General features: G+C 39.6%; 46 protein-coding genes, 2 tRNA genes and 2 pseudogenes (1 of these 50 running past the window's edge). 21 read left to right on the top strand and 29 right to left on the bottom strand.

The annotated features are described in order from the left end of the window. From BACCOP_RS07640 to BACCOP_RS07630, 3 genes are all read right to left on the bottom strand, one after another. A protein-coding gene (locus BACCOP_RS07640) for an Eco57I restriction-modification methylase domain-containing protein (protein ID WP_007567916.1) crosses the window boundary here: on the bottom strand, window positions 1-1510 show its 5' portion. Its footprint begins 314 nt before the window's first position; the window shows 1510 of its 1824 coding nt (coding positions 1-1510); it begins with the start codon at window positions 1508-1510; its stop codon lies off the left edge, out of view. Then, a complete protein-coding gene (locus BACCOP_RS07635) occupies window positions 1494-4502 on the bottom strand; it encodes an Eco57I restriction-modification methylase domain-containing protein (RefSeq protein WP_007567914.1) in 3009 nt (1002 codons plus the stop codon). Before BACCOP_RS07635 ends, BACCOP_RS07640 begins: the two co-directional genes overlap by 17 nt. A gap of 67 nt (window positions 4503-4569) precedes the next feature. Next, window positions 4570-4773, bottom strand: coding sequence for a helix-turn-helix transcriptional regulator (locus BACCOP_RS07630; RefSeq protein WP_007567912.1), 204 nt, complete (start codon window positions 4771-4773; stop codon window positions 4570-4572). Window positions 4774-5138: 365 nt separating this feature from the next. Here BACCOP_RS07630 and BACCOP_RS07625 point away from each other — a divergent pair, with 365 nt between their 5' ends. Next, window positions 5139-6269: an ISAs1 family transposase gene (locus BACCOP_RS07625; RefSeq protein ID WP_007565353.1), complete on the top strand. Its 1131-nt coding sequence runs from the start codon at window positions 5139-5141 to the stop codon at window positions 6267-6269. 87 nt (window positions 6270-6356) lie between these two features. On the opposite strand, the gene BACCOP_RS07620 is transcribed toward BACCOP_RS07625, so the two are convergent. The 7 genes from BACCOP_RS07620 to BACCOP_RS07590 form a co-directional block, all read right to left on the bottom strand. Continuing rightward, complete coding sequence (locus tag BACCOP_RS07620) at window positions 6357-6704, bottom strand: hypothetical protein (RefSeq protein WP_007567909.1); 348 nt, start codon at window positions 6702-6704, stop codon at window positions 6357-6359. A gap of 19 nt (window positions 6705-6723) precedes the next feature. After that, complete coding sequence (locus tag BACCOP_RS07615; RefSeq protein WP_007567908.1) at window positions 6724-7254, bottom strand: hypothetical protein; 531 nt, start codon at window positions 7252-7254, stop codon at window positions 6724-6726. A 135-nt stretch (window positions 7255-7389) separates the two neighbouring features. Further along, window positions 7390-8289, bottom strand: a complete 900-nt coding sequence (locus tag BACCOP_RS07610) for a hypothetical protein (protein WP_007567903.1) — start codon at window positions 8287-8289, stop codon at window positions 7390-7392. 184 nt (window positions 8290-8473) lie between these two features. Beyond that, window positions 8474-9508 (bottom strand): ankyrin repeat domain-containing protein, encoded by a 1035-nt coding sequence (locus tag BACCOP_RS19235; protein ID WP_007567900.1) that lies wholly within the window; start codon window positions 9506-9508, stop codon window positions 8474-8476. Window positions 9509-9554: 46 nt separating this feature from the next. Further along, window positions 9555-9989, bottom strand: coding sequence for a hypothetical protein (locus BACCOP_RS07600; protein WP_007567899.1), 435 nt, complete (start codon window positions 9987-9989; stop codon window positions 9555-9557). Then, window positions 9990-10433 carry a hypothetical protein gene (locus BACCOP_RS07595; RefSeq protein WP_007567897.1) on the bottom strand — a complete coding sequence of 148 codons (444 nt, stop codon included), beginning with the start codon at window positions 10431-10433 and terminating at the stop codon, window positions 9990-9992. It abuts the gene before it with no gap. A 170-nt stretch (window positions 10434-10603) separates the two neighbouring features. Next, a complete protein-coding gene (locus tag BACCOP_RS07590) occupies window positions 10604-11689 on the bottom strand; it encodes a hypothetical protein (RefSeq protein ID WP_007567895.1) in 1086 nt (361 codons plus the stop codon). 253 nt (window positions 11690-11942) lie between these two features. Here BACCOP_RS07590 and BACCOP_RS07585 point away from each other — a divergent pair, with 253 nt between their 5' ends. Together BACCOP_RS07585 and BACCOP_RS07580 are read left to right on the top strand one after the other, a co-directional pair. Continuing rightward, window positions 11943-13376 carry an IS4 family transposase gene (locus tag BACCOP_RS07585; RefSeq protein ID WP_007567894.1) on the top strand — a complete coding sequence of 478 codons (1434 nt, stop codon included), beginning with the start codon at window positions 11943-11945 and terminating at the stop codon, window positions 13374-13376. Window positions 13377-13590: 214 nt separating this feature from the next. After that, window positions 13591-14943, top strand: coding sequence for an MATE family efflux transporter (locus tag BACCOP_RS07580; protein ID WP_007567892.1), 1353 nt, complete (start codon window positions 13591-13593; stop codon window positions 14941-14943). An 11-nt stretch (window positions 14944-14954) separates the two neighbouring features. On the opposite strand, the gene BACCOP_RS07575 is transcribed toward BACCOP_RS07580, so the two are convergent. After that, complete coding sequence (locus BACCOP_RS07575) at window positions 14955-17924, bottom strand: AsmA family protein (RefSeq protein ID WP_040311922.1); 2970 nt, start codon at window positions 17922-17924, stop codon at window positions 14955-14957. Window positions 17925-18334: 410 nt separating this feature from the next. Between BACCOP_RS07575 and BACCOP_RS07570 the strand changes: the two are divergent. The 7 genes and pseudogenes from BACCOP_RS07570 (at window position 18335) to BACCOP_RS07540 (ending at window position 27291) form a co-directional block, all read left to right on the top strand. Then, window positions 18335-19293, top strand: a pseudogene (locus BACCOP_RS07570) (FimB/Mfa2 family fimbrial subunit). Between the two features lie 124 nt (window positions 19294-19417). Next, window positions 19418-20647 (top strand): hypothetical protein, encoded by a 1230-nt coding sequence (locus BACCOP_RS07565; RefSeq protein ID WP_007567884.1) that lies wholly within the window; start codon window positions 19418-19420, stop codon window positions 20645-20647. A gap of 95 nt (window positions 20648-20742) precedes the next feature. After that, window positions 20743-21327, top strand: coding sequence for a condensin complex protein MksE (locus BACCOP_RS07560; RefSeq protein WP_007567882.1), 585 nt, complete (start codon window positions 20743-20745; stop codon window positions 21325-21327). Further along, window positions 21311-24970 carry an ATP-binding protein gene (locus BACCOP_RS07555; RefSeq protein WP_007567880.1) on the top strand — a complete coding sequence of 1220 codons (3660 nt, stop codon included), beginning with the start codon at window positions 21311-21313 and terminating at the stop codon, window positions 24968-24970. The genes BACCOP_RS07560 and BACCOP_RS07555 overlap by 17 nt, the downstream gene beginning before the upstream one ends. A gap of 52 nt (window positions 24971-25022) precedes the next feature. Continuing rightward, window positions 25023-25421, top strand: coding sequence for a hypothetical protein (locus BACCOP_RS07550; protein WP_040311917.1), 399 nt, complete (start codon window positions 25023-25025; stop codon window positions 25419-25421). After that, window positions 25421-26722: a DUF3440 domain-containing protein gene (locus tag BACCOP_RS07545; RefSeq protein WP_007567876.1), complete on the top strand. Its 1302-nt coding sequence runs from the start codon at window positions 25421-25423 to the stop codon at window positions 26720-26722. Before BACCOP_RS07550 ends, BACCOP_RS07545 begins: the two co-directional genes overlap by 1 nt. Further along, on the top strand, window positions 26719-27291 hold the full coding sequence (locus BACCOP_RS07540; RefSeq protein WP_007567874.1) for an IbrB-like domain-containing protein: 573 nt from the start codon (window positions 26719-26721) through the stop codon (window positions 27289-27291). Before BACCOP_RS07545 ends, BACCOP_RS07540 begins: the two co-directional genes overlap by 4 nt. A gap of 205 nt (window positions 27292-27496) precedes the next feature. Here BACCOP_RS07540 and BACCOP_RS07535 read toward each other — a convergent pair whose 3' ends face one another. Next, window positions 27497-27724 (bottom strand): DUF6965 family protein, encoded by a 228-nt coding sequence (locus tag BACCOP_RS07535; RefSeq protein ID WP_007567872.1) that lies wholly within the window; start codon window positions 27722-27724, stop codon window positions 27497-27499. A gap of 10 nt (window positions 27725-27734) precedes the next feature. Further along, window positions 27735-30053, bottom strand: a complete 2319-nt coding sequence (tamL, locus tag BACCOP_RS07530; RefSeq protein WP_007567871.1) for a translocation and assembly module lipoprotein TamL — start codon at window positions 30051-30053, stop codon at window positions 27735-27737. 107 nt (window positions 30054-30160) lie between these two features. Between tamL and BACCOP_RS07525 the strand changes: the two genes are divergently transcribed. Further along, window positions 30161-30934 carry a TrmH family RNA methyltransferase gene (locus BACCOP_RS07525; protein ID WP_007567870.1) on the top strand — a complete coding sequence of 258 codons (774 nt, stop codon included), beginning with the start codon at window positions 30161-30163 and terminating at the stop codon, window positions 30932-30934. Here BACCOP_RS07525 and BACCOP_RS07520 read toward each other — a convergent pair. From BACCOP_RS07520 to ileS, 5 genes are all read right to left on the bottom strand, one after another. Further along, entirely contained in the window at window positions 30926-31252 is a 327-nt protein-coding gene (locus BACCOP_RS07520; protein WP_007567869.1) for a hypothetical protein, read from the bottom strand. The two genes, BACCOP_RS07525 and BACCOP_RS07520, sit on opposite strands and share 9 nt — an antisense overlap. Further along, complete coding sequence (locus BACCOP_RS07515; protein WP_007567868.1) at window positions 31249-32139, bottom strand: DUF4296 domain-containing protein; 891 nt, start codon at window positions 32137-32139, stop codon at window positions 31249-31251. The genes BACCOP_RS07520 and BACCOP_RS07515 overlap by 4 nt, the downstream gene beginning before the upstream one ends. After that, window positions 32136-32783, bottom strand: a complete 648-nt coding sequence (locus tag BACCOP_RS07510; protein WP_007567867.1) for a lipoprotein signal peptidase — start codon at window positions 32781-32783, stop codon at window positions 32136-32138. Before BACCOP_RS07510 ends, BACCOP_RS07515 begins: the two co-directional genes overlap by 4 nt. Before the next feature lie 98 nt (window positions 32784-32881). After that, the gene (locus tag BACCOP_RS07505) at window positions 32882-33262 is read right to left on the bottom strand and encodes a TraR/DksA family transcriptional regulator (protein WP_007561736.1); all 381 of its coding nucleotides are present in this window, start codon (window positions 33260-33262) and stop codon (window positions 32882-32884) included. A 121-nt stretch (window positions 33263-33383) separates the two neighbouring features. Further along, entirely contained in the window at window positions 33384-36872 is a 3489-nt protein-coding gene (gene ileS / locus BACCOP_RS07500) for an isoleucine--tRNA ligase (protein ID WP_007567866.1), read from the bottom strand. A gap of 261 nt (window positions 36873-37133) precedes the next feature. On the opposite strand from ileS, the gene BACCOP_RS07495 reads away from it, so the two are divergent. After that, window positions 37134-38042, top strand: a complete 909-nt coding sequence (locus BACCOP_RS07495) for an AEC family transporter (protein WP_007567864.1) — start codon at window positions 37134-37136, stop codon at window positions 38040-38042. Between the two features lie 149 nt (window positions 38043-38191). On the opposite strand, the gene BACCOP_RS07490 is transcribed toward BACCOP_RS07495, so the two are convergent. Together BACCOP_RS07490 and BACCOP_RS07485 are read right to left on the bottom strand one after the other, a co-directional pair. Beyond that, on the bottom strand, window positions 38192-38860 hold the full coding sequence (locus tag BACCOP_RS07490; protein WP_007567863.1) for a bifunctional 4-hydroxy-2-oxoglutarate aldolase/2-dehydro-3-deoxy-phosphogluconate aldolase: 669 nt from the start codon (window positions 38858-38860) through the stop codon (window positions 38192-38194). 36 nt (window positions 38861-38896) lie between these two features. After that, on the bottom strand, window positions 38897-39919 hold the full coding sequence (locus BACCOP_RS07485) for a sugar kinase (RefSeq protein ID WP_007567861.1): 1023 nt from the start codon (window positions 39917-39919) through the stop codon (window positions 38897-38899). Window positions 39920-40143: 224 nt separating this feature from the next. Here BACCOP_RS07485 and BACCOP_RS07480 point away from each other — a divergent pair, with 224 nt between their 5' ends. The 6 genes from BACCOP_RS07480 to BACCOP_RS07455 all read left to right on the top strand — a co-directional run bounded on the left by BACCOP_RS07480 (window position 40144) and on the right by BACCOP_RS07455 (window position 45179). After that, the gene (locus BACCOP_RS07480) at window positions 40144-41223 is read left to right on the top strand and encodes a LacI family DNA-binding transcriptional regulator (protein ID WP_007567859.1); all 1080 of its coding nucleotides are present in this window, start codon (window positions 40144-40146) and stop codon (window positions 41221-41223) included. Between the two features lie 10 nt (window positions 41224-41233). Continuing rightward, window positions 41234-42724: a UxaA family hydrolase gene (locus tag BACCOP_RS07475; protein ID WP_007567858.1), complete on the top strand. Its 1491-nt coding sequence runs from the start codon at window positions 41234-41236 to the stop codon at window positions 42722-42724. Between the two features lie 144 nt (window positions 42725-42868). Beyond that, entirely contained in the window at window positions 42869-44173 is a 1305-nt protein-coding gene (locus tag BACCOP_RS07470) for a Na+/H+ antiporter NhaC family protein (RefSeq protein WP_007567856.1), read from the top strand. Window positions 44174-44294: 121 nt separating this feature from the next. Further along, window positions 44295-44368, top strand: a tRNA-Asp gene (locus BACCOP_RS07465). Window positions 44369-44381: 13 nt separating this feature from the next. Then, window positions 44382-44455, top strand: a tRNA-Arg gene (locus BACCOP_RS07460). Between the two features lie 133 nt (window positions 44456-44588). Continuing rightward, window positions 44589-45179: a YqgE/AlgH family protein gene (locus BACCOP_RS07455; protein WP_007567853.1), complete on the top strand. Its 591-nt coding sequence runs from the start codon at window positions 44589-44591 to the stop codon at window positions 45177-45179. Here the strand turns inward: BACCOP_RS07455 and BACCOP_RS07450 are convergent. Genes BACCOP_RS07450 through recR form a run of 3 tightly spaced genes read right to left on the bottom strand, consistent with a single transcriptional unit; the run spans window position 45168 to window position 46793 of the window. Then, on the bottom strand, window positions 45168-45704 hold the full coding sequence (locus tag BACCOP_RS07450; protein WP_007567851.1) for a GNAT family N-acetyltransferase: 537 nt from the start codon (window positions 45702-45704) through the stop codon (window positions 45168-45170). The genes BACCOP_RS07455 and BACCOP_RS07450 overlap by 12 nt on opposite strands. Next, on the bottom strand, window positions 45701-46165 hold the full coding sequence (locus BACCOP_RS07445) for a hypothetical protein (RefSeq protein WP_007567849.1): 465 nt from the start codon (window positions 46163-46165) through the stop codon (window positions 45701-45703). Before BACCOP_RS07445 ends, BACCOP_RS07450 begins: the two co-directional genes overlap by 4 nt. 10 nt (window positions 46166-46175) lie before the next feature. Continuing rightward, the gene (recR, locus tag BACCOP_RS07440; protein WP_040311921.1) at window positions 46176-46793 is read right to left on the bottom strand and encodes a recombination mediator RecR; all 618 of its coding nucleotides are present in this window, start codon (window positions 46791-46793) and stop codon (window positions 46176-46178) included. 303 nt (window positions 46794-47096) lie between these two features. Here recR and BACCOP_RS07435 point away from each other — a divergent pair, with 303 nt between their 5' ends. Beyond that, window positions 47097-47708 carry a tetratricopeptide repeat protein gene (locus BACCOP_RS07435; protein WP_007567845.1) on the top strand — a complete coding sequence of 204 codons (612 nt, stop codon included), beginning with the start codon at window positions 47097-47099 and terminating at the stop codon, window positions 47706-47708. Window positions 47709-48006: 298 nt separating this feature from the next. After that, the gene (locus tag BACCOP_RS07430) at window positions 48007-49554 is read left to right on the top strand and encodes a peptide MFS transporter (RefSeq protein ID WP_007567843.1); all 1548 of its coding nucleotides are present in this window, start codon (window positions 48007-48009) and stop codon (window positions 49552-49554) included. Window positions 49555-49978: 424 nt separating this feature from the next. On the opposite strand, the gene BACCOP_RS19715 is transcribed toward BACCOP_RS07430, so the two are convergent. The 6 genes from BACCOP_RS19715 to BACCOP_RS07405 all read right to left on the bottom strand — a co-directional run bounded on the left by BACCOP_RS19715 (window position 49979) and on the right by BACCOP_RS07405 (window position 57078). Further along, a complete protein-coding gene (locus tag BACCOP_RS19715; protein WP_157034744.1) occupies window positions 49979-50128 on the bottom strand; it encodes a hypothetical protein in 150 nt (49 codons plus the stop codon). Between the two features lie 226 nt (window positions 50129-50354). Then, window positions 50355-51149 carry a hypothetical protein gene (locus BACCOP_RS07425; protein WP_007567839.1) on the bottom strand — a complete coding sequence of 265 codons (795 nt, stop codon included), beginning with the start codon at window positions 51147-51149 and terminating at the stop codon, window positions 50355-50357. Between the two features lie 33 nt (window positions 51150-51182). Next, window positions 51183-52682: a hypothetical protein gene (locus tag BACCOP_RS07420; protein WP_007567837.1), complete on the bottom strand. Its 1500-nt coding sequence runs from the start codon at window positions 52680-52682 to the stop codon at window positions 51183-51185. A gap of 181 nt (window positions 52683-52863) precedes the next feature. Next, window positions 52864-53391 (bottom strand): HU family DNA-binding protein, encoded by a 528-nt coding sequence (locus BACCOP_RS07415; protein WP_007567835.1) that lies wholly within the window; start codon window positions 53389-53391, stop codon window positions 52864-52866. Between the two features lie 473 nt (window positions 53392-53864). Next, complete coding sequence (locus tag BACCOP_RS19230; RefSeq protein ID WP_007567833.1) at window positions 53865-55355, bottom strand: RNA-guided endonuclease TnpB family protein; 1491 nt, start codon at window positions 55353-55355, stop codon at window positions 53865-53867. 166 nt (window positions 55356-55521) lie between these two features. Further along, a complete protein-coding gene (locus tag BACCOP_RS07405) occupies window positions 55522-57078 on the bottom strand; it encodes a peptide MFS transporter (RefSeq protein WP_007567831.1) in 1557 nt (518 codons plus the stop codon). A 263-nt stretch (window positions 57079-57341) separates the two neighbouring features. Here BACCOP_RS07405 and BACCOP_RS07400 point away from each other — a divergent pair. After that, window positions 57342-57671: pseudogene (locus BACCOP_RS07400) on the top strand (hypothetical protein); the annotation flags it as partial.

Here is a 57671-nt window from a genome sequence, read left to right as displayed (position 1 = left end):
AAGGGAAAAGCAACTTCTTGCCAGAGTCGGCAATTGCCTGGGTACGTCCAAAAGCATACCATGCTTCATATTCACCCTCACCCTTATCTCGCTTATCAAGAACATAACGGCAATCTAGAAGATACTTATACGCATTAGGATAATATGCCAAAAAGAAATCCTCTGCTATCACGTTGCATTCTGCATCGTAAGGAGAAATGATCTTTTCCTCCTTCTCGCTTATTTCTGCCTCACTCTTCAAAATGTTCGGCTTTATGATGTCTCGGCAAATACCTTTCTCAATAGCATATTCCTTTCCCTCGCGAACAAGGTAATGATAGTTATCATCTGTACGCACAGGACGGAAGATAAACACGTCATTAGCGAGCGTAGCAATACCGTTCTTGATAACGTATTTATCGCCAAGTGCCTCTCCTGCATTCTCAATGAGACGGATGTTTTCAAGTACCTCGTTTCTATTTAAATGCCATCCACGATGATTGTCTAATGAAGAGTAATTGATTCTACTGTAAACAAAGTTCTTCTGTGCTTCAACGTCAGCTACATCAGCCTTAACGTAAAGCAATGATTCGCTTTGCTTTTTTGACATGAAAGTCAAACAAGTGTATGCCAGTTTCTTTTTGAAGACAAGTTGCTGCCCGAAATCAACTATACTCAATGATAGGTGATTATCTGCAAAATAGTTTCGTAAAGTACGTGCGTTTACACTTTTGAAGAATGTATTTACAGTAATGTAGCCAAGTAATCCATTCTCGTTCAATGCTGTCAAACCTATCTCAAAGAAAGGAATGTAGAGATCTGCATTTCCAACTTTTGAGGTACTCCAGAGAGGAAGGTTCTTCTTCGTTTCTTTGTCAATGTGCTTTGAACGGACGTATGGAGGATTGCCGACAATAATGTCTAAACCATTGTTGTTCGCAACATTCGGCATTGTTCGGAAGTCGAAAGTAAGCGAATCTCCAGTAAACAGGTTGAACACATCCTCCTGAATGATTTCACCATTCTGTAAAGCAACAAGAGCAAGCATTATCTTTGCACGATTTACGTTAGTTGCGCTAATGTCAACTCCATAAAGGTGGGCAAAAATGTTACTATACTGTTCTCCGGTATGCTCATGAATGTACTCTGCTAACGTATATAGGAATGCGCCACATCCACAAGAGATGTCGGCACAAAGGCATTCTGCCAAAGGCTTTTCGACAGAATGCATAACCTGACGAACAATGTAATCACGAATGTACTTAGGTGTATAAACAGCTCCGTTGGCAGTCTTTTCTGCATCAGGAATGGCTAACTCAAATAAACTGATAACATTTTCTATCGTACATTGAGCTGCAAGGAGTTCAATGTCTGCTTCGAGTTCATCATTTTCAGCATCAACAAATGCAGAAAGATAACCATTGCCAAGTTCTAGGTGATTGAATCTAGCAAATGCAGTTACAACGAGTTGGATCAGTAATGCTTCGTTGTCCGAGTATTTCTCTATGAGTGCTTTAATCTTCTTGTCCATAAGGATTTCTGTCAAACCTGTGAGTTGAATAAATGATGCCTTTGTCTTCTATGTTCAAACCATAGAGCTTATCGCAAATCTGATCAAGTTCTGCCCAAAGCGACTTCAACGAATTTTCAAGGCCAGTTGTCTGTCCACCGATGCTTGTGCGGATTTGTTCGTTGGTTTCTTCGATTCTCTTAGCCACCTTTGCAAGTTTCTTTATCTGAGGTTTACATTCTACGAATGCATCTTTAGGAACTGGCACTGGATTAAGAAACTGCTTGTTAAACTTGTAATATCCACCTTGCTGTGGATTCGCAATCGAACGAGCAAAGGCACAGAAGATAGTAGAATTGACAATAGCGGACAATGCGTAAAGTTTCTCTTCTGTCATGTCAGAAACCTGAACGAAAAACATATTAGCATTGTCACAATACACATGTGTATCTGTGATTACGGCTGCCTGTGGGTACTGAGCCGTCATTGGTACTGCAAGTTTCTTGTAAACTGCACCATGATTGTTGGCACGAGTGAATAAATGCCAATGTTCAGCCGCAGTATAAGATTTGTTCTTTTCTGGCAATGTCTGGACACTTGACGTAATAAGTGCCTTATGCTTTGTTAGGTAATTGTAAGCACGAGGGTATCTATCTTCAATATCATTGATACTCAGTTCGGTTACTTCTCCATCGTCTGTGACATCGTATGGGAATAATGCGTATGTCGTATAGTCTCGCTTTGTCAGTGGTGCAAAATGCTCATTACACAAAAGTGGTTTACAAGCATCTTTTTCAATAACAATATGCTCGTCTATGACGCTGTGGCCATAGATAAGGTCATTCTCTATCTTATCAACATGAATTTGGAAGGCATCATTCCATAGAACTTGCACGCCAACTTTTACGTTGCACACGTCCTCTAATGTGCCTAAGCTCTTCGTCAAACGTATACGTAAGGCATTCATCTGAGCGTTTTCAAAATTCCAAGGAGTGTCAGACAAAGTATCTGCACTTAACAACATGTTTTTATTCGAGCAAGAATTGTAATACCATACATGGTTGTTGTTTTCACGATTATTATCACACACAACAATTGCTACGTAGGTAAGTCTGCCAGCGAAGAGATCTGTTTCTTCGTAGTCATGCACACCGTTCAGCAGCCTACGAGTTGTAAGAAGCTCACGAATGCCTTTGCCGTACTCTGTCTTGAAGAATCGTTTCTGTACGATAAAGCCTAAACGACCATTAGCATTAAGTAGGTTGATACCTTTTTCAATAAAAGGAATTGCAAGGTCAATCTTTCCATTCTTGCTTGAAGAATAGAATCTCTTTATGTAAGCAGCCATGTGAGGTAAGCCAACATTATAGTTCTTTACTTCCACATATGGAGGGTTACCTACTACAAAGTCAAAGCCACCATTCTCAAACACAGTGGGGAATGACGATTCCCAATCGAAAGCGTTTGTTTCCTGGAGTTCCCTCATGTTGTCTGCAATCGCAGGAAAATGCTGCTCAATGTCTGTACCAACCAAGGTGTTACCGCAACGGATATTTGCACCAATACCTTTGAGTATCTGGGAACCGAGCAAACCGACAGCATCAAAATCCTCTGGAGAATAGTTATCAATAAGACGTAAGCAAAGTGACATCTTAGACACTTCCACTGCTTCAGGATTTATATCAACACCATAGATGCAATTGTTAATGAGTTTACGTCTGCCGTTGATATTTAACACGGGATATTCCAAATCTGCATAGAGTTCTGCATCACAGTCCTGATTACGCTCAAGTTTCTTTTCTATCTGTTTAATCAGATAGTCGTATGCGCCAACAAGGAACACACCACTACCACAAGCTATATCTATGATTTTGAGATTAAAAATCTGCTCAATAGTAAGGTTGGCTATAGTGTTGAAAGGTATAGTACATTCAATGACCTGATTGACAAGAGCCTCTGGTGTTGTTACGGCTCCGTTGCTTTTCTTAAACTCTGCCTTGAGTTCATCCGTTACAGACGAGCCATCAACCACAAGTTGGTAGCCAAGGAAAAGATCATATATATCGCTTAGCGTTTTCAATGGGATAACATCAAAACGGTAAGGAGATGGGTAGTAGAGATTTGCAAGGAAAGATTCAAATACACCATTATCTATCTGCAAAGATTGCAATGAAGGAATCTTCTTGAACATAGGTCCATCATAATGGTCATAGAAATCACCATACGAGCTATTCTTAAATTCTTCCCAGAAATTACCCTGAGCAAACTTGTTCAATAACCCATCAACTTCCAATCCTCGTGACTCGCATACTCGTATAAACAGAATTCGGTTTATGATTGTTTGTACATAATAACTGAGTACATTAACACTCTCAATTTCGTTCTGGTCTATAATGGCTTTGGCAAATGCTATACGAGCCTCACCAAGCATCTTTGAGAAGTTTTCGTCAAGAGCGTTTCCTTTCTGCTGGATAAATTTTACATTACCAGCCAGAACATTGGTACGAGAGAGGAATGTGTCTAAAGTATCAAACTTTTCAACATATTCATCTGCTGTCGCATAAAAATGTCTTGCATAATTTGCTTCATCGTTAATACGCGGCATATAAGAGCAGTCATAAATAGCTAACTGTTCAAAGTTGGTAACGATTGAAAAAGGAGCTCCTATAGACCAACCATAGGAACGAATCTGAAAAGCAACATCCTTGCCTGTTTCAATGTTCACATCAAGATTTTTTGCATCTACGAATACCAAAGGTACTTTGCCATTTACAAGAGTGTAGTCTGGACGTACATTTGTAGAACCAATTGCTTTTAGTTTCTGACGCTCCTCTTTGTCTAATGTACGCTCTGTAAGAACCTGATGAGTATCTTGCACATTCCACCCGAACACAGATAGAAGTTCGTCAATCCATGTTCGCATGGTTGCTTCCGACGCACCTTCGAGGCTACCGTCTGTTTTTGCTTCCAAGAAGCGATTAACCAAATTCTGAAGATTATTTATGGTGCTCATAATTGAAATTCTGTAACGATTATGTGAAGACACATCAAAAACGCTTACTCGTCAAACTTGGGAATTATTACCCTTCGTTGCCAACAAGCAAGTCTCTTATGTCAACTTCCAAAACCTCGGCAATCTTTGATAAAGTAGGGATATCTGGCTGTGCTGCATTTGAACACCACTTGCTCACAGTACAGTTGCTTTTACCAATCTGCTCTGCAAGCCATTTTCCAGTTCTCTTCTTCTTAACCAATACTACCTTAATCTGATTAAACTCAGCCATCGTGTAAAATGTTTTAATTTTGGCGCAAATATAATAAAACAAATTGAGAAAACATCAAAACATTCTAACAAAGCTTCATTTTAATCACGGCTCTTTCATTTAAAACAACCTCTATAATCCTTGTTATTCTCCGAAAAACCATTATTTTTGCGCACAGCGATGCAGGAAGCACCGCTTCCGGTGTTTCTTTTTATCGTTCATATAAAATTATTTTTGTAGGCGGAAATCAAATGCGACAGAGGTCGTTTTTTGATTTCCGCCTTAATTTTCGCTATGCGAAAATAAGATTTATTTTGCTGATATGCAACATTTTGCATGTCTAATATATAAAAAAGAAACATGCATTCTGCCGTCGTGGCAGCATAATGAAACATCTGAAAGAATTTGTGAAATCAGTGCCGGATTACCGCAGGACAGACAAGGGAAACTACAAATACAAGCTGGAAGATATTCTTCTCCTTGTAATACTCGGACGGCTGGGCAAGTGTATGACAAGACCGGATATAATCAGATTCGGCGAGCGTAATCTGAAACGCTTCCGCTCTTTAGGAATTTTGTTGGACGGTGTGCCTTCTGAACCTACGCTCTGCCGTATATTCAAACATATTGATGATGAAGCCATGTCTGAGCGGATGTCTGAATTTACCTCCACCTTCCATGATGAGCTTGTCGGTTGTGCCGGAGACATCCTCTGTATTGACGGCAAGGCAATGAGAGGGACGGTACTTGAAAACGGACGCACCCCCGACATCGTATCCGCCTATTCCCTTGAAGGAGGTTTCACCCTTGCCACGGACATGTGTGAAGAAAAAAGCAACGAGATAACTTCCGTACCCAAACTGTTGGACAAGGTGGATGTGTCAGGATGCATAGTTACGGCAGACGCCATGTCCTTCCAGAAAGCCATCATAGATAAAATCCGGGAAAAAGGCGGTGATTTCCTTATCGAGCTGAAGGCAAACCAGAGAACTCTGCGATATGGGGTTGAGGACAATGTCGAACTTGCAGAGCCTGTGGATGTATATTCGGAAGGCCCTTTTCTTGAACATGGCAGAATAGAGACCAGAGTATGCCGTATCTTTCGTGGAAATGACCTGATTACGGACAGGAAAAAGTGGAATGGAAATCTGACGGTTGTCGAAATACGGACTGCAACGGAGAGAAAATCTGATGGTCAGAAATCTTCCGAGAGGAGGTTCTATGTCTCCAGTTTTCACGGAAGTGCCAGGCGGCTGAGTACAATAGCCAGAATGCATTGGGCAATAGAAAGCATGCACTGGGACCTTGACCGCAACCTGAGGCAGGACTTCATCAGGCGGAATAGTGCAAGGTCCGCCAGAAACCTTGACACGATACAGAGGATAGTACTGGCAATACTTTCTATATGGAAAGGTAAAAGGAAAAAGCTCTCCGACAAGGCTAAGGGAACGGCCGAACTTATTAGAGAACTTTCTTTGGACTTTACCGCAATGATACATATGCTGGATCAAAAATGAGATAATTTGTAATTTCAGAGGATTCGTAACGTTTTGGGTATCAATCATAACAAAATCCCTACTTCCCATAAGAAGTGGGTGGGGGAATTATGTGCCTTTATCTAAGCTTAAATGAAAGAGCCGTGCTTTTGCAATACCTGAATTACGACAAAAGACCCTATCAAACAACTCATCATAAAAGAATGTAGTGTTATTTAAACCGATTTGCAAACTATCAACGCTATTTATATAAGTGATGTACTCTTTATTTTGGTAAATAAGAGTTGCCGTTGGATGTTGCCTTGAACTGTATTCCAGGTCTAATTTAATTATATCACAGGTAATATTATCCCGGGTTTCAGAGATGTGTGTTTCTCTGGCACTAATTAAAAACATAGATACTGTAAAAAGACCAAGACCTAAGTTTATCAGCATTATGACAATTTTTCTTCTCATTTATCTCATGTTTAATAGTTTATTCCCCTTTTTTATACGCTATGAATAACTCCATCACGTTCTCTTTATATTTAACACCACCTGCAACACTGATAAGATGTTCTATATCCCATTTGTTCTTTTTTGAAATAATGCCAGATAAACTATTTTCTTCCAAAGCAAAAAGAAGGTCAAGAAATGTTTGTTGATCTTTGGCGATATAACTCATAATACGTTCATCATCTGCCCAGTCCATTTCTACAACCTCGCCAGTTTCTTTAAGAATGGCAAGCGGGAAAGCCTCCCGCCATCCAAAAAAAATAAACCGTTCTGTTTCTTTCAACTCATCAGATTTATTGAAACGGAATATCATTATTGTTAACTTGGACACATCATAGTTGCAAACCAAATCTATAACAGCATCATTCTGCTTTATAATGGTATGCGCTTTATTATTCCCGATAAATAACTCCTCCAAATAGATTTGAGCAAAACCTTCAGGCATCATCGAGAACGCACATTCGTTTGGAGTGATAGCCTTAATTGCGGTTACAAATTCTGATGCTGTCATAGTTTATAATTCTTTGTTAGTAGTTATCAAGCCCACTGGATATATCTTCAACAAAAGTATTTATGCTTACATTTTTTCGCTGACATCTTCTGAAAGAGGAAAGACCAATTGTTTTGATTTCCTTATTTGTCAATTTCATCGACAACCCTCCTTCTGAGAATCTTCCCACCAATGTTTTTTTTCTTCAGGGTTAACTATTTCAGATTGCCATTCTTCCCATTCAGGACTATTGTATTTGGGATTAACATGCATATCTTCGTCACCAATATCAAAATCAAAAGTATATGGCAGGCGATAATCCCCCCAAATGCATCTTTTTACAGCTTTGGTTTTATAGCTTTGCCATATACCGACATAATTGCGATTATTTAACTCGCCACCTCCTGCATCTATATCCAAACATACCTTTTTATTGGCTTCGTCTATATAGCAATATGCACCATATGTGCCTTTGAAAAATCCAGTTCCGAATTGCTCTTTATCTTCCGTAAACAAATAGTTGCACACCATGACATAATAATTAGGACTATCCGGGTCATTAGCCCTTTCCCATACCTTGTATATATGTTCAATAAATATTTCTCCTATAAAATCACATATATTCTTTCCCACTTTTGTTTTACCATTTACCGTGAATGTTAGGGAATCTATACGTTCAACTTCCGGATGGATAAATATTTCAATCCGGGTATATTTGTCACCAAGTATTCCGTTAAATGAAGTTTCCTTGTAGTATGACTCACCATCTATATTTTCATACGTGAATTGTTCTGAGTTGAACAATGCCCTTTCGAATACATACCCGTTTCCCAAAAGTTCATGAGTAATATCGACAAATTTTTCGGAGTTGTCCGGTATAAGCCATTTCTTATATTCAGAACTGAAATCAATTTGATTGCAGTCAACGTATTCTCTCAATTTAGGGTAGTAATATGGATTGTATTTTTTGCTTTGGGCGAATATCACAGAACTATTGGATAGCATTATGATTTCCATCAATACAATCTTATTTATCATCTTCTGCCACTTCTTCATAAACAAAATAGATTAACCATAATTGTACAAAGTTACTTTATTTCTTCGATAATACTTTTATTGGGAAAAGGAATAATCTGTGTATCAGATTGTTTTTAACACATTAATTACCTCACGAACACATTGCTCATGATAGAATACTCAAACAAATTACGATGATGACGATACGTACTTTCATTTAATCTTAATCTTCAATCATTTTCAATAGTCTTCTTTTTGCTTTTAAATCTCGGTTGGAATCTGAAAAATCAGGATCTTTTATTTCATCAATCAGTTCTTTGCGGACGGATGTTCTTCTTTCATACATAGGCAAATCGGGGTCTGCTCCGTGCTTGAGTAACTCCTCGGCTACAGTATAGTGTCTGAATAATATTGCTATTTCCAAAGGAGTGGAATTAAGCTCTTTGAATCTGAAATTGGGGTCAGCGCCATTTGCAAGACAATAGCGGACGAGCTCCAAATCACCCTGTTGAGATGCTGCTTCAAGCGGAGTTAAAGGGCAGATTCCGCAATGTCTGCTGACAAACTCATTGGCAAAAGCTATGTTTATATCAGCTCCGTAGTCAAGAAGCAATCGGACATATTTTATTTTCTTGTCTTCATCCCAATATCGGCCACATACATCTGAAATAGGGATATAAATGCTCTTATTGCTGTCTATTACTACTTGATTTGGGTTGGCTCCATGCTTCAATAGGGCTTCGACGGCACGTATTTTATCATCCGAAATGGCATAAAACAGAATCGTCTGGTTGAACTTACTTTCTTTGTAGGATAACAATTCAGGTGATTGGGATAGAATCCGGTCGATTTCTTTTACATTCTGGCGGTTGATGGCTTTGGCAAGTTCCTCACAAGGGGTATCTCTGTATAATCTGTAATCATCCGCAGTTACATGTTTTTTGTCTATCGGACCGTCCGTAAAATACCAATATCCGACATATATCGCTCCAAGATAAAATAGAAACGGCAAGATGGCAGGAAGGTATCTCCTGTATTTAGAATACATCCATACGCTAACCCAACAAATACCCAAAAGAATGAATGAATAGGAATTGACAGCAACAAACCATGCGAATGCTTCACTTACATTGGAAGGATTATCAAAAAAGAAGATGGTGGAATATAACACAAGAGGAGCTGCGAGTATCGGAAGCAAAACGATGATACACACTATTTTTAATGCCGCCGGGTAATTCTTAAAGTCTAATTTCATCATGTTGTAATAAGAATGAATGAAGCTTTCTACACACAATTAATAACAACTATTTCTCTTCATTTTTAGAATTTAACTGCAACTCAACTCCGTCTATTGTTATCGAAGAGCTACGCAGCAATGCGACATCGATTATATGCTCTGTAGTTTGTAACATATAATGGGCTATATTAAGCGTGCTGCCATATAGTTGTTTCTCGCCAGCATCTTCCAACCACTTTATAAAATTAGAGTTTTCAACTTTAATCAAGGTTGCTGATGTTTTAGGAGCATTCACAAAATCAGCCCACCGGAAATGTTCCAAGGTGACTCTGTATGAAAATACATCCGAGAATGTTATTTTGATAGTTCGTTCTTCACGGAATGAGTCCAATTCAACCACTAAATCGGTAGCATTATATTCAATACTTGATAAGGAACATTCTCCTGCAATAATTTGCAAAGGAATCCATTTTTCTGTCTTAGAAGAATTTGTCATCATCATCTATTTTAGAATATGTCGGTAAAAGACCGCATTGTTATCTACCCTGCCACCGGAGTTGATATTATATTCAGATGGAACATAAAGCGTATCTCCAATGGTGACCATTGGCTTGGGGATATTGTATATCCCTTTAAATTTCCATATTTTCCCATCGCTGTTACGCTTTAGGAAATGAGCAAAAGTCCATGGTCCAACATCAAAATGAAACATCGTATAATCCGAATCAAAACAAATCACAGACTTATATCTTACGATTACAGTATCCTCTATCGAAACACATCCATCATGTCTTCCCCGCCATACAAGGCTATCTTGAACCTCCTTGGGAAGTTCCATGTACTTCACAGGTGTACCATCTGTATAATCAATGATTCGGCTATCAATAAACAAATAGCTTATCACAGACAAGACTATCAAGCCGGTTATTATTATCCACTTTTTCATTATTTTGTGTAATAAATGATAGTTTCGTTGCTACTCACACAAAGTTACTTTTTTCTTTGATAAAGCCGTCAGTTGGAGAACAAATTATCTGTGTATCAGATTGTTTTTAACACATTATTCTGCAAACACAACTGGTGATTAGAAGAATGTTTTTATTTTATCTCCGCAGATTAAACTTGTCTATTGTACAATGCAATAGCAGACTCAACTGATGCCTCTATGTAGTTTAAATAGCATCGACTAGTTTGGGACAATAGCCAAATGTAATAGCATACATACTCCTTTAAAAGCTGAGATTCACTTTGACGAAACTTTACGGTGATTATTTTCCCGTCATTCTCGATTGTTGCAATTTCATTGATGGTTGCTACATAATCACAAAGGATTTTTTTACCATCTACAATTTCATTATATGGCTTACGGTGATATTTTGATTCCAAGTAACCCAGATAAGCTGTTGGTGTTATTGCCGGATAGTAAAAGAAAGGATTTCCCAATACTCCTAACGAAAGAACTGAATCTGAGGTATGATTCATATAACCGTCGTCATCAGTTTTTATAAGGGAAATTTTAAAATGTGGAAATTCAAAGAATCTACTGCGCTTAGATTTACCCACTATGTTTTTATCATATTCAATGCATAGTTTCCAATTCCTTACAATCTGTTTAGAGAAACGAGCTATCTTAGAACCAGAACATTGCTTGTCATATGCATAATCATTGAAATACTTAATCAACAATCTATCAAACAGCTTGTTCCAAGCAGATGCATTCACATTCAGCTTCATTGATTTTGATTTCCGTTCATAATCCTCCACATTGAGTTCAAAATCTTTAAATGCTTCAAAGTCCAAATAGTTTTCTATGGTTATATATTCGCTACTTCTAAGAAATTGGCTGAAGGAATTTAAGTTCTCTTCTAATTTGAATTGTATAAACATAGAATCCTCATCAGGAGTTGCAATTATATGCTGGGTATTTATTTTTACTTTTATCTCATTGCTCATAAAACTATAGTCATAAAAGATTTTCCTTTCTTGATAAACAAAATTGTTCGGTTCGTCTATGGTCCTTTTTATAATATCCGGAAGTTGCCTATAATCAATTTTGAGATTAGGAGCATATATCTGTTGTATTAAAGCAATGTTTAAGCACGAATCTTCGACAAGCTTCTGAATCAGAGCGATGCATTGGGAGCCAAAATTGTATTTATGCTCCTGTAATGAATTATTTAAACAATCTATTACTTCTTTCATACTCGATTTAAATTTTAATATACCAGAGAAAACTAATCCGATTATGCGTATGACTTTATCTTTGCGCAAAAAATATAAGACGATGAAAACAATAATTGGTTCTATGCTAGCTTGTCTGTCGGTTTCTGTATCCGCCCAGACTGTAAATAATGTAGTAAGTGACTAAAGTTTCCCACCCCAATAAAGAGGGTGGGAAGTAACAGTAATTCAAATTTTCTTCGTAAATTAGAGGTACTTAATCAACTGATTTACAATGAAAAATAAGAATACTATTATAGAAGCAAAAATAGGTAATTTGAACGAACTTACCAAGGTTTTATCCGTTAAAGAACAAGCTCAAGAGCAACTTTTAGTCGTCATGAAGGCATTGGGCATCGGTAAAATCGTTCGGAATCTAAAGTTTGAGAAGGCTCAGGGCTATACCTTGACCTCCCTCTTCATCTCGCTCCTCATCATGCGCCTGTGGGGAAAGACAATTGCCTGTGCCACTTCCAATCATTTTCATGGACTTTGCGCCGTGTCAAAGAACACGCTGTATCGCGCACTTTTGAACGCCCGCATCGACTGGCGAATGCTTCTTACCAAAATCACCCTTCGCTTCCATGTCATTCTTCGGGAGCATCAGGTGAATACCGACGAGCATGACACTTGTGCCATCCTTGATGATACAACCTTTCAGAAAAGCGGCATTCGAATCGAAGGAGTCAGCAAGGTGTTCGGCCATGTCACCCACAATTTCATTAATGGAATGAAATGCCTGACACCAGCTCTCTCTGACGGGAAAAGCTGCTATCCCATAGACTTCTCCCTTCATCGTGAAAAAGGAAAGAAGAAGGATTACGGCTTGACCTTAAAACAGCGGAAGGAGCAGTTCAAGGAAAAGCGGAACGCAAAAAATCCGGACTATACACGCAAGGCGGAATGTGATGAGAGCAAGCTCGAAATGGCCAGACGCATGCTCTGTCATGCCGTGGGGCATGGTATCAACTTCAAGTATGTGCTTGCTGACAGTTGGTTTACATGCGAATCGCTCATACAGGCAGTCCGCGAGCTATGCGGTGGTTCAGTGCACTATATTGGTTTGGTCAAGATGAACCCCAAGTTGCGTTATCAGACAAGCAAGTCCAAACGTCCCCAAAACATCCATGAACAGATTGTAAGGTATGAACGTACAACTTCATGCTATTGCCGAAAGTACAAGTGCAAATACATTCAGCTTCATGCAAAACCGGGCGAACAGCCCATACGCATCTTCATCATCAAATACGGGCGAAGCACCCTTTGGAAAGTGTTGCTTACTACAGATACTTCCATGAACTTCGTCAGAGCCTTTGAACTTTACGAAAGACGCTGGGGCATAGAGGTCATATTCAAGGAATGCCGCGGTTATCTTGGACTGGGAAAATGTCAGAGTCGGAGCTACAACGCTCAGATTGCAGACACCACCTTGTGTTTCATGATGTATCAGATGCTCTCCTTGGCCAAACGCTTTTCAGAATACGAAACCCTGGGAGCACTATTCCGCTCGGAGCGTGACCGGCTGCAAGTGCTCACCCTGTGGAGCAGGACTTTGGAAGAAGTCAGGCATCTGCTGGAAGTTTTGTCGCGTGAAGCAGGAGTGGATCTGTTGACATGCCTATCAACTGTAGCCGCACGGCAAATGGCAGACTTCTTATTACTCAAATAGCTGATATGAGGGGGGAAAACTTTAGGTCATAATTAGACAATAACGGGAATTATTACTCTAATATACTGATTTTTCAAGGAGATTATAAAATAAAACAATGAAGTAATTAACTGAATTATAAACTTTTAAAACCTGAATCAGAAGCTATTTTCAACTCCTGATTCGCATTAATAAAAAATAACTACCTTTGCGCAATTTTTAAAAGAAGGCAAAGATGGGAAATGCATATGAAGAAAGATTAGGAACCGACCGCATGTTACCTCTTATATTTAAGATGTCACTTCCGGCGGTTGCAGCTCAGCTGGTAAACCTGCTATACAATATTGTCGATCGTATTTATATCGGCCACATACCCGGCATCGGAACCGATGCTTTAGCTGGAATCGGAGTAACAAGTGCTGTCATAATACTGATATCTTCTTTCTCTGCTATTGTCGGAGCAGGAGGAAGTCCACTTGCTGCCATTGCCCTGGGACAAGGAAACCGGGAGCGTGCCGGACAGATTTTAGGCAACGGATTCATCCTGCTGCTCATATTTACCATACTGACTTCCGCTACCACTTACTTGTTTATGGAGCCGATATTGCTCTTTACCGGAGCATCGGAAAATACAATAGGATATGCTACTGATTATCTTTCGATATATTTGCTGGGTACTCTGTTCGTGGAACTGTCAGTAGGACTCAATACATTCATCAATACACAAGGACGTCCCACCATAGCCATGTATTCTGTCCTTATCGGAGCAATATTGAATATCGGATTAGATCCTCTGTTCATTTTTACATTCGGTATGGGAGTAAAGGGAGCAGCCTTAGCTACTATCCTGTCACAAGCCTGTAGTGCCATATGGATAATTTCCTTTCTCACGTCGAAAAAAGCCTCATTAAGACTTGAATACCGCTACATGAAACTGCACAAAGGCATCATACTCTCCATTCTGGCGTTAGGAGTTTCACCATTTATCATGGCAAGTACAGAAAGCCTGGTGGGCTTTGTATTGAACAGCAGTCTGGAAAAATTTGGAGATATCTATGTCAGTGCACTAGCCATCATGCAAAGCGCCATGCTCATTGTAAGCGTTCCACTGACAGGTTTTGCGCAAGGATTTGTTCCCATTGTCAGCTACAATTACGGCCATCATAACCGGGAACGAGTAAAAGAATGCTTCAAAATAGTAGTCATCATCATGTTTTCATTCAATTTTCTATTGATTTCATTCATGATTCTATTCCCCTCACTAGTAGCTTCCGCCTTTACGAACGATGAAACATTAATAGAAACAGTACGCCAGGTAATGCCGATTTTCCTCGGAGGAATGACAATATTCGGATTACAACGTGCGTGTCAGAACATGTTCGTTGCTTTAGGTCAAGCTAAAGTTTCGGTATTCATCGCTCTATTGCGCAAAGTTATATTACTCATACCGCTGGCACTTATCCTGCCCCGTTTCATGGGGATGCCCGGAGTATATGCCGCTGAAGGAATTTCTGATGCAACGGCAGCCATCTGCTGTACACTTATCTTTGCCATACAGTTTCCACGCATTCTCCGCAAGATGGTATAAGAAGAGAAACCTTATTCAGGTTTTCTCTTCATAACCTGGCGGAAATCATTTACGATTTGCCGTCCCATATTGATACGTGTACTGTCTACTTTTCGTATTTCTACCGAAGTTACCGCATCCTTGTATTTAGCCTTGCCCAGTTTAAACTTCATCTTATCCAGATTTCCCGTAATATTCACTCCCATCTTAAAAGGCAGAGGCGACTTTAAAATAGAAATATGGTAATCGAAGTTCATGTCAAGTCCCTGAGTTCCTCCCACAGCCGCCTTATATCGGTCTATCTGCACAATAAAAGGATATACTGTCACATTGCCGTCCTTTATTGTCATATTCACCGAAATACTGTCGAACATGTTCCGCTCTTTGTTCTTAAACATCAGCATCTTCGATATTTCAGCAAAAGTTTCTCCATCCATCAGTACCAGACTGTCGCCCTTGATATGTACAGCCGAACGCAAAGACGGAATCTTGATATTCAGATTCGAATCAAGTACCGCCTCGGCAGCAGCTTCAAAATCAACAACTCCCTGGAACGAACGAAGCATCGGGACAATTGTATCCAGTGAAGGAGCAAATTCAACCAGCTTGGCTATATTGATTTTATGCAGCCTGAAGTCGAATCCGGCATATCCCTGCTTCTTCTCCTGAGCACGATAAACCAAAGTTGCATTCATCTGAGCATCCATCCCCTTCATGCTTAATCCTTTCAGATGAACAGCCTGATTCCGGATATCCACAGCTCCACGCACATCTTCGAATATCATCTTGTCATACTTCACCCTTTTCAAGTTAGTCTGGAGTTCAAAATCCAGACTCTTTGGAATTACAAATAACTCCAACGATGAAGCAGTAGTATCAACTTCAGCCTGAAGTGTATCTTCTGGGAAACTCAATGAATTGATAAGTTGATTACAGTCGAGGTTACGGGAAGAAACCTCCAGCTTCCCCCTCAACGGACGATGATGCTTCATCGTTCCATACAAATCGTATATGGCTCCAGTTGCCGTCAAATCGGAATGTCCCACCCGACAAGTTGCATTTTTCAGCGTTATCATCCGGTTACCTATCGTCACCGATGTTTTTTTCATACGTATAGGTAATGCAAATTCAGGAGTCGACATTCTCATACGACGGAAACCAATGATGCCTTTCGGAATCCAGAGTGAATCATGCAATTTTTCTGCGGTCACAGCAAAGCCTGCCCGATCCACCCCCATCTTTGTTTTCCAGGCACGGCAGAACATGGTATCAGCACTCAGCGAAAGAGAAACCTGAGGCATCGAAGGGTTCTTTTTCCCAGGCTGCAAGCGCACTGTAGCATCAGCTTTCTGACAGAATAACGCCAACGAATCGCCCATATTCCCTTTCAGACGATTCAAAGTAAATTTACATTCAACGTCTGTAATACGGGTAGTATCCTGGGGGTTAGTAGATTTAACCGACATAGTCAGTTTTTCTACATTCGAATTAGCCAGCTTTGACTGCAAGACCAGTTTATTGATTTCCGCACGTGCAGCCAGATTATCATTCCCGATGAAATTGAGCGAAGCATCACTCGCAAATTCAAATCCTTTATTAACATCCCGCAACTGCAAATTCGTCATCTTCAATTTTCCACCTAAACGAATACGTCCCAAATCCTGCTTCTTAATGGAAGACAGCCGACATTTCAACCGCAAATCAGCCTCCAGATCGCCACCAATAGTTACCCCCTCCTGCAAAGGAAAAGCCTGTGCCAAGGCAGTCAGATCTACTTTCGATTTTGTATTAAACGTTATATCTGGATCTTCCAACAGATTCATAATCTTTGCATCGGCCAGTATATCTGTATGAGCCCCCTGAAAATGAAAAATCTTCAAGTCTGCATACGAAGGCTGTTTACGCATTAAATCTACAAACGCATAAAAATCGGCCGTAAAATTGTCAATTCCATAAGGAAGTTTCTCATATTTAGCCGATGCTTTATCTATCTGTACCTTCAACGTAACGGCAGGCATCTGCTGCTTTCCATACCATCCTTTTACATCACCCTCCATTTTCACACTGCCTCTTGCCTCCATACTTTCACGCTTCAAAACACTCTCAGGAATCATATTGAATACCGTTTCCAAGGAAGGAGCATGCAGAGCATATGCAATATCCACGTTAAGTGCACGGCGAACTGTATCTCGCTTCAAGGTTCCCTTCACATCAAAGGTTATACCGTTTAATGAAATGTTGGCATCATTTAGTGTAAGTGTACGCGTAGAACGGTCCAGATCAAGAGAAGTCTTCAGGTCTGTCGCAACCTTATTGACCAGCAATTGTCCGTCCTGCCAGAAAAGTACATTATCATTGCTGAAACGCATAGCTAACTTTGAGTGTTCTTTCTGCAAAGAAGCTGTCAGATTAAGTGCAGCATTGGTCAGGCGGGCATAAACTCTTGTATCCCGGTCATCAAAAATAACATTTGCCCGCTTCAGCGATACCCGACGAATATCAATACCTCCCGACAAATCTGTCTTGCCAGAAGAAGCAGTATCAGCTACAGCAGTTGTATCAGAAGCTACAATATCCCAGTTGGCAATGCCCTCCCTACTCTTATAAGCGTAAACCGAAGCATCTTCCAATCCCAGATAGTTAAGAGTTATTTTTTTATTTATCAAATAATCTATCGGATTTACCACAACCACGCATTTGCCAAATGACAGCAACGAATCTGTTTTCTGCCATGCTGTATCACAGAACACTTTCGAGACAAGACTTCCATCGACCAACTTCAATCCGAAACGTGGAAACGTAGAGAAAAAAGTCAGTTCCACACTCTTCATCTCCAACTTGGCATTCAGTGCCTGATTAGCAGTTTTCAAGACTACCGGAGTTAACCTGGAAGGAGTAAACACAAAATTTATAGCAACTGTTATTGCTATCAGAATTAAAACAATCAATGAGCCGAAAGATATACCGGCTATTTTCAATATCCCTTTTGTACGCTTCTTCATAATCTTTTTCATACCTAATTTCCGACAAAGATACAAACTTAACTTTTTCACTGTACCTTGTTTTTCTTTAATTAAGAACCCTGTTTTGGTTACTAAAAAGCCACTAAAACAACAAAAGCCGGAATTATGTCTAAAACTTGGGCAAATCTTTCCAAAAACATCGAGATATTTTTTTAAAATTTGTACAACTTCCCCGATTTTTTTGAGCAATATTTCAAAAGTATTTGTACAAAAATTGAGAGTTTTTGCTGAATTATCTGAAAAGACTTCAACCAAGTAAAATATGCTCTTCAACAAGTTTTTGGAAATATATTGCCTTTTTTCTTCCCTATACACATTTTTTTCTTACGAAATTTCACTTTTATGAAAACATTTGCTACATTTAGTTGTTTATTATTTAAGAACAAAGTATGAAAAAAATCACTTTAGGAGCACTTACACTCTTACTCATCACGACAGCTTGTAGAGATGACAGTTATACTCTCTCTACTGAATCAACCCCCAATCTTGTTACTCCCGCTCTACATACCCGTGTGAGCGATTCTCAAAGTCCTCTCACGGGTATAGTAGAAGCTTATCCTTGCCTTCAGGGAAGCTCTATTTATTTCGGGAACTATGTAAACAATACGCTAAGCGTGTTCTATGGTTTTTACAATGTTCAGGATGGAAACATTGTAGGAGATAACAACCGAGAAGTATCGCTGCCTGTCGGCAAATATAACATTGTATATTGGAGAACTCCCAAATATGAAGAACCTATTCATACAACCCCAGCCATTGATGAACCCGGGCTATCTATTGGTTCAGACTTATCTAAATTGTATTTCGGATTGAGACAATATAATAAAGATACTACATATATTCCTGTATACGATCTGGTACCCACCAACAAGGAAGTAAATATCGGACAAGAGGATCTGGAAGCCAATATGGAACGGGTTGTAGCAGGACTCAAGGTGATTGTCAAAACAAAAAACAATGCCGTCATCAACTCTAACATTACAGATATGCAGGTTCTTATCGGTGGAATAGCTGAAAAAATCAATCTGTATACAGCCGAACCCGAAAATAAGACAAAGACTGTCAAGTTTGATCTGGTACGTTCTGTCGATAATACCGAAATGAGTAATGCAATGGTAATGGTATTTCCTTCTGCCCCAACCCCTTGCTTACACTCCTGATTACGCTGAAAGATGGTAGCGTACACACGCTATCGAAAAATCTGGAATCGACATTGGTTGCCAATACACGTCTGACAGTAAACATTGTTATCGGAGATATTTTTGCAGGGGGGGGGAGTTCCGGAAACTTCACTATCGACAACTGGAATGAATCCAGCGAAACGATTGAATTTCCAGTGGTGGATTGAAGAAAAACAAGCTCCTTTCGGGGCTCCCCTGCTCTAGAAGAAAGATAAAGGAATAAGACAAAACATAAAAAATTAGGAAAAATCCTCGCCAAGCTATAACTTTGCGAGGATTTTTTATAATATTATGTACATATTCCGTTCTATACACGAAATCATAAACACCGTCGCCGCAGCAAGAGGGCTGCTGACGGAAATGTTCGAGAAAAGAAAAATACTAAGCTTCAGATACTCCGATGCACTGGCTTTGCTGAAAGATGATGAAAACCGTCTGAAACTACTTATAGAAAAAGAAGTAATTCATCAGAACGGCAACTTTGTTGAGCTGGATGCACGGTTTATGGATTTTTTCGAACTGTTACTTGAGGCTAATGAAGAAATCAATACAGCCGTGATAGATGAAAATATCGAGTATCTTCACGAACTGATGGATTATTATCTCAAAGAACGTATCGCAACGCGTAAGGCTAGTTACGTAAGAAATATCAAAATTACTTTTCAGAAAATAGCTCGTACTACGATACGTAATATCATGAATTTGCAGACCAGCATCGACAATGCTTTCAAACATGAGCCTACCTATCAGATAAAGATTGCCAAGCTGGAAAACCTCGATAAAAAACGAATCAATATCCAGCAGCTGATTGATACGACGGAAAATCTGATATTGCACGAAGAACGACAATTCTTCCAACAAGCAACTGATGATGAGCTGAACCGGATTTTGCTGGAACTTCGCCGGGAATTACAGCTTTCAGCGCATAGTCTTATCCGGGCACAGCAGGATATCATCAATTACCTGAATCAGATTAAGAGTCAAGTGATACTGGTAGAAAAAATACGCCGGGTAAAATATTTGCAAGATCAATTTGAACTGCGTGCCAAAAGTAATCTCGCCGAAGTACTGGAACGTGAGCACTCCATTCTTTTGGAAGGAACAGCACCGTCATCATTCAAGCTTTCCATAAATTACTTGAATACCGATGAGGCACGTCCGATCATTCTGAAAGTAATGAAAAACCTCCAGCATCGCGAAACCATACGAAGCAACGAAGCTGGTGCGTTCAGCGATGAAGATCTGGCATCTCAGTCAATGTATCAGGAAACAATAAGTCTGGAAGAAACGGTCGGCAACTATATTCAGGCACAAACTGAAGCAATGTGGAAAGATGCCACTGCACAGCCAGAAGATCTGTTCTCTTTCCTGATGCGCTATCCATTCCGTCAAGAAGTCAGTGAGGAAGAACGGACTACCCTCTTTTGCCAGATTGTATCACTATACGAATCGCAGTTCCGTATCAGTGAAGAATTTGGTATTTACAAAAACTATGAATATGCTCGCATCTATCCGATATAAAGGAGGATCGCATAACAAAAAATATTTACTTTAGTTCATTCCGGTAAACATTCGGAATACATGCTAAAGTCAATCAGAAAAAATCAATAGATTATATGGAACTAACAATAAGAATACCCGATCATACAGCGGCTATTTTCGACTATTTGCAAAAAGGTCTGTTTATCAGTTCAAACAGTACAAATGAAGACGTACGCGATTTATATGATATTATAGACGATGACTTCGAAGCTCTGTCGATTTATTTTGCACAGATAGGCTATACACTGGAGCGGGGAAACGAATATTTTTATTTTTCTCGTACAGAACCTCGTGTTACACTGGAACAAAAGATTCTGCGTGCCTATTACTGGATTGATGTCCTCGACTTATTTAAAACATACGATGAAACTTTCGGACCGGGCTATCGTTTTCAGCCGGAACAGATATTGGTGGAAGCCAACATCAACGTCATGTTGCAGAACAAGCTGGACGGGATACGTAAACATTTCTCCGATAAAGATGTACGCAAAGAGGTGCTCGATAATATGATACGGCAGCTTACCCGTGACTCTTTTCTGGAACTGGAAAACGAGAAGAACAATACATATAAAGTAATGAGTTCCTGGAATTATCTGGAACGCCTGATTGAAAGTATTAACATTTACGATGACAGCCAAGACGATGAGAAACCTGAATAGAATTATATTTATAAATAGTGCAAATATTCCTTATGCCGATGATATCTATTTGGATGGGAATGTACACTTTATCGGTACACAGGGAGTAGGAAAAAGTACCGTACTTCGCTCTATCCTCTTTTTTTACAATGCAGATACACAAAAGTTGGGAATCCCAGTTGAAAAACAGAGCTATACGGAGTATTATTTCCCCTACGCCAATTCGTATATCATCTATGAAGTAGCTACTGAGAACGGAGCTTTCTGTATCCTCAGTTTCAAGTCGATGAACCGAGTAAGCTACCGTTTTATTGACTCTCCTTACCGGAAAGAGTTTTTTATCGATCCGGAAACCCGTATTGCCTATACCGGAGCCGACCGGGTACGTATGCAGCTCGATTTGCAGAACGTAGACTACTCACGTATTATTTACACTTTCGATGAATACCGGAATATTCTTTATGGCAATGGCGTTTCATCTGATATGAAGAAATATTCGCTTATGGAAAGTAAGCAGTATCAGAATATTCCTCGTACAATCCAGAATGTCTTGCTTAACTCTAAGCTGGATGCTGAATTCATCAAAAAGACAATTATTTCATCCATCAACGAAGATGAAACTGCAGTCGATCTGAATAACTACAAGGAGCATCTGAAAAATTTTGAAGTCCGTCTACGTGACATCGAAGAATTCCAAAAACGCGAAACACAAAAGCAGGCTAAAGAAATAACATTATTGTCGGCACAGGTTTCGAAACAGCAGACAGCACTGGCCCAAGGTTGCCGCGAACTGGTTTCTGCCTTTATCAAGGCTAAGGAAGCACTTCCACAATGGCAAGAAAAAAAACAACATGCGGAAAGTGAGCGCAACAAGTTGATTACTCGCCGACAAGAACTGCAAGAGCAGTCACGCCATCGCTGTGACAAATTGCAGGAAACACTTGCTGTACTAAACAATGAGCTGCAAAAGGCACAAAAGAAGGAAAAAGATTATGCTCGCCAACAAATTGAGCAGGTAATGGAGCGTTCTTCACGAAAAGAAGAATGGAAAAACCGCCGCGACGGATTACTGGAAGAACAGCGTATTCTCACTTCCCAATATACAGAGATCTCAACAAAATATAAGTCGCTTATACAGAGCCTTGATGAACAATGGAATAAAATTCATGAAGCAAAACTCAGGCAACTGGATGAGTTGAACAGCACATATAATGCACGCATTGAGGAAGGACGTCTTCGCCACGAAGCTTCTACCGAAGCATTATATCAGGAATACGAACAACTCTCACAGCAACTTCACCCTGAGAAGAGTGAAAAACAGAGTGTGCTGACAGCTATTGATTATCAGATGCAGCTTTGCCGGAAAGAGATGTTCTTCGAAACAGAACAAGAAGAACTGAAGCATCGCATACAGTCGTATACCGGCATGCATATGAGTAAAAAGAACCGCATCAACAACGCACAACTCATCATCAAGGAGATTACGCTGAAGTGGGAAGAAGAATTGCAGCACGGAACAAAAGAAAAAGATGATGCACTAACCAGACTGCAACTGGAACAGCAGCAGCTGAAGCCACGTGTTGACGAACTGGAAACGTTTTTACAAAACAGCCGCAATACATTACAGGGATGGCTCAAGGATAACAAACCAGGATGGGAGGAAAACATCGGTAAGCTTTGCGATGAGTCTATCCTCTGGCAGACAGGTTTGTCACCCCAATTGCAAGATGCAGGCGAGTCTTTCTACGGAATTTCAATTGATCTGGCTGGAATAAACCGACATATTAAATCCATCAACGATTATCAGAAAGAGAAAGAAGCCGGCACTTGTCGTCTGGAAGAAATAGCAGCAGAAACAATCCGATTGCAGAGTGAAAAAGAAGAGCTGGAAGAAACGCTGAAAAGTAAATATCAGCCGAAAATAAAAGAGCAAAAAGATATCATCGCTCTACAAGAATATGAACTGGAAAAACTGGAACGACAATATCAACAGGATATGCTCGATCTGGAAAACTGGAAGAAAAAGGCCGAAGCAGAAAGAAACCGCAAACTTCACGAACTGGAAGAGCAAAAAATGCAGGCTCATAATGAATTGCAACAGACAGAAAGCAAGCTGAATAATCTAAACAAAGAGAAATCGGACAAGCTGAACAATTTAAAGCAAGAATGGAACAAACTGTTGCAAAATCTGAACAACGAAAAAAGTGCACAGGCAGACAACATACGCAAGGAAGATAAAGAGGAACAGCAACGGATAGCTTCTGTAAAGGCTGAATACGAAAACGACATGCAAAAGGAGCTCCACACACAGGGAGCCGATACAGAACGTCTGCAAAACATTGCAGAACAATTGCAGAATATCGAACAGGAACTTCTGTTTATAAAAGACCATGCTGCACTCATCATCGAGTATCAGAAGGATAAACGCGATTTGATTGACCAAATTCCGACATGGCAACGTGAATATGACGAGCAAAAACGTTTATTAAACAACGAGAAAGAATCTTTACATAAAGAAACAGGAGCCCTGCAAAGTGAAATAGACAAGCTGAATAAATCACTGCATGAAGCAGAGGAAAATGTACGCAGCTTATCCGGCAACCTGGATGCGTACGAAAAAATTCCTGCATACGACTGGTACAAGCCTCATCAGGATATTTTCCGTTCTGAAAATGGTACGGAAACTGAAATAGCCGTTCAAAAAGGATGTATCGAACTGATTGATGAACTGGGACGCATGGAAAACCAGTACATGCAGCTTCAGAGTCGCCTGCGCAAAGAAGTAAATCTCTTTACCGGACATTTTGACGAGGACAATACGTTTAAGTTCAAAACGAAATTCAATGAAGATTGGGAATATATACGTTTTGCCGATGAATTACACGACTTTGTAGAAGAAAATAAAATCAACGAATTCGTGCGTCGCATCAACAACGAGCATTCGGACATCTTCAAACGTATCAGCATGGATACTTCCATGCTTACGGCCTCGGAAAGTGATATACAGGATCTGATAAGCAAGGTAAACAAAGGATTCCAGACATGCAATTTCGTAGGAGTAATCCAACGTATTGAAATGAAGGTAGAAGAAAGCAGCAACCGAGTGGTAAATGCTTTGAGAGCCATACAGAAATATTACAATGAACATGCTTACGACCTTACTCCGGGCACAAACTTGTTTTCCAGCGAAAACGAACAATTGGTGAAACAGGAAGCTATCGCTTTATTGCGTGATTTCATCAAAGAAATGCACGCTTACCGGTATGACAAGATCCGTCTATACGATTCGTTTGAATTACGTTTCCGCATCATAGAAAACAACAACGACACCGGTTTTGTCGAAAAGTTGTCGAATGTGGGTTCGGAAGGAACAGATATCCTGGTAAAAGCAATGATTAATATCATGCTGCTGAATGTATTCAAAGAAAGTGCTTCGCAGAAGTTTAAGGACTTCAAATTACATTGCATGATGGATGAGATCGGAAAGCTACATCCTAATAATGTAAACGGAATCCTAAAATTTGCAAACGACCGAAACATTATTCTGATTAACGGTTCACCTACGGAACTGAACCGTGACGCATATAAACACGTATATCTGCTCACTAAAGGGGCTCAAAGCAAAACCCGCATAGCCCGGCTGATCTCAGATCAGAAATTGTAAATGTTCTCTTTTTTTAATACCTTTGCTAGGTACGAAAAAGAAAAAGCAATTTATGATGCAGATACTGAAACTACAAGGAACCGACAGACAACTATACCGGCTGGTAGGCCCTTTGGTTATGAATCCGAAAGTCCTGCAATACAACAACGGATATCCGTTTAAAACCGAAGAACACTATGTATGGTATATTGCAATAGAGAAGCAAAAAGTAATGGGATTTATTCCATTAGAAATGCGTAAAAACGAACATATCATCAACAACTACTACGCTGAAGCAGAAACCCACGACTATATTCTGGATACACTGCTAAATACAGTCCTTACAGACGAGGAAGAGAGCACACAGCCTTTATCGGCTGTGGTGCAAACTCCTCATCAGGACTTGTTCGTACAGAAAGGATTTGAAATAACAAAGAGTTGGAAACTATACATAAAAATGCAGAAGGCATAATGGAAGCGACAGTTCAGGAACAAAAAAATGTCTACGAATTAACCCAGGAGCGTCTACGAGTAATATTCAACGAATTTGATAATATCTATGTGTCTTTTTCTGGAGGCAAAGACAGTGGAGTATTGCTGAACTTATGTATTGACTATATCCGCCGCAATAACCTTAAGCGGAAAATAGGTGTATTCCATATGGATTATGAGGTTCAATACAAAATGACTATCGATTTTGTAGACAGCATTCTAGAAAAGAATAAGGATTTACTTGACGTATATCGCATCTGTCTTCCGTTTCGTGTCGCAACCTCAACATCAATGTATCAGTCTTTCTGGCGTCCGTGGGATGAAGAAAAGAAAGATCTCTGGGTTCGCCAGATGCCTGAAGGTGCTATAACAATAAAAGATTTCCCCGAGTTGAAACCAGACACATGGGACTACGATTTTCAGCTTTACTTCGCACAATGGCTGCATAAAAAGAAAAAAGCTACACGTACTTGCTGTCTGGTGGGTATACGGACACAGGAAAGCTTCAGTCGCTGGCGATGTATATTCCAAGTTCCTAAGAACATTCTGTATCATAAGTATATCTGGACCTCAAAAATAGGAAATGATATTTACAATGCCTATCCTATATACGATTGGAAAACGACAGATGTATGGACAGCAAACGGTAAATTCAAATGGGACTATAACCCTTTGTACGACCTCTATTACAAGGCAGGAGTCAGTTTAGAACGGCAACGGGTAGCCAGCCCGTTTATCAGTGAGGCTATCGAAAGTCTTGCTCTTTACAGAGCCATTGATCCCGATACATGGGGAAAAATGATAGGACGCGTAAATGGGGTAAACTTTTCGGCTATTTATGGAAGCACACATGCCACGGCAAGGCAAAAAATAAAACTGCCAGAGGGATATACATGGAAATCATTTATGTACTTTTTACTATCCACACTTCCTGAAAAGACACGCAACGGCTATCTCCGGCGTTTAAACGTCAGCATTAAATTCTGGCGAACAAAGGGAGGATGCCTGAGTGACGATGTCATACAAAAACTGATAGATGCTAAAGTTCCTATAGAAATAGTAGACAAAAGCAACTACCGTACACATAAACATCCTGTAAAAATGGAATACCAGGAAGATATAGACATTCCTGAATTCAGAGAAATTCCCACATACAAACGCATGTGTATCTGCATTCTCCGAAATGACCATGCCTGCAAATACATGGGCTTCTCTCCTACAAAGGAAGAGATCAGCAAAAAAAATAAGATTATGGAAAACTACAAAAATATTTGGCGATGAGTGATAACGAAAATGAATATAAAAGTCCTGTTTATAATGTAAAAGCTGTACCAGTAGAAAAAGTAGTAGCAAATGATTATAATCCCAATGTGGTAGCTCCTCCAGAAATGAAACTGCTGGAAATATCCATTTGGGAAGATGGATTTACCATGCCGTGCGTTTGTTATTATGACAAAGAAGCAGACAAATATATTTTAGTTGATGGATTCCACCGATTTACGGTACTAAAAACCTCCAAACGTATTTATGAACGAGAAAAAGGCCTGCTTCCTGTCGTTGTGATCGATAAAGATTTGTCAAACCGCATGGGATCTACTATTCGCCATAATCGTGCACGTGGAACTCATAACATCGAACTCATGTCACACATTGTTGCCGAACTGGACAAAGCAGGAATGTCGGATCAATGGATTATGAAAAACATCGGAATGGATCGAGATGAATTGCTCCGACTGAAACAAATATCCGGTCTGGCCGAACTTTTTGCTGATGCCGACTTCAGTATTCCCCAGCCCAAGCCTGCATATATTCCAATACCGGAAAATGACGATGAAGTAAAATCTGAATAAATTAACCCGCTCTTAAATACAATAAATCATACGTGTAATAAAATAGCCCTGTCATCTTTCATTGGAGTACATCCTGAATGTTTTATACCTAAGATGTAAACTTCCTAGTAATGACAGGGCCATTTTATTGTAGACAGAACAGTCAGGTTCAAATTGAGAGTTCCTCTTTATTGAACTAAACTTAGATAGACTTGTACTCTCCTTTTCAGCTTTCAAGTTTTGCCTTAATATTTTCCAGTAGAATCAGGCATCCCTGCATTTTAGGATTTTCAAAACAAGCTTCAGCCTGATCGAATAAACGTGCTACTGTTTCTTTCAGATTAGGTATATTAGTTGCTTTATCTACTTGTAAACCTTGAGGTAAATCTTGATTAGCAAACCAATCTTTCAAGGCTTTCAGTTCTTCTTTCTTATAAATTTTTCTTTCTTCCATATGATAATGATTAAAACGGATATCCCACAGCAAAATGAAATGCAAAATCGCGTTTGAAGTCAGGAGATATAATGGGGTAACGGTCACGACCAGTATACATCGGATTGACAGCCTTCATACCTCCATCGAAACGTAAAATCAAGAAGTCCAGATCGAAACGTATTCCCAATCCATAAGATACGGCAAGTTGCTTATAAAAACGATTAAACTTGAATACTCCTTCCGACTGTATTCCCTGATTCCGTATATTCCAAACGTTTCCGGCATCAATAAACGCTGCTCCATTCAACTTCCAGAATAAAAATGTCCGGTACTCCAAATTCAGGTCCAACTTAATATCTCCCGTATGGTTGACATAATCTATCGTGTTTCCATCCCCACGATAAGAACCTGGTCCTAAAGAACGTACCCGCCAGCCACGTACACTATTAGCACCTCCGGAAAAATATAACTTTTCGAAAGGTAAACTCTTAGAATTCCCATAAGGAACCGCAACTCCTAATCCGGCATGAAATACCAGCGAATTGCGCTCATCGATAACGAAGTTTTTTGCATAATCTATGTCAGCCTTCACGTACTGTGCAAAATCTATATTAGCCAACTGATATGCTTCGCCGTATCGTGGTTTTTTATTTATCAAACGCGAAAAGGCATACAACAAATTACCAGCTTCTTCTATATTAAAGCGCACAGAATACGAATTACGGTTTGCCGTAGTCATCGTATTTCCTCCAGCACTATTATAAGTATAAGTATATCCCAAGCGCACAATGAACAAATCTTCGTAACTATGTCTCAGCAATGGATTAACCTCATCCATACGATCCAGATAATCGTCGAATGTAGGTGAGGTATAGGGCATATAAATATAATTTATATCCAGCAAGTCAAAACGATGATTAGCCTTTCCTCTCCGTGTCCAACGATAGCTCCAGGCAGCAGAAGCTAAAGTACGCTCAAATTCCGGACGAATCTGCCAATTATATTTTATACTGACCTCTGAAGTCGCTTTAATACGTTTTTTAAAGTCGGAAGACAGAAACGGGAACATAAATTCAGGGAAATTCAAACTGCTCTCCACACCGTATTCCATATAGTTACTGCTAGTATATCCTTCCAGTCCACTCACAGCTTCATATGCTCCCCTCAATTTAATTGTAAAAGTCTCAGAACCTTTAAACAGGTTACGATGCGTATATGAAGCCGACGCTGCTGCTCCCAAATCACCAGCAGAGTTTGTTCCTTCTATTTCGAAAGACAATGATTTATTTTTATTTCTTGACAATGTGATATAAGCATCCAGGTATGCTGAATCATTTTCTATCACTTCGTTGAAACGAATATTCGAATACTTCAAGATAGACAAACGGGACAGCGCAGAGTAAGTATTTTGTACACTCCTGCTTCTATACAAGTTTCCGGGTATCAGAAAGTTATAATCAGAAATTACTTTCGGACGCAGAAACAGCTTGTCTTTATAAAACAAACTGACATCTCCCGAACGCACAGAATCAAAACTTTGGAGTGCTTGTGCAGAAGGTACAGTAAAATCCGCATCCAATATATAATTGACATTCCGTATCCGATACTGGCGGTGTTCTTCCGGCATATCTTCCTTACGAATTTGAAATGAGGCCAGCTCCATTGTAAGGTCAACTTTATGGGTATTCAGCATCGTATCTGCCTGAAATGTGATAAAATCCTTATTAAAACGATAATATCCCCTGTTCTGCAAATATTGGGTTATACGTTGTCTTTCCTCATCCAGTACATTTACATCGAACCGCATTCCTTCGTGCAGTAATGTCTGTGCTGAATCTGCTTCCAAATAACTACGTATCTTACTATCTGCAATATCATAAGCTATATTATTTATGATATACGGTGATCCCGAGTGAATATCATAGGAAACCTTCATACGTTTGCCCTTCGCTTCTTCCTTCAAGTCGACAACCGCTCCCATATATCCCATATTACGCACAGCTTTTTCTATTTCCTGCTGTGTTTCTTGAGCCGCATCTTTACTGTATATTACAGGCGCATCTCCCAGTTTACGCCAAAAACGGTTTATCCATTTTGTAGAGTCCATGCCCGAAGCACTATAAATATATAAAGGGAATCTGAATAAACTGAACCATTTAGCATTAGGCGACTGACGTACGTACTGATTCATCTGAGATGATTTTATCTCTTTATTATCCGACTCTATTTTTACGTCATCCAATAAATATCCTCCTTCTGGAATAAATTTATTGACAGAACAGCCTGGCAGTAGCAGGACAATAAGCGTAAAACAAATATAGATATGTAAAAGAGTCGTTTTCTTCATCTCAAAACAAGGCGATATATGCAGAATTATATGCAAAGATAGGCAATAATTAAAAATATCTTCTTAGCTTTGTCAGTGAATATTTGTTATTTTATACACAAATACCCATGCTAAGTAAAAATAAAATTAAATATATCCGTTCGCTGGAATTAAAAAAGAACCGGAAAGAAGAACATGCCTTTCTGGCAGAAGGGAACAAGTTAGTAAACGATTTAATCAACCACTTTTCATGCCAGTTGCTGGTTGCTACCAAAGAATGGCTGCAAAGTCATCCCCATCTGCAAGCAGCCGAAATAATAGAAGTTACTCATGAAGAACTTTCACGAGCCAGTCTGCTAAAAACCCCGCAGGAAGTTCTTGCCGTTTTCGAGCAACCTCATTACGAATTCGATGCAAACGTAACAGAACAATCTTTATGTTTGGCCTTAGATGATGTACAAGATCCCGGAAATTTAGGAACAATCATCCGCATTGCCGACTGGTTTGGAATAGAGCATATCTTCTGTTCTTCCGGAACTGCTGATGTATACAATCCTAAAACCATACAAGCTACAATGGGAGCAATAGCACGTGTCAAATTGCATTATTGCAATTTACCTGATTTTTTAAAAAGTGCTTCTCAAAAGAATACCCCTATTTTTGGAACATTTCTTGATGGAGAAAATATATATACCCAAGAATTACCTGCCAATGGAATTATCATCATGGGGAATGAAGGCAATGGCATAAGCAAACAAATAGCAGAAATGGTTACTCACCGCATACTCATTCCCAATTACCCGCAAGGATGTGAAACAAGTGAATCATTGAATGTTGCAGTAGCTACTGCCATTGTCTGCGCTGAATTCAGGAGAAGAACTGCGTGGTCATCCTCACTTTAATAACGTAATACGACTATTTCCGGCAAATTCCATTAAAGAAACATTAAACGGATATATCCAGTATGCACGGAGAGCAGCTTCACAAACAGGAATTTTGCTTATACGCATTTTGAATTCAGAAAAATTCTCTTCCGGATTTTTCCATATCGGACAAGGAGAAAGTACGACCAATCCGGGAAGCCATTCGGTAGCAGAGATTTCTTCCGTAAACGGATAAAGCTTGCTTACTCTTCCATCTTCTTCAAGCTCTAAAACTTGGGAAGATTTTATTTCGGCTGTAAGCAAGCTATATACTCTGTGCGTAGCAAAACGTTTCATTTCCGATTTTCAATTTTTCTCATGGGCTGCATGATTGCTTTCTCCTGAAGTCTTACCTTCTTGCTCTCTGTATCCGGAAGGTCAACTTTTTGAATAGTATCGGCAACCAGCTCTTGTTCTTTCTCCATATTATGATAACGGGTCAGATGAATATCGTCAATCAGCACACTACTCTTAGGATTTTTCTCATCTGTGTAATATACAAACCCACTGATACTACGAATGGTGAAAGCAGAATCGGCGCGGACATACAAACGCTGTTTACCTGAACTAGATACTATACGAGTCAGCCCTTGCACACTATCATTGTCAAAGTAAAAGTTCAATGCCATTACAGCTTTTCCAGAAGGACGTCCATTTTCCGGCATAAAATGAAAATCAGCAGTCAGCTCCATTGCATCGTGCGGCTTGAAGGTTGTGTCAGCTTTCAAATCAAACATCAGTTTATTTGTCAGAACTGAAGCAGAAAGCCAATATAATGTCCGGTCTTGCCATACATCTACTGTATCTCCCGACATAGAAACATCAATCTGGTTATCACGTTTAGCTACCTGCACCTTCATATGTTTCTCTTCATTTTCAAAACGCTTTTGCAGGTTTTGATAAATCGTTGCCAGCTGGTCACTATTACGAGTATACCACACCATAGACGAGTCAAACTCCTCTTCCGTCACATGATGCTTCTGAAAAACATACTTAAAATAAGCGTCTTTTTTGTAGTTTTCCGTATACGAAACAGAGCTACTCATCGTAGAAGCTAAATGATAATCGTACAGCAGACTTTCCATTGCATCCGGCTGGATAATATCTTCCGGAATCTTCTTGCCACAACCTGCCATACCTGACAGAAAAGCAGCAACTAACAACCAACTAGCTTGTTTTTTCATTGTTTTATTTCTTTGGAGTCTTTAGGATGAGTACCATTGCTCAGATAACTGCTATAAAAAATAAGCAAGCTGATAATGCCACAACTAATTGCTGCATCGGCAAAATTAAAGATCGGGCTAAAGAATATGAAACGTTCTCCTCCCCAGAAAGGCATCCATTTCGGCCAGTGAGTATCAATGATAGGGAAGTAAAACATATCCACCACTCTGCCATGAAGCCAGTCGGCGTAACCTTGCCCTACAGGAACCCATGACGCAATCTGATAATGAGTGCTCTCACTGAATATTTCACCATAACAAACACAGTCGATGATATTACCTATTGCCCCTGCAAGAATAAATGCCAGACACACGACGTAACCGGTTTTCAGCTTCTCCTTCTGAGTCGTAATTTTATGCAGATACCAGGTAATTAATACGACAGCCACGATACGGAATAAAGTAAGAAACAATTTCGGCAGTACTTCCATGCCGAAAGCCATTCCGTTGTTTTCCGTAAAGTATATATAAAACCAGTCAGTTACATGGATATTCTCATGCAGATACATATGAGTTTTTATCCATATCTTTATTACCTGATCAATCAGCAAAACCGCAAAAACTATCAAAGCCGCCAGGCGTCCTTGTGTCAAAAATTTCTTCATAAATACCTATATACATTAACATATTTGTCACTCAGACAGGCATAATATGGTCTCTCTCCACTCATTTTACCTGTCTGAATGACAAATCTATCATCAAATTATTTCTTGCCCTGCTGCTTTGCTTCGATACTTAGTGTAGCATGAGGTACAGCACGGAGTCTTTCTGCCGGAATAAGTTTTCCTGTTTCACGACAGATACCGTAAGTTTTGTTCTCAATGCGCACCAAAGCTGCACGCAGGTTTTGAATAAACTTCAGTTGGCGAGCAGCCAGACGAGTTGTTTCTTCCTTCGATAATGTATTGGCTCCTTCTTCCAAAACCTTGTAAGTAGGTGATGTATCATCAGTATCATTACCGTCGGTATTCATTATACTGCTCTTCAGTTTTTCATAGTCGCGTTCTGCGAGCTGAAGTTTTTCCATGATAATGGCACGGAACTCCTCGAGTTCAGCGTCAGAGTATCTCGTTTTTTCAGCCATAAGATTAAGTATTTAAAAGTTAATAATAGTCTAAGATATGTAATCCGCTGCGCTTGTCACTTCCGAAAAAGAATTTTCTTTAGCAAGTAGCGTAGCGCATTACATTCTTATTAGTTCAATATCACAATTTTGTAACTTTCACATAAAGTGAGAAGTCATCGAAATTCAGTTCTGTTCCATCAGCAACTTCATCAGCCAGTGTCAGTGAATTTGCCAATACTTGGTTACAAATATAAGTATTATATTCGTTTACAGCACCATCCGTGTCAGGATTTTTAGATAAGACAATATTTATCTTATCAGTTATTTCAAAACCACTACTTTTACGTATATTCTGAATTCTGTTCACCAGTTCACGGGCAATACCTTCACGCTTCAACTCTTCTGTAACAGTTACTTCCAAAGCCACAGTCAGCTTACCTTCATTGGCAACCAACCAACCTGGTATATCTTCACTGAATATTTCTACATCAGTAGCTTCTACAACTGCTTCTCCACCATCGAGCTGGAATGTATACTTACCGTTCTTTTCAAGTTCAGCAATAGCCTCCTGACTCATTTCAGAAACAGCAGCTGCCACAGCTTTCATCTGTTTACCAAATTTCGGACCAAGTTTCTTGAAGTCACATTTTACCTTCTTCACCAATACTCCTGAAGCACCTTCCACAAAGCGAACTTCTTTCACGTTCACCTCGCTCATGATAAGATCCTTCACAGCTTCGATATGACGCTTCTGATCTTCATCAACTACCGGGATCATAATACATTGCAGCGGCTGACGAACCTTGATATTCACTTTACGACGCAAAGCCAATACCATAGATGTTACATCTTGTGCCATCTGCATACGTGCCTCAAGTTCTGTATTAATCAGGCTCTCGTCTGCAACCGGGAAGTTAGCAAGGTGTACAGAAACGACATTATCACGTCCTGTCACACTAATTAAGTCCATATACAAACGGTCTGCATAGAACGGAGCAATCGGCGCCATCAATTTGGCAACAGTTTCCAGACAGGTATAAAGAGTCTGGTAAGCAGAAAGCTTGTCAGCCGACATACTGCTTCCCCAGAAACGTTTACGGTTCAAACGAACATACCAGTTACTCAAATTGTCGTTTACGAAGTCAGTAATCAAACGGCCAGCCTTAGTCGGTTCGTAATCGTTATAGCAAGCATCTACATCCTTAATCAAAGAATTGAGTAAAGACAATATCCAACGATCGATTTCTGGACGTTCAACAACCGGAACATCAGCTTCTGCATATGTAAATCCGTCAACATTTGCATACAATGCAAAGAACGAATATGTATTATACAATGTACCAAAGAACTTACGACGCACTTCGTCTACTCCATCTGTATCGAATTTCAAGTTATCCCATGGTGATGAGTTGGTTATCATATACCAACGCAACGGATCTGAACCGAATTTTTCGATAGCACCGAACGGATCGACAGCATTACCCAAACGTTTGGACATCTTGTTTCCATTCTTATCGAGCACAAGACCATTAGAGATTACATTCTTGTAAGCCACGCTGTCGAATACCATCGTAGCGATAGCATGCAGAGTAAAGAACCATCCACGAGTTTGGTCCACACCTTCAGCGATAAAGTCGGCAGGATAATAAGAACGGTTATCAACGATTTCCTTGTTTTCGAACGGATAATGCAACTGAGCATAAGGCATTGCACCTGAATCGAACCAAACGTCTATCAAATCGCTTTCACGCTTCATCGGCTTGCCACTGGCAGAAACCAATACGATGTCATCTACATACGGACGATGCAAATCAATCTTATCATAGTTTTCCTTACTATACTCACCCGGAACGAAACCAAGTTTCTTATAAGGATTCTCTGCCATAAATCCGGCAGCAACAGATTTTTCGATTTCATTGTAGAGTTCTTCTACCGAACCAATACAAAGTTCTTCTCCTTCTTCACTGCGCCAGATAGGAAGCGGAGTTCCCCAATAACGAGAACGGCTCAAGTTCCAGTCATTCAAGTTTTCCAGCCATTTACCGAAACGTCCTGTTCCAGTAGATTCCGGTTTCCAGTTGATAGTTTTGTTTAATTCTATCATGCGGTCTTTGGCTGCAGTAGAACGGATAAACCAGCTGTCGAGTGGATAATAAAGCACCGGCTTATCAGTACGCCAGCAGTGTGGGTAATTGTGCACATGCTTCTCCATCTTGAATGCAAGTCCAGATTGTTTCAGCATCATGCAAATATATACATCTAATGATTCAGCAGCCTGAGCAGCTTTTTCATCATACTTGCCATCCACAGTAAACTGAGGATCGTATGCATTCTTCACCCAGCGTCCCTGATATTCCTTGTATTTTTCTACATCGATACATTCGTTTACAAATGTTTCGTCCAGTTCATCCATCAGATAGAACTTACCGGTCAGATCAACCATTGGGCGTGTTTCACCCTTCTTGTTAATCATAAACAGCGAAGGAATACCTGCTGCACGAGCTACATTAGCGTCGTCTGCACCAAAAGTAGGAGCAATATGTACGATACCAGTACCGTCTTCGGTAGTTACATAGTCACCCGGAATTACGCGGAAAGCCTTGTCAGAAGCTTCTTTCCAACTTCCGTCTTCCGCTGTTTCAACTGGTTTCACCCACGGAATAAGCTGTTCATATTCCATGCCGACCAGATCTGTTCCTTTATACTCACCTACTACTTTGAAAGGAATCAGCTTGTCGCCAGGTTTATAATCTTCCAGCGCCATGCCTTCTGCTTTTTTATTGAAATGAGCATAAAGCAGCGGCTTTGCAAGCACTACGGTTATCTTCTCTCCATTATATGCATTGTAAGTCTGTACAGCTACATAATCAATCTTCGGACCCACACACAGAGCTGTATTCGAAGGCAATGTCCACGGAGTAGTTGTCCATGCGATGAAATAAGGTGTGCCCCACTCTGCCATCTCAGGCTTTGGATTTTTCATCTTGAACTGACCTACTACAGTCAGATCCTTCACATCACGATAACATCCCGGCTGATTCAGCTCGTGAGAGCTCAAGCCTGTACCTGCGGCAGGTGAATATGGCTGAATGGTATAGCCTTTATACAACAATCCTTTGCCATAAAGCTGTTTGAGCAGCCACCACAATGTTTCGATATAACGGTTATCGTAAGTAATATATGGATTTTCGAGGTCCACCCAGTATCCCATCTTATGAGTCAGGTCAGTCCATTCTTTTGTAAACTTCATGACATCTGTACGGCAGTGTTTATTATATTCTGCCACAGAAATGGTTTTACCGATATCCTCTTTCGTAATGCCCAAAGCTTTTTCTACGCCCAGTTCTACCGGCAAGCCGTGGGTATCCCAGCCAGCCTTACGCTTAACCTGAAAACCTTTCATCGTTTTGAAGCGACAGAATGTATCCTTAATGGTACGAGCCATCACGTGGTGAATACCCGGCATACCATTTGCCGAGGGAGGACCTTCGTAAAATACGAAAGACGGATGTCCCTCACGTTCTGTCATACTGCGGGAGAAAACATCATTTTCATCCCATTTCTTCAGCACTTCCTTGTTCACCTCAGAAAGGTTGAGCTGCGAATACTCAGTAAATTTTTTGCTCATAATTATGTTGTTTTTATCTTGCTTCTTTTTATCACCAGGACATATCTGCCCTAAAATTAGGTTGCAAATTTATAAGAAAATTAGATATATGGAAAACTTTTTAAACTAATATTCACATAAACAAGATTACAGTCCTACTCCGGTTTCATCCAAATTTATTTTCAGCAACAAAAGAAAACAGGCGAAACAATGAGTAGAAATAATACTTAACTTTGCCTGGTTTCTCACAGAACCAGATAAACACAAAAAACAAACAAGCATATGAACGCAATCGTAACGCAAATGATTATCCTCTTCATACTGGTGGTCGTCGGATATATCATAAGCAAGAAAAAAATGATGGATGCGGATTTCGACCGCAAATTATCTGTTTTTGTCATCAATGTAGCATGTCCCTGTCTGATACTTTCATCGGTAATGGGCGACACTCTTCCCGACAAGCATTTTATAATACCTTTACTTATTGTCGGATTTGCTACTTATGTAATCCTGATAGGCGCCGGCTTTCTGCTGCCACACTATCTTCCCATAAAGGCAACCGACCGAGGTATCTATAGTTTTATGCTGGCCTTTGGGAATGTAGGATTTATCGGCTACCCTATTGTAGCCTCTATTTTCGGAGCTAATGCTGTATTCTACGCCAGCATTCTTAATTTTCCCAGCACCTTGCTGATATTTGTTTTCGGTACACTTTTTATTTCGGGTGATCAAGGGAAAATGAAATTTAAATGGGATACATTATATTGTCCTGCCATGATAGCCTCGTATCTTTCCATCCTGATCGTAGCTACCGGATGGATTCCTCCCAAAGTTATCAGTACGCCGCTTACTTTACTTGGAAATATGACCGTTCCTTCTGCTCTGCTTATCATTGGCTCTTCCATAGCACAGATACCTATCCGCCGAATGTTAGGTACGTCCAATATCTATATAACAGCAATCTTACGCCTGTTCGCAATTCCTCTTTTCATTTTATACCTATCACGGCTATACCATGTCGAACCAACCATTGCCAATATAAATGTAATACTGGCAGCCATGCCCGTTGCTTCTTATGGAACATTATTTTGTATACAATATGAAAAAGGAGAAACTATCATGGCACAAGGTACATTTATAACAACACTGCTATCAGTTTTAACGATACCGCTTCTTACCCTCTTTCTATAAAAAAGTTATCATTTACTGAAAAAAGAAGATTACTTTAATTATCAAAACAAGACATAAAAAAATGAGAAAGCATCGCAAAGTATGCGCTCACACTTCGCGATGCTTCTCACTTTATACACCTTTAAACAAAATGAACTTTTAGTTCTTTATTACTTACGAGCTTCTGCAATATATCCTAAAGCTTCCTTACATTTTTCTGTAACGTAAGCCCAGTCTTCTGCAGCAACTTTATCTTTAGGGAACAATTTAGAACCCATTCCCACACAGAATACACCTGCCTTAATCCAAGAAGTCAGATTTTCCTGAGTAGGTTCTACTCCACCTGTAACCATCAGCTTAGACCATGGCATCGGAGCAAGCATACCTTTTACCAGCTTCGGACCAAGAACATCACCCGGGAAGATTTTACACAAATCACATCCCAGTTCCTGAGCGAAACCAACTTCTGATACGCTTCCGCAACCCGGAGTATAAGCTACAAGGCGACGGTTACATACTTTTGCAATTTCGGGGTTGAACAATGGACCAACTACAAAGTTAGCTCCCAGCTGAATGTACAAAGCAGCAGTAGCAGGATCAACAACAGAACCTACTCCCATTGCCATTTCCGGACATTCTTTTGCTGCAAATTTTACAACTTCAGCAAATACTTCGTGAGCAAAGTCACCACGGTTTGTAAATTCGAAAGCACGAACACCACCGTCATAACAAGCCTTAACTACTTTTTTTGCGATTTCTGCATCCTTATGATAAAATACAGGAACCATACCTGTTGAACCAATCTTGTTCAACACCGCGATTTTGTCAAATTTTGCCATTTTATTTATAACCTAATATTTCCTTAACTGAATAAATTATCTCTGAACACGTCCGCTAGCATCACCACCTGCCAAAGCTTCAACTTCTTCAACAGAAACCAAGTTGAAGTCACCATTGATAGTATGCTTCAAAGCAGAAGCAGCTACAGCGAATTCCAAAGCTTCACCCTGGTTAGGTTTAGTCAACAATCCGTGAATAATACCACCAGAGAATGAATCACCACCACCTACACGGTCAATAATCGGATTGATATCGTAACGCTTAGAAGTATAGAATTCTTCACCGTTGTAAATCATAGCTTTCCAGCCATTGTGAGTAGCGGAGAACGATTCACGCAATGTAGAAATAACATATTTGAATCCGAATTCCTTAGCCATTGCTGTAAAGATACCTTTGTAGCCTTCAGCATCAGTTTTACCACCTTCAACGTCTGCATCAGGTTTAAAGCCAAGACAAAGTTCAGCATCTTCTTCATTACCGATACATACATCTACATATTGCATCAATGGGCGCATAATAGACTGAGCTTTTTCTTTTGTCCAAAGTTTCTTACGGAAGTTCAAGTCTACAGAAACTGTTACTCCATGGCGTTTTGCAGCCTCACAAGCCAGTTTAGTAAGTTCAGCAGCCTTATCAGAGATGGCTGGAGTAATACCAGACCAGTGGAACCAGTCAGCTCCTTCCATGATAGCATCAAAATCGAAATCACACGGATCAGCTTCTGCGATAGCCGAGTGAGCACGGTCATAAATAACCTTGCTAGGACGCATAGAAGCACCTGTTTCCAAATAATAAATACCTACACGATCACCACCACGAGCAATAAAATCTGTCTTAACACCATACTTACGTAAAGCGTTTACTGCTGATTGACCGATTTCATGCTTCGGCAGCTTTGTTACGAAGTATGCATCGTGGCCGTAATTGGCGCAGCTAACAGCAACATTTGCTTCACCACCACCGTATACAACATCAAAGTTATCAGACTGCACGAAACGGGTATTTCCCGGAGTTGACAATCTCAACATGATCTCACCTAAAGTAACAATTTTTCCCATTGTAGATAAATTTTATACTATTTATAATAAGTTTGATAATCTTACCGTCAAAGTGGATATCACATGTTCGCGTCTTCATAGATTAAATAAACAATATCCTCTTTGTGTACGCACACAAAGGTACGAGTTATTTTTTAAATAACAAAAAAAGTTATATATTTGTATCGAAAAATTTTTTCTTCATCAATTAAGAAAGACCTCCTATATAAATAAGGTATATAGATATGGATAAACAAGTAGAACGTATTCGTATAAAAGATATAGCCCAGATGGCGGAAGTGTCAGTCGGGACAGTAGACAGAGTTCTTCACGGGCGAACCGGCGTTTCGGAAGCAAGTCGCAAGAAGGTAGAAAACATCCTTAAGCAGCTTGACTACCAACCCAACATGTATGCCAGCGCACTGGCGTCGAATAAAAAATATATTTTTGCCTGTTTATTGCCTCTCCATGCAAAAGGCGACTATTGGGTGGATGTAGAAAATGGCATGTATCAGGCTATGAAGGCTTTTTCCGATTTTAATATTTCATTACATATTGATTATTACGACCAATACGAATTCGGTTCTTTCGTATCCGCCGGCAACCGCCTGCTGGCAATGAACCCAGACGGCTTGATTCTATCTCCGACAATTGAAACGGAAACAACCCAAATTGTAAGCAAGCTTCAGATATTAAATATACCTTATATATTTATAGATTCGAATATACCTCATCTGAATCCACTGGCTTTTTACGGACAACACGCTAAACAAAGTGGGTATTTCGCTGCACGCATGGTAAAAATGCTGATGCAAGACAGCAAAGAACTGATTATTTTCCGGCAAATAAACGAAGGCAGATTAGGTTCAAACCAGCAGTTACACCGTGAGGAAGGATTTTATGCATATATGAAAGAACACCATCCTGATTTGAAGATGTGGGAATTGAATCTATATGCCAAACAGCCAGGAGAAGACGAGGCCATACTGGATGATTTCTTCCAAAAGCATCCAGGTATATCATATGGAATCACATTCAACTCGAAAGCCTATATCATTGGAGAATATATATTGAGACACAAAAGACACGATTTCCACTTAATAGGTTACGATTTACTGACCAGAAATGTAGCCTGTCTGCGCGAAGGCGTGATAGACTTCCTTATCGCACAGCAACCTACTCTACAGGGATACAGCAGCGTAGAAAGTTTATGCAATCATCTTATCTTAAAGAAAAAAGTAAAAGAATGCAACTATATGCCAATCAACCTGCTGACAATAGAGAATATAGATTTCTACCTGGATGCAAACAGGAACAATAACTAACATATAATTTATGGAAACAACTTATCTAAAAATTAACCCGGCAGACAACGTTGCTGTCGCTATCACTCCCCTGAAAGCTGGAGAAACTATCCAGATTGACGGACAGGAGATTACTTTAAAAACAGATATTCCAGCCGGACACAAAGTAACACTGCAAGATTTCAATGAAGGTGACAATATTGTAAAATACGGTTATCCTATCGGACATGCCATCAAACATGTACCTCAGGGAAGCTGGATTTGCGAGAAAGAAATAAAAACCAACCTTGCCGGATTGCTGGACTATACGTACAATCCGGTTGAGGTTTCATTGGATATTCCGCAGGAAAATCTTACATTCAAAGGATATCGTCGTAAAAACGGAGATGTAGGTATCCGTAATGAAATCTGGATCATCCCGACAGTGGGCTGCGTAAACGGTATCGTGAATCAGCTTGCAGAAGCTCTTCGCCGTGAAACAAAAGAAGAAGGAATCGATGCCATCATGGCTTTCCCTCATAATTACGGATGCTCTCAGTTGGGAGACGACCATGAAAACACGAAGAAAATCCTGCGCGACATGGTACTCCATCCCAATGCCGGAGCTGTATTGGTCGTAGGTTTGGGATGCGAAAACAACCAGCCTGACATTTTCCGTGAATTTATCGGTGAGTACGACGAAGACAGAATCAAGTTTATGGTAGCTCAAAAGGTAGACGATGAATTTGAGGAAGGTATGAAAATTTTGCGTGACTTATATGCAAAATGCAAACAGGATGTACGCACCGACATTCCACTGTCAGAACTGCGTGTCGGATTAAAGTGTGGTGGCTCAGACGGCTTCTCAGGTATTACAGCCAATCCGTTGCTGGGAATGTTCTCAGACTTCCTCATCGCACAAGGAGGAACATCCGTACTGACTGAAGTTCCTGAAATGTTTGGAGCAGAAACAATCCTGATGAATCGCTGCAAGACTCCGGAGCTGTTCGAAAAGACCGTACATCTTATCAACGACTTTAAGGAATACTTCCTTTCACACGGAGAACCAGTGGGCGAAAATCCGTCACCGGGAAATAAGGCAGGTGGTATTTCTACTCTCGAAGAAAAAGCATTGGGCTGCACACAGAAATGTGGAAAGAGTTACGTATCAGGAGTAATGCCTTACGGAGAACGCTTGCAGACAAAAGGATTGAATCTGCTTTCTGCTCCGGGAAATGACCTGGTTGCAGCTACCGCTCTCGCTTCTTGCGGATGCCACATGGTATTGTTTACCACCGGACGCGGTACACCGTTCGGTACTTACGTACCAACCATGAAGATTTCTACCAATTCTCGTCTGACAGCTCACAAACCGGGATGGATTGACTTCAATGCCGGAGTTATTGTAGAAAACGAACCTATGACTGTTACATGCAAACGATTCATCGACTACGTTATCAAAGTAGCCAGTGGAGAATGGGTTAACAATGAAAAGAAAGGTTACCGCGAAATTGCAATATTCAAGACTGGGGTAACTTTATAATAACAACATTTTTCTTCCCGAAGCCTGAATAATAAAATAAAAATGTCATCAGGCACTAAGGAACACAGCAAGGAATCTCTGAGAACACACCATACAATTTTCAGAGATTCCTTTATATAATTTAAGGTAGATACATCAATTTTTATGGACTTAAACAAACTGACTCCCATTATCAACAAGCCCAACGGCTGGGCACTGATGCCTTTAGTGGTATTTCTTTGTCTTTATCTGGTGACTTCACTTATTGTCAACGATTTCTACAAAGTACCTATCACCGTAGCATTTCTGGTAGCCTCTGTCTACGCCGTGGCAACGACAAAAGGATTAAGCCTCAACGACCGCATACTTCAATATTCATCAGGAGCAGCAAACAAAAATATCATGCTGATGCTCTGGATATTTATTCTGGCCGGAGCCTTTGCCCAGTCGGCCAAAGCCATGGGAGCCATAGATGCAACCGTAAATCTGACGCTTCTACTACTGCCTGACAATCTGCTGCTGGCAGGAATTTTTCTGGCTTCCTGTTTCATATCATTGTCTATCGGTACATCGGTGGGAACAATCGTGGCCCTTACGCCGGTTGCGGCGGGTATTGCCATGAAGACAGATGTAAGTCTGCCGTTCATGACAGCTCTCGTCATAGGAGGAGCTTTTTTCGGTGATAATCTTTCTTTTATTTCCGATACTACGATAGCCGCAACACGTACACAAGGTTGCGTAATGCGCGACAAGTTTCGGGTAAATTTCCTGATTGCCGTTCCTGCTGCCCTGCTTGTATTTATCTATTATATCATATATGGTACGCAAGTAGAGTCAGCAAGTGAAATACATGCGATAGAATGGGGCAAAGTTATCCCCTACCTCATCGTCCTGGGTACAGCTATTGCCGGTATGAATGTAACTCTGGTCCTACTCCTTGGAGTACTTTCAACAGGTATCATAGGTTGTATATATGGAAGCTTCGACCTTTTCGGATGGTTTGCTTCCATGGGTGAAGGCATCACCGGAATGGGAGAACTTATCATCATTACATTAATGGCAGGAGGCATGCTTGAGCTGATTCGCTTCAACGGAGGTGTAGATTATATTCTGCATCATCTGACTAGCCATGTAAGCAACAAGAGAGGAGCCGAACTTAGTATTGCCGCATTAGTCAGCTTAGCCAATTTCTGTACAGCCAACAATACGATAGCCATTATTACTGTCGGACCTCTAGCCAACAACATAGCCGAACAATTCAGGGTAGACAAACGAAAAAGTGCCAGTATTCTCGATACTTTTTCATGCGTCGTACAAGGCCTTATTCCTTATGGAGCACAAATGCTGATAGCAGCCGAACTGACAAAATTATCCCCTATCAGTATCATTGGCTATCTGTACTACCCTATAATATTAGGAATAGTAGCTCTGCTAAGCATCCTTTTACGCTACCCTAAACGGTATTCGTAAGCAGTGAAATCAAGAAAAAGATTATTTTTCTTACAAAAAACTGGGCAATTTATTTGCAGGAATAAAAAAAAGTAGTACCTTTGCACTCGCAATTGAGAGAGATAGCAAATAAAAAAATAATGGTGCGTTAGTTCAGTTGGTTAGAATACATGCCTGTCACGCATGGGGTCACGGGTTCGAGTCCCGTACGCACCGCTTAATTAAGGATGGTTCCGTAGCTCAGCTGGATAGAGCAACGCCCTTCTAAGGCGTGGGTCCTGCGTTCGAATCGCAGCGGAATCACAGGAAGCGATTACTTCGGTAATCGCTTTTTTGTTATATATACCTATAAAATTATTATTCCTAAAATAAAAGCCGATATCCTTTCCTATCTCACTTTTTTTTTACTACATTAGTAAAATATAAATATTTAGCTATGGATATGCGCATTTTTCAAGTAAAATCAAATAAGGCGCTTCCGCATACGGGAAGTATTCTTATTGCTTCCCCATTATTATATGATTATCATTTTGCCCGTTCAGTCGTCCTGATGATAACACATAATTCGGAGGGAAGTATGGGCATTGTAATGAATAAAGATTTCAGATATCATATTTCACTGAACCAACTTGTTCCTAATCTGGAAACAGCTCCCCTTATCCCTGTCTATAAAGGCGGACCCGTAGACAGAAGTACCATCTTTTTCTTACACACACTACCCGATCTGGAGGGTTCATTTCCTCTAGGCAATGGTCTGTTCTTAAATGGTGACTTCGAACGTGTGCAGCAATATATACTGGCAGGAAATCCCATCGAAGGGCATATCCGCTTCTTTGCGGGATACGCCGGATGGAACAACACACAACTTCAAAAAGAGATAAACGAGGATTCGTGGATCATAGGAGAAACCTGCAAGCAGCACTTGCTGGAGGAGAATTATCGGGAGCTATGGCAAACCAGCATGAATGAGCTGGGCAATCCCTATCGCTTGTGGGCTAAATATCCGCAATATCCGTCATGCAATTAAAGGATTCATTTTCTGCAGCAGACACACATCCCGATATCCTCTTCCAGTATGCAACCAGTCTTTCAATACTCCTGTCGTATTAAATCCTGCAGAATGGAAGAGATTGATACATGCGGCATTGCTTGTCTTCACATAAGCATACAATTGATGCATACCCAACAGACTGAAGCAATGCCGTTCCAGCAACGATAAGGCGGAACGGGCAATTCCACGACGACGAAATTCTTTCAAAACAACAATACCTACTTCGGCACGGCTATGACGGGCATCGAACGTACACAGGTCTATGACTCCGGCTACACTACCGGAACAATGCTCTATGACCAACCGAAGCTGACCGTCAACATATATATCATTGGTATTTTCCGCAATATACCTCTCAAGCTGAAAACGGGAGAAAGGTCCCGTCACAATACCATTTTCCCACAGTTCTTCATCATTTTCCAGCCTCATCAGCACATCTACGTCACTTGGCTCCAAAGCCCGAAGACGGATTTCATCTGTATATAACAAGGCAAAGCTCATTGTGCACGCTCCTCGTTACGCTGCAAATCAAGTTCAGAAACGACCCGTTCACGTCCCGGTACACAGAATAAAGAAGCAACCAGTACCATACCGGCACATAATACTCCCGTCGTATCCATGGTCCAATAATAAACGGAAAGATTTACCAGAGCTGCAACAAGCAGCAGGCATACCCGCACTTCATTCCAGCGACGATAGCTTTTTACCGCTTCTACAAGCGGAAGAGTACGTACATACTTTGTCAACGACAAACTGAACAAGCGAAGCGACAAGGGAATCAAACCTACAGCAAGCAAGATACCACACACCTGCAACATATAACCAGTACGTACATCATCAGTAAAGATTCCCTGAGGAAGAATATCATACTCGTACAAAACAATCAAAACCAAACACAACACCCAAAGCAGCGCATACTCTATCTTCAGGCATTTCAATAGCTGTGCAATTTCTTTTTCCATTTCAATATATTTACATAGTTCCAGTAAAAACAGTACGGTTTACAATAGAACGTCCCAATGTAACCTCATCCGTATATTCCAGTTCATCACCGATGGAAATACCTCTGGCAATCATTGTCAGCTTGACATCATAGGGAGCCAGTTTTCGGAAGATATAAAAGTTTGTAGTATCTCCTTCCATCGTTGAACTTAATGCGAGAATCACCTCTCTGACTGTACCCGATTTCACACGTTCCACCAGACTTTCTATCTGTAGGTCAGAAGGTCCTACACCATCCATAGGAGAAATAACTCCCCCTAATACATGGTACAATCCCTTATACTGCTGGGTATTTTCTACAGCCATTACATCACGAATGTTTTCCACCACGCATACCGTCGAAGCATCCCTCGATGAGTTGGAACAAATCTGGCAAACATCCGTATCGGATATATTATGACAAACCCTACAATATTTTACTTCACGCTTCAGTGTTATGACGGCATTGCCAAATGCCTCCACTGTCTGCAAATCCTGACGCAGCAGATGTAACACCAGCCTCATGGCAGTTTTTCTTCCTATACCGGGAAGCTTGGCAAATTCTCCCACTGCTTTTTCCAATAAAACGGACGGATACTGTTGACTCATTAGTTCATTCAATTTGTCGGCAAAAATACAAAAAAATAAACTATCTTTCATGCTACAGAAAGAACATCGCAAAATTTTACCAACCATCCATCCGCCCAATCCCCCAAAGATTATTTCTTCCCAGACAACATTTCGCTATATAATAAAGGTAATACGTTCTGTCAAAACATTCCTAAGCAAGGCATAAGTATGCTATTAATTGTTAAAAAAGTGATTTAAAACATAATATTTTTCTTACTTAAAATATTTATTGTTTCAAGAAAACTCTCTACTTTTGCGCCTGACATAAAAACAACTTTACTTATGAATACAATGAAAACACTAATACTTACCGTTGCATGTTGCCTGATGGCAATCGCTCAAACACAAGCTAAAGATTTTGTCCGTCCGGAAAGTTCTAATTACATAAAAGGAGTAGAAGCACTGAATGCAGGCAATGCAGAACAGGCTTATCAATACCTGAACGAAGAAATCAACCAAAATCCGGACAATGGTTATGCACACTGTTACATGGCGCTGGTATGCAATTTCTACGGCGATATGAAACTGGCACTGTATGCTGCCAACGAAAGTGTAAAACTTATTCCGGAAGAAGATACAGAATACCGCTCGTTTGCATACTATACCCGCGGCACACTTTACATGAACGCTCAGGCATACGATCTGGCAGAGAAAGATTTGGACGAAGCTATCCGCCTGACTCCCTCAGATGCAGAGAATTACAAGACCCGTGCTGAAATTCATATGGACAAAGGCGAGTACGATGATTCACTGGCTGACCTCCAGACAGCTATCAAACTCGACAGTCATGCTGATGTATACGACTTGATGATGCAACTGCTGGAAGCTAATCCAGATCCGGCTTTCTTCGATAAAGTAACCTCTTGTTATCAAGGGGTAACAGCCAACAGATAAGATTGAAGACCAATCAGATTATTTTTCCGATATAGGAAGAGCAGAAGGTAATTTTTCTGCTCTTCCTTTTATTTTGTCCAGACGTCAAGTAAAATATTCCCCCGACACGCTCTACATAACCTATCCGGCTTCTCAAAAAGCTTTATAATCTTTTCTATATTTCAGCACAGACTTAAAAGCAAAGCGAAGCAAAAACAACACATCTTCTAACTTTTTGATTTTGACACAAGGTATTTATTTGCTATTTTTGCAACGTTTTTCGCTGCAAATAATAACATTTTATCAAAATAGGAACAAAATGAATCAGACAAAAGGACATCCGAAAGGACTTTACTTACTCTTCGTAACTGAAATGTGGGAACGATTCAGTTATTATGGCATGCGTGCCTTGTTCATGCTTTACATGGTGCAAGCCTTGCTGTTCGATAAGGAAATGGCTTCACAAGTTTACGGAAGTTATACAGGGCTGGTATACCTTACCCCATTAATTGGCGGATACATTGCCGACCGCTACTGGGGAAATCGTCGCTCCATCGTAGTAGGAGCATTGACCATGGCGGCAGGACAGTTCATGCTTTTCCTGAGTGCATGCTATTTTCATCAGGTAGAACTAGCCAAATGGCTGATGTTTATAGGACTGGGACTGCTGATTTTAGGCAACGGATTCTTCAAGCCTAACATATCGACCATGGTAGGACGTCTGTATACAGCCGACGACAAACGTAAAGATTCGGCCTTCACCATCTTCTACATGGGAGTGAATGTAGGATCTACCCTTGCCCCGCTGATATGCGGACTAGTAGGTAACACGGGACATCCGGAAGATTTCAAATGGGGATTCCTGTCAGCATGCATCGGAATGGTACTGGGAGCTGCTGTTTTCCAGATATTCAAGAATAAATATATCTGCGATCCGGACGGTAACCCTGTAGGTACGGTCCCTTCTAAAGCTGATTGTAACACACAAAAGGCCTCACAGACAGGCAAGGAAAGTAATAAGCGTACTATATGGATGGCTGTGGGAACTGTTTTACTTACCATTCTGTTTTCTGTAAACTGGAATGGCAATGGTGGTATCTTTGCTGGAGCCGACTGGATTGGTTCACTTATTTATGCTACGACCATCGTTATGCCCATCATCATCATTACCGACAAGAGTCTGAGCCGTACCGAACAAGCCCGAATCGGTGTAATATACATCATCGCTTTCTTCGTGATATTTTTCTGGGCAGCCTACGAACAGGCAGGAGCTTCACTTACCTTCTTTGCTGACGAACAGACCGACCGTCACATCGGCGGCTGGGAGATGCCCGCAGCTTATTTCCAGTCTTTCAATCCGATTATGATTGTAACACTTGCTCCTATATTTGCCGCCATCTGGTCATTCCTTGGCAAACGGGGCATCGAACCCAGTTCACCGCGTAAGCAAGCCATCGGTCTGTTATTACTCTCATTAGGTTATCTGTTCATTGCTTTCGGTGTAAAAGATGTACAGCCCGGCGTGAAAGTCAGCATGATCTGGTTGACGGGCCTGTATCTCATTCATACCATGGGTGAGCTTTGCCTTGCTCCTATCGGACTGTCCCTGGTATACAAACTCTCTCCGGTACGCTTCTCATCACTGCTGATGGGTGTATGGTATCTCAGTACCTCAGCAGCCAATAAGTTTGCCGGTGTGTTGAGCGGCTATTATCCGGAAGGCGGTGTAACCAAGACTTTCCTAGGTTACCACGTAGAAAACCTGTTCGATTTCTTCATGTTGTTCGTTTTTATGAGTGGAACAGCAGCTGTTATTCTTTTCATTCTTTCAGGTAAGCTGCAAAAGATGATGAAAGGGGTTGAATAAGCTTGACTGTTATTTAATAAACAACATTCCACCCAACAGACACAAGCAGACATTTACTGAACAATAATAACCAAGAAGCTCTTTAACCTTCTCTCCTATACTTTCCGATTGCATAACAGAAAGTTTCAGAAAAGGTTAAAGAGCTTGTTTTATCTCCATATACAGAGAAAGAAAAACTTCAGCTTCTTTCCTGAGAAACGTCCTGATATTTTTTTATTAAAGAATAAAATCTTACGAATAAGACATTATATCATTCGAGAAATACACACCAGAAACTCATTCCCTATCATGTATATAAATACTTCCAGAGAGTCGACACCACAGAGAAATCACCAAGACCTTTCCCTAAAAATCAAGGCGTACAGACCGAGTTTAAAACTCATTCTGTACGCCTTGCAGTTTTATATAAGATTTATCTGCCCGATTACTTAGCTACACGTTCCAGCCATTTCACCATGAACAGCATTACTCCCATTGAAATGAAGCATACTATCATGAAAATTGCCCAGCAATATCCGATAGGAATAGCGTTATACATAAGAGGACCGATCCACAACAGGAGATTTGTCTTCACTCTGAAAAAGGATATACAAGGATAAAGCACTTCAGGCAAGACATTCTGTACTTAAAACACTACAATTTTCCCTGGTTCCAGTACTTCCGTGGAAGTACTGGAGTACTCCCCTGAAAGTACTGGAGTACTTCCTTGGCAGTACTAAGAATTGACTTTTCCTGATATAACTAGACGTTTTCTCTTTTTATAAACTGGAACAGTAGACACTTTGACTTTATCAATTAAATCAATCGCCTTCTTTTATCCAATTAATCTTTCTTCCCAATAAATCTGGAGTTATACAAATTCGTGGAAATGAACATTGAGAAAGGAAATTCATTGATTCATTTTCTTTTCCATTATAATCTATAATATTCATATTTCTATTTTCTTCAAATGGTAAGCATATACATAACCAATATTCATCGCATTTAACATTTTCACAATAATCCTTATATTTTTTCTCCTTTTTCTCAATACAAAATTTAATGTCATCCCAATTAACAGGAATGCAACGAGAAGCACTGTTAAAATAGATGACATTACAACAAGTCGTTTTTGATACCCTAATATAGCTAATATAATTCCTTTCAGATTGAGGATTTGTTTTTTGATACCATGACTTTAATAAATCTTCCAATTCATGACATACTTCTTGTACAGTTCCTCTTTTCTTTTTCTTTGGATATTTTCGGTAAATTATAATATTTAACTTTTCGGTTTCTGTTATGGTTTCCAAATACTTGTTTTTCTTAAACTCATTACATATTTTCTTTTCGAAACTTTCTTGTTCTACCGCATTCTTTGTTTTGCATTTCCTTACAGAAGGATGACATTCAACGACCTCCACTCCAATAGATTTATCGTTATTGAAAAAAACAAAATCCGGGCTTTCCCGAAAATATTTATCATCATAAGTCTCCGCGTCTATGTTAAGTTGAAGACATTTATTAATTAAAGGAATACAATTTTTTATGGCATTCCATTCCTTCTTTTTTTTGTATTGCTGTTGTTCTTCTTTGGAACTATTTTGGTCAAACATAAGTGTTAAAAATAAATTTATAATGTGTTGTTTTTAGTATATCTTATACTGTTCAGATTTAATTTCACGTAACCATTCATCAGAATGGGTTATTTTTATTAGTTTCTTTATACCGGTAATCTTGCCATACTTTATCTTATTCCCAAGTGTTTCCCTTTTATTTACCAACCCAGAAGAAAAGTAGTCAGCTAAAGACCTGACAGACATTTCTAAATCTTTGCTGTCGCATATAAACAAATATGTAGCTCTATTTTCTTCAGCATTTTCGTAAGCCAATAATGTTTCTTTATCAGCTGTAGCTATCGTAAAAATAAAAGCATCTTCTTCTGCCATAATCAAGTCGCTATTAACTCTATTCTCAAGGCAGTAGTATATTTTATAGTCATCAAGATGTAACTGGCATAATGAATCCAAGAATTCAGATTTTTTATTATTTATGTAGTTTCTAACTTCACTCTGTGTGTATTCATGTTTTAATAATTTTTCTCTCTCTGACTTATGTATGTCTTCTGATATATGAGCAACATTCTCAGTGTGTCTTTTCAATACATCTAATGTATCGTTTATGCTTTCTATACTTGACTGTTCTATCCCAACTATAATATCATCCTGAAATACAGCCTTAATAGGTGGCAATTTGTTTATGATATAGTCCTTTATCTGATTAAATGCCTTTATAGACTTCTGATTCTTGAAATAAAAAGGTTTGTATTTACCCTGCCCTTCAGGGTGTTTGGGATTATAAATCTGTAACTCACCATTTAGAAATGTTACAAACTTCCAAGATATTTCATTATCTGCAAGAATAACTTTGGGCGTTTTTACATGGAAAAAATTTCTATGAATATAGTAAAGAGGATCACCATCGTAAAAAGGGTCGTTATCAAAATCTTCGTTAGAATCGTATTCGTCAAAGAAACCGCTAGCATGAAATCCTTTGCTTATATATTTCTTTATGTATAATAAATACTTATACAATGTTGGATTATTTAATGAAATAAAAGAAAATAGTTCTTCAAATGTTCTTCCCATTAACAAACCAAGTCCACCTACGAAAAAGTACTGAGCAAAAGCAGTCTTTTCTGATAAGTAATTAATCGTGGTAATCATATAACCTATAGTTTTAGCTTTAAGAAGAAGATTTGTATTATCAGACATTATATATTCTTTAATAGAATCTTCCGTAATAGGAGAATAATCTCTGATAATATTCTGAACTTGAATATCATCTATCCATGTAAAAATATTTTCTTCATAAAACTCCATATTCATCTCATGTACAATATCTTGACAAAGATTTATCAACTGAATTATAGTATTTTTTCTCCATGGAGGGTAATTGGCTTCTTCTGCTTTCTCAAGTAGAAACTCTATACCAAAATGATAATAAGTATAGTAAAAGACAAAAACACTAGATAATAGTTTTTCATCTTTAATCCATAAATAATCTTTATCAAAAAGAAGCTTCTTACACCCTTTTAAAAAACGCTTATCAATTTCTATCCAAGAACGAAATTCATCAAAGTCCTTCATATTATAAATGATTTATATTTCTGAACGTAAAAATAATAAAAAGGAGATTCTAAATGTAACCAACATAAGTTTTAATTACTTCAATATACAATAAGCCTGTTCCCATTTTCAGTCATACAGTCCCAATTTATTGACTGAAAAAAGGAAACAGGCTTATATTTTGTTAGGTATCAATGTATTCTTATCCAAAGCCACCATCTCCACCTTCTTCTGTACCGCCACCTCCGGTACCGCTGCCGCCACCGTCATCACTTCCACCGGAAGTAATGCCTTTGGCTTTTTTATAGTCTGCAAGGCTGGCATAGCTGATGCCTTCGTCCAATACTCCGGCATTTTGGAATTGAATACCTTGGAGTACACTTTCACGGAATTCCTTACTTGGAGTGAATATGATACGTGGATTCTTAATCATTGCTCCGGCATTGAAATCGGTAATGTTTTCTACACCGTCACTTTTGAACGAAACACGTATAGTACCTAAATCACCTACTCTTACTGTGTGTCCCTGCTGCAATTGCTGACGTGCGTGTCTTCCAAGTAATTCAAGAGCGGCTTCCATTTCTATGGGAGCGGTTGTCGTGTTTTCCGTAGCTGCACGTGTCATGGCTTTTACAGTCTGTGGAACTTCGCTGATAGGAATTGCATACCATTTCTTAGGTGCTGCCTTATCCTGCGGATTGATTTTCTTTACGAGCTTGTACTTGTACATACTGACCTCCTTTTTTATTAATGGGGACTGTAATAGCAAAATTACAATTTTATTTGAAATGGCAAAGTTTTCTTGCAGATTATTACATACGTTAGTCGTTGATTATTACTAACGTATGTAATGATTGATTGCTAACGTATGTGATAAACAACCACATGCGTTAGCAATAATAACCCTTATAAGTATATTACCTTATAACTAAAATAAGTAAAAAAAGACACGATTATTAACACCCATGCGCACATCATCGCAGACGACTTTATAGTTGGATATACCATTCAAAACAATGATAAAACCAACAGGCATGTTTTCTAATGTTTTTCTTTATAGGTTGGATATACCATTCAAAACAATGATAAAACCAACCGTTAGTTTCTAAGTTTATTAATTTCAATGTTTTGACGTACTTCCCGAGTATAGTTTCCTATCTCAGGTTAAGGACTTCCAGCAGCCCCTATTAGAAAATTTCTTTTCTAATTATCTTTCACGATTTTTTTACTCATCGCAATATTTCTTGCAGCATTAAAGTCTGCATTTATTTTCTCTCCTCGTCGTTTACATTGGGGATTCGTACAAACAAATTCTTCTTGCTTCTTACGTTCTCCACGTTCTCCGCAATAGCTGCATGTCTGGCTGGTATATGCAGGGTCAATATATTTCACTTCAATACCTTCCAATTTCGCTTTATATTCTATCATACTTTGCAGTTCGTAATACGACCAATAACGAAGCAGATACTTATACTCGTCTTTTACATAACCGTCCTTACCTTTTCCAAAATCTTTCAATGACTCCATGTGGATAGTTCCGGCATTCTGTTTTAAAGCCTGCTTTATAACCTCACGGCTGTAAACATGGTTTTGTGTATGCACCCAATTACGCTCTTTTTCCTTCAGCTTTTCCAAAGGCTCCAGTTTCTTCTTTCGTCCGTGTCCACCTTGGGTACACATTAGTTTCTGCAAACTTTTAAAACGTTTCTGAAACATCGTCCGCTGATTGTGAAAATGTTCTATATCGCCAATTTGCATCTTGAAATTGTCATTCTTGTTGATAGCAAGGTATAACGGACATTTGATGCCCAAATCCACACCTAACACAACTTCCTTATCCAACACTTGTTTCTTTGCTGGAATGTCAATAGACAGCAACAGGAATATTCTTGTACTCTTGTCATTTCCCTTTTTTATGAGTTTTATAGAAGAATTATTGGCAACATAATCTTCGCCTTTGTTTTTCTTTTGTTGCTTGTCGCTTTCTATCAGTCTTTCAACGATACAGCGGTTATTGCTTGTGTCTTTTCCAAACTCAAGCCTGAAAAGTATTCCTTTAAACCATTTTAGATAGATTCCTTCCTCTTTTACAAAAAGTCTCAATCCACTTTGTGGTTTAATGGAAAATGGAATTCCCATACCTTTCTTGTAAGTACTTAAGGCTCTTTCACCCGACTTGACTTTCTTTTTGTTATTGTTGTGATTATTTTGCACATATCGGTTTAAATCGGTCAATATCTCGGCTGGTATATACTTTAGAAATTCTTTCGATGCCAATTGATAGGTGGAATTCTGTTTGGAACACTGAAAAAAATCCTTCTTTTTATTTTTTACATCTTCATCAAGTTCGTTTCTTTCATCGACAAGTTGTCGTTGTTCATTAATCAGCCTGTCTCGTTTCTCTTTATCCGATGTTTTTTTCTTCGTATTCAGTCCTTTCTGTTTTTTCTCTATTTCCTCCAGTTTTTTCTCTATATCCTTGTACCGTGGCATATGTAATTTCAATCGCATTTCATACTCATCGTTAAAAAGGCAATGAGTAGAGATTCTATTGGCAGCCTGATAAATTGTGTTGTTTATCTGATAAAGATATTTCCATTGTTGGTCATATTTTTCATCTGTCAATCTTTCTTTTTCATCTGTCAATCTATCTTTTACGATTTTCAATTCTATCTTGCGTGTAATAGTAGGCATACTCTTTTTAATTTTACCACCGCAAATATTGTAATTATAATTGTAAGTCTCAAATCCAACTCAAATAATTTTCAGAATTTCACAAATTCTCAAAATTACCCCCATAAAAAAAATCCCCCATGCAACCGCATGAGGGATTCCACAAGTAAATTCTATTTCGAGAAATTTATTTTGCTACACGTTCCAGCCATTTCACCATGAACAGCATTACTCCCATTGAAATGAAGCATACTATCATGAAAATTGCCCAGCAATATCCGATAGGAATAGCGTTATACATAAGAGGACCGATCCACAACAGGAGATTACCTACTGCTGTTGCACCGAGCCATAATCCCTGACAAAGTCCCAAAAGATGCTTTGGAGCTACCTTCGAAACGAATGACAGTCCAAGTGGTGAAATAAACAACTCAGCTACAGTAAGCAGGAAGTAAAGTACAATCAAAACCCATGCTCCTGCCTTAACCTGCTGGTCAATAGGCAATTCTCTATATTCAGCAGCAGAAGGATAACCCATAATGAGTGAATATGCTGCCAGGAAGAGATAAGCCAAACCTGCGATAAGCATACCAATGGCAATCTTACGCGGAGTAGAAATTTCTTTACCTCTTCTTGAAAGAGAACCGAAAATCATCATGATAATCGGAGTCAATGTAATAACAAAGAAAGGATTAACTGCCTGCCATATTTCCGGAGCGATTGTCGATGTATCAACGAAGTCTCTCGCAAAGAGTGAAAGTGAAGTACCATTCTGATGGAATGAGAACCAGAAGAAAATAACAACACCCAGCACTGCAAACAATGCGTAAAGACGCTGTTTGATTTCCTTCGCCATAGCAGCCTTTTCTTCAGCTGAATAAGTAACAGCAGCAGCGGCTTCTTTCTTTCCCGGATTTGGGAACTGACTCTTGGTAACAAAGAAGATAATCAAAGAAATAAGCATTGCTGCAACAGATGCAACAAATGAATAATGAATACCTTCATTAAATATCTGCAAATACTGTGCACAAGAAGCAGCCATATCGGTAGTTTCACCTACACATTGTGACATCAACTGATTCAGGTTACCCATAGCCTCAGCCGACATTCCCTCTGCACCTTTTGCTATATAGTCATGACACAAAGCAGGAAGACTCGCATTATAGACCATATCGTGTGCACTCAGCCACCAGCTTCTCAACAGAGGAGCAATAAACGGAGCTACCAGTCCACCGATATTGATAAACACATAAAAGATCTGGAATCCAGAATCTCTCTTGCTCTTAGCTTCGATCAGCTCTTTTTCCCCCTTTGTAGCAGCCTCAGCTTCAAGATTATCGTACATCTGGCCTACGATAGCCTGAAGATTTCCCTTGAACAGACCATTACCAAATGCTATGAAGAACAATGCAATACAAGTAAGTGTAAGCAACCATGATGTATTGCCTGCGTTAGCAGTAATAGGAATAGATAATGCAATATATCCAATAGCCATCACCACAAGGCCGGCCATGATTGTACCTTTATAATTCTGCTTTCTGTCAGCAATCAGACCCCCTACAAGACTTAACAGATAGATACCTGCATAAAAGAATGAATAGATAAGTGTACTTTTTTCCTCACTTATACCAAATTTAGAACAAAGGAACAACACCAGCACAGCGTTCATGATGTAGTAGCCAAAACGCTCCCCCATATTAGAAAGTGCAGCAGGTATCAGACCTTTAGGATGCTTGTTAAACATAAATAATGAAGATTTTAATGATTAATAAATTTAATCAATACTTCGGTAAATTTTTACCGAAAAATTAAAAGTTAAACAATAAAACCGGCAAAAGTCGGTTCGGAAACACTAAAGAGGTCATTGAAATGTTGTCTAAAACGAATGGTTAAGCATGAAGAAATGTGCTGAAAAAAATGTGCTAACCTGCTGATAATAAAGGTAAAAAAGTATTGCATAATTCGCTGGTTTTTTAGTAAATTAGAAGTCTCTCAACTCTTCTGATTATGACTAAAGAAACACTCCTTATGCAATACCAATCCGAGTGCCTGTCGGCTCTCAAATCAGTAGCGAATATACAAAAACCTTTTGAAAAAACGTTCATGGACACCATGAAATTATTCATGGCCATCCCGGATCGTATAAACTTCCTCCAATTGGGCAGATATGGCTGTTTCTCAGAACAGACTTATCGTAACCTTTTTGAGCATGAAACTTTCGACTGGTTTGCGTTCACGGCTCTATCATCAGCAGCATCTCACAGGCAAAGAAAAGCATCGCCATCGATCCTTCCTATATTCCCAATCAGCAAGAGACCCTTGATAGGTTACTTCTGG

The organism is Phocaeicola coprocola DSM 17136 (genome assembly GCF_000154845.1).
GTDB classification, from domain to species: Bacteria; Bacteroidota; Bacteroidia; order Bacteroidales; family Bacteroidaceae; genus Phocaeicola; species Phocaeicola coprocola.
Note: the sequence above shows the minus strand (reverse complement) of the source record. Positions and strands in the feature narration are given on the sequence as shown.

Coding starts and splice junctions, on each gene's coding strand:
- BACCOP_RS07565 (WP_007567884.1), top strand. CDS start 19,418: ATGTACATATTCCGTTCTATACACGAAATCATAAACACCGTCGCCGCA.
- BACCOP_RS07620 (WP_007567909.1), bottom strand. CDS start 6,704: ATGAGAAGAAAAATTGTCATAATGCTGATAAACTTAGGTCTTGGTCTT.
- BACCOP_RS07550 (WP_040311917.1), top strand. CDS start 25,023: ATGATGCAGATACTGAAACTACAAGGAACCGACAGACAACTATACCGG.
- BACCOP_RS07450 (WP_007567851.1), bottom strand. CDS start 45,704: ATGAGCTTTGCCTTGTTATATACAGATGAAATCCGTCTTCGGGCTTTG.
- BACCOP_RS07590 (WP_007567895.1), bottom strand. CDS start 11,689: ATGAAAGAAGTAATAGATTGTTTAAATAATTCATTACAGGAGCATAAA.
- BACCOP_RS07435 (WP_007567845.1), top strand. CDS start 47,097: ATGAATACAATGAAAACACTAATACTTACCGTTGCATGTTGCCTGATG.
- BACCOP_RS07545 (WP_007567876.1), top strand. CDS start 25,421: ATGGAAGCGACAGTTCAGGAACAAAAAAATGTCTACGAATTAACCCAG.
- recR (WP_040311921.1), bottom strand. CDS start 46,793: ATGAGTCAACAGTATCCGTCCGTTTTATTGGAAAAAGCAGTGGGAGAA.
- BACCOP_RS07415 (WP_007567835.1), bottom strand. CDS start 53,391: ATGTACAAGTACAAGCTCGTAAAGAAAATCAATCCGCAGGATAAGGCA.
- BACCOP_RS07595 (WP_007567897.1), bottom strand. CDS start 10,433: ATGAAAAAGTGGATAATAATAACCGGCTTGATAGTCTTGTCTGTGATA.
- BACCOP_RS07470 (WP_007567856.1), top strand. CDS start 42,869: ATGGACTTAAACAAACTGACTCCCATTATCAACAAGCCCAACGGCTGG.
- BACCOP_RS07430 (WP_007567843.1), top strand. CDS start 48,007: ATGAATCAGACAAAAGGACATCCGAAAGGACTTTACTTACTCTTCGTA.
- BACCOP_RS07455 (WP_007567853.1), top strand. CDS start 44,589: ATGGATATGCGCATTTTTCAAGTAAAATCAAATAAGGCGCTTCCGCAT.
- BACCOP_RS07520 (WP_007567869.1), bottom strand. CDS start 31,252: ATGAAACGTTTTGCTACGCACAGAGTATATAGCTTGCTTACAGCCGAA.
- BACCOP_RS07535 (WP_007567872.1), bottom strand. CDS start 27,724: ATGGAAGAAAGAAAAATTTATAAGAAAGAAGAACTGAAAGCCTTGAAA.
- BACCOP_RS07540 (WP_007567874.1), top strand. CDS start 26,719: ATGAGTGATAACGAAAATGAATATAAAAGTCCTGTTTATAATGTAAAA.
- BACCOP_RS07585 (WP_007567894.1), top strand. CDS start 11,943: ATGAAAAATAAGAATACTATTATAGAAGCAAAAATAGGTAATTTGAAC.
- BACCOP_RS07525 (WP_007567870.1), top strand. CDS start 30,161: ATGCTAAGTAAAAATAAAATTAAATATATCCGTTCGCTGGAATTAAAA.
- BACCOP_RS07600 (WP_007567899.1), bottom strand. CDS start 9,989: ATGATGATGACAAATTCTTCTAAGACAGAAAAATGGATTCCTTTGCAA.
- BACCOP_RS07630 (WP_007567912.1), bottom strand. CDS start 4,773: ATGGCTGAGTTTAATCAGATTAAGGTAGTATTGGTTAAGAAGAAGAGA.
- BACCOP_RS07560 (WP_007567882.1), top strand. CDS start 20,743: ATGGAACTAACAATAAGAATACCCGATCATACAGCGGCTATTTTCGAC.
- BACCOP_RS19235 (WP_007567900.1), bottom strand. CDS start 9,508: ATGATGAAATTAGACTTTAAGAATTACCCGGCGGCATTAAAAATAGTG.
- BACCOP_RS07475 (WP_007567858.1), top strand. CDS start 41,234: ATGGAAACAACTTATCTAAAAATTAACCCGGCAGACAACGTTGCTGTC.
- BACCOP_RS07485 (WP_007567861.1), bottom strand. CDS start 39,919: ATGGGAAAAATTGTTACTTTAGGTGAGATCATGTTGAGATTGTCAACT.
- BACCOP_RS19230 (WP_007567833.1), bottom strand. CDS start 55,355: ATGCCTACTATTACACGCAAGATAGAATTGAAAATCGTAAAAGATAGA.
- BACCOP_RS07490 (WP_007567863.1), bottom strand. CDS start 38,860: ATGGCAAAATTTGACAAAATCGCGGTGTTGAACAAGATTGGTTCAACA.
- BACCOP_RS07505 (WP_007561736.1), bottom strand. CDS start 33,262: ATGGCTGAAAAAACGAGATACTCTGACGCTGAACTCGAGGAGTTCCGT.
- BACCOP_RS07575 (WP_040311922.1), bottom strand. CDS start 17,924: ATGAAGAAGCGTACAAAAGGGATATTGAAAATAGCCGGTATATCTTTC.
- BACCOP_RS07580 (WP_007567892.1), top strand. CDS start 13,591: ATGGGAAATGCATATGAAGAAAGATTAGGAACCGACCGCATGTTACCT.
- BACCOP_RS07625 (WP_007565353.1), top strand. CDS start 5,139: ATGAAACATCTGAAAGAATTTGTGAAATCAGTGCCGGATTACCGCAGG.
- BACCOP_RS07555 (WP_007567880.1), top strand. CDS start 21,311: ATGAGAAACCTGAATAGAATTATATTTATAAATAGTGCAAATATTCCT.
- BACCOP_RS07405 (WP_007567831.1), bottom strand. CDS start 57,078: ATGTTTAACAAGCATCCTAAAGGTCTGATACCTGCTGCACTTTCTAAT.
- ileS (WP_007567866.1), bottom strand. CDS start 36,872: ATGAGCAAAAAATTTACTGAGTATTCGCAGCTCAACCTTTCTGAGGTG.
- BACCOP_RS07425 (WP_007567839.1), bottom strand. CDS start 51,149: ATGTTTGACCAAAATAGTTCCAAAGAAGAACAACAGCAATACAAAAAA.
- BACCOP_RS07495 (WP_007567864.1), top strand. CDS start 37,134: ATGAACGCAATCGTAACGCAAATGATTATCCTCTTCATACTGGTGGTC.
- BACCOP_RS07480 (WP_007567859.1), top strand. CDS start 40,144: ATGGATAAACAAGTAGAACGTATTCGTATAAAAGATATAGCCCAGATG.
- BACCOP_RS07610 (WP_007567903.1), bottom strand. CDS start 8,289: ATGAAGAAGTGGCAGAAGATGATAAATAAGATTGTATTGATGGAAATC.
- BACCOP_RS07515 (WP_007567868.1), bottom strand. CDS start 32,139: ATGAAAAAACAAGCTAGTTGGTTGTTAGTTGCTGCTTTTCTGTCAGGT.
- BACCOP_RS07445 (WP_007567849.1), bottom strand. CDS start 46,165: ATGGAAAAAGAAATTGCACAGCTATTGAAATGCCTGAAGATAGAGTAT.
- tamL (WP_007567871.1), bottom strand. CDS start 30,053: ATGAAGAAAACGACTCTTTTACATATCTATATTTGTTTTACGCTTATT.
- BACCOP_RS07510 (WP_007567867.1), bottom strand. CDS start 32,783: ATGAAGAAATTTTTGACACAAGGACGCCTGGCGGCTTTGATAGTTTTT.
- BACCOP_RS07615 (WP_007567908.1), bottom strand. CDS start 7,254: ATGACAGCATCAGAATTTGTAACCGCAATTAAGGCTATCACTCCAAAC.
- BACCOP_RS07420 (WP_007567837.1), bottom strand. CDS start 52,682: ATGAAGGACTTTGATGAATTTCGTTCTTGGATAGAAATTGATAAGCGT.
- BACCOP_RS07635 (WP_007567914.1), bottom strand. CDS start 4,502: ATGAGCACCATAAATAATCTTCAGAATTTGGTTAATCGCTTCTTGGAA.